Source organism: Granulosicoccus sp. 3-233, from assembly GCF_052681095.1.
Genome location: NZ_JBQYLE010000012.1, coordinates 16,110 through 73,780, shown reverse-complemented (window position 1 = coordinate 73,780; position 57,671 = coordinate 16,110). Strand labels below are relative to the sequence as shown.

At 59.0% G+C, this 57,671-nt stretch carries 49 protein-coding genes (1 of these 49 only partly in view); 24 read left to right on the top strand and 25 right to left on the bottom strand.

What is annotated here, in order from left to right; genetic code table 11:
• On the top strand, positions 1–867 hold the 3' portion of the coding sequence (locus ACUNV4_RS24930) for an ABC transporter permease (RefSeq protein ID WP_430881363.1). The gene continues 798 nt to the left of window position 1, outside the view; the window shows 867 of its 1,665 coding nt (coding positions 799–1,665); the start codon falls outside the window, past its left edge; it ends in the stop codon at positions 865–867.
• A 141-nt stretch (positions 868–1,008) separates the two neighbouring features.
• Here ACUNV4_RS24930 and ACUNV4_RS24925 read toward each other — a convergent pair whose 3' ends face one another.
• The 3 genes from ACUNV4_RS24925 to ACUNV4_RS24915 form a co-directional block, all read right to left on the bottom strand.
• A complete protein-coding gene (locus ACUNV4_RS24925) occupies positions 1,009–3,543 on the bottom strand; it encodes an ABC transporter permease (RefSeq protein WP_430881362.1) in 2,535 nt (844 codons plus the stop codon).
• Complete coding sequence (locus tag ACUNV4_RS24920) at positions 3,540–4,211, bottom strand: ABC transporter ATP-binding protein (RefSeq protein WP_430881361.1); 672 nt, start codon at positions 4,209–4,211, stop codon at positions 3,540–3,542. The genes ACUNV4_RS24925 and ACUNV4_RS24920 overlap by 4 nt, the downstream gene beginning before the upstream one ends.
• A 255-nt stretch (positions 4,212–4,466) precedes the next feature.
• A complete protein-coding gene (locus ACUNV4_RS24915; RefSeq protein ID WP_430881360.1) occupies positions 4,467–5,348 on the bottom strand; it encodes an AEC family transporter in 882 nt (293 codons plus the stop codon).
• A gap of 157 nt (positions 5,349–5,505) precedes the next feature.
• Between ACUNV4_RS24915 and ACUNV4_RS24910 the strand changes: the two genes are divergently transcribed.
• The 5 genes from ACUNV4_RS24910 to ACUNV4_RS24890 all read left to right on the top strand — a co-directional run bounded on the left by ACUNV4_RS24910 (position 5,506) and on the right by ACUNV4_RS24890 (position 16,436).
• On the top strand, positions 5,506–6,390 hold the full coding sequence (locus ACUNV4_RS24910) for a DMT family transporter (protein ID WP_430881359.1): 885 nt from the start codon (positions 5,506–5,508) through the stop codon (positions 6,388–6,390).
• A gap of 130 nt (positions 6,391–6,520) precedes the next feature.
• Positions 6,521–9,763 carry a PilC/PilY family type IV pilus protein gene (locus ACUNV4_RS24905; RefSeq protein ID WP_430881358.1) on the top strand — a complete coding sequence of 1,081 codons (3,243 nt, stop codon included), beginning with the start codon at positions 6,521–6,523 and terminating at the stop codon, positions 9,761–9,763.
• 354 nt (positions 9,764–10,117) lie between these two features.
• Positions 10,118–11,548, top strand: a complete 1,431-nt coding sequence (locus ACUNV4_RS24900) for a PilT/PilU family type 4a pilus ATPase (protein ID WP_430881357.1) — start codon at positions 10,118–10,120, stop codon at positions 11,546–11,548.
• A gap of 68 nt (positions 11,549–11,616) precedes the next feature.
• Positions 11,617–12,927, top strand: a complete 1,311-nt coding sequence (locus ACUNV4_RS24895) for a metallophosphoesterase family protein (RefSeq protein WP_430881356.1) — start codon at positions 11,617–11,619, stop codon at positions 12,925–12,927.
• Complete coding sequence (locus tag ACUNV4_RS24890) at positions 12,924–16,436, top strand: AAA family ATPase (protein ID WP_430881355.1); 3,513 nt, start codon at positions 12,924–12,926, stop codon at positions 16,434–16,436. Before ACUNV4_RS24895 ends, ACUNV4_RS24890 begins: the two co-directional genes overlap by 4 nt.
• Positions 16,437–16,630: 194 nt before the next feature.
• On the opposite strand, the gene ACUNV4_RS24885 is transcribed toward ACUNV4_RS24890, so the two are convergent.
• The 6 genes from ACUNV4_RS24885 to yihA all read right to left on the bottom strand — a co-directional run bounded on the left by ACUNV4_RS24885 (position 16,631) and on the right by yihA (position 23,052).
• Entirely contained in the window at positions 16,631–17,371 is a 741-nt protein-coding gene (locus ACUNV4_RS24885; RefSeq protein WP_430881354.1) for an ABC transporter ATP-binding protein, read from the bottom strand.
• The gene (locus ACUNV4_RS24880) at positions 17,371–18,132 is read right to left on the bottom strand and encodes an ABC transporter ATP-binding protein (RefSeq protein WP_430881353.1); all 762 of its coding nucleotides are present in this window, start codon (positions 18,130–18,132) and stop codon (positions 17,371–17,373) included. The genes ACUNV4_RS24885 and ACUNV4_RS24880 overlap by 1 nt, the downstream gene beginning before the upstream one ends.
• A gap of 9 nt (positions 18,133–18,141) precedes the next feature.
• Positions 18,142–19,290, bottom strand: a complete 1,149-nt coding sequence (locus ACUNV4_RS24875) for a branched-chain amino acid ABC transporter permease (protein WP_430881352.1) — start codon at positions 19,288–19,290, stop codon at positions 18,142–18,144.
• A gap of 21 nt (positions 19,291–19,311) precedes the next feature.
• Positions 19,312–20,328 (bottom strand): branched-chain amino acid ABC transporter permease, encoded by a 1,017-nt coding sequence (locus tag ACUNV4_RS24870; protein WP_430881351.1) that lies wholly within the window; start codon positions 20,326–20,328, stop codon positions 19,312–19,314.
• Between the two features lie 284 nt (positions 20,329–20,612).
• Positions 20,613–21,977 (bottom strand): substrate-binding protein, encoded by a 1,365-nt coding sequence (locus ACUNV4_RS24865; protein WP_430881350.1) that lies wholly within the window; start codon positions 21,975–21,977, stop codon positions 20,613–20,615.
• A 463-nt stretch (positions 21,978–22,440) separates the two neighbouring features.
• Positions 22,441–23,052, bottom strand: a complete 612-nt coding sequence (gene yihA, locus ACUNV4_RS24860) for a ribosome biogenesis GTP-binding protein YihA/YsxC (protein ID WP_430881349.1) — start codon at positions 23,050–23,052, stop codon at positions 22,441–22,443.
• 143 nt (positions 23,053–23,195) lie between these two features.
• Between yihA and ACUNV4_RS24855 the strand changes: the two genes are divergently transcribed.
• Together ACUNV4_RS24855 and ACUNV4_RS24850 are read left to right on the top strand one after the other, a co-directional pair.
• Positions 23,196–23,813, top strand: a complete 618-nt coding sequence (locus ACUNV4_RS24855) for a c-type cytochrome (RefSeq protein ID WP_430881348.1) — start codon at positions 23,196–23,198, stop codon at positions 23,811–23,813.
• 203 nt (positions 23,814–24,016) lie between these two features.
• Positions 24,017–24,676: a thiol:disulfide interchange protein DsbA/DsbL gene (locus ACUNV4_RS24850; RefSeq protein ID WP_430881347.1), complete on the top strand. Its 660-nt coding sequence runs from the start codon at positions 24,017–24,019 to the stop codon at positions 24,674–24,676.
• A gap of 138 nt (positions 24,677–24,814) precedes the next feature.
• Here ACUNV4_RS24850 and ACUNV4_RS24845 read toward each other — a convergent pair whose 3' ends face one another.
• Together ACUNV4_RS24845 and ACUNV4_RS24840 are read right to left on the bottom strand one after the other, a co-directional pair.
• Complete coding sequence (locus ACUNV4_RS24845; protein ID WP_430881346.1) at positions 24,815–25,600, bottom strand: SDR family NAD(P)-dependent oxidoreductase; 786 nt, start codon at positions 25,598–25,600, stop codon at positions 24,815–24,817.
• Entirely contained in the window at positions 25,593–26,618 is a 1,026-nt protein-coding gene (locus ACUNV4_RS24840) for a zinc-binding alcohol dehydrogenase family protein (protein ID WP_430881345.1), read from the bottom strand. The genes ACUNV4_RS24845 and ACUNV4_RS24840 overlap by 8 nt, the downstream gene beginning before the upstream one ends.
• Positions 26,619–26,998: 380 nt before the next feature.
• On the opposite strand from ACUNV4_RS24840, the gene ACUNV4_RS24835 reads away from it, so the two are divergent.
• Both ACUNV4_RS24835 and ACUNV4_RS24830 read left to right on the top strand, forming a co-directional pair.
• Entirely contained in the window at positions 26,999–27,892 is an 894-nt protein-coding gene (locus ACUNV4_RS24835; RefSeq protein WP_430881344.1) for a GntR family transcriptional regulator, read from the top strand.
• 417 nt (positions 27,893–28,309) lie between these two features.
• On the top strand, positions 28,310–29,779 hold the full coding sequence (locus ACUNV4_RS24830; protein ID WP_430881343.1) for a phenylacetate--CoA ligase family protein: 1,470 nt from the start codon (positions 28,310–28,312) through the stop codon (positions 29,777–29,779).
• Positions 29,780–29,923: 144 nt separating this feature from the next.
• Here the strand turns inward: ACUNV4_RS24830 and ACUNV4_RS24825 are convergent, their stop codons facing one another.
• The 5 genes from ACUNV4_RS24825 to ACUNV4_RS24805 are packed head-to-tail and all read right to left on the bottom strand — an operon-like array spanning position 29,924 to position 34,063.
• Positions 29,924–30,511, bottom strand: a complete 588-nt coding sequence (locus ACUNV4_RS24825) for a hypothetical protein (protein ID WP_430881342.1) — start codon at positions 30,509–30,511, stop codon at positions 29,924–29,926.
• Positions 30,508–31,173, bottom strand: a complete 666-nt coding sequence (locus tag ACUNV4_RS24820; RefSeq protein WP_430881341.1) for a metallophosphatase domain-containing protein — start codon at positions 31,171–31,173, stop codon at positions 30,508–30,510. Before ACUNV4_RS24820 ends, ACUNV4_RS24825 begins: the two co-directional genes overlap by 4 nt.
• Before the next feature lie 12 nt (positions 31,174–31,185).
• Positions 31,186–32,193, bottom strand: coding sequence for a hypothetical protein (locus tag ACUNV4_RS24815; protein ID WP_430881340.1), 1,008 nt, complete (start codon positions 32,191–32,193; stop codon positions 31,186–31,188).
• Complete coding sequence (locus ACUNV4_RS24810) at positions 32,186–33,235, bottom strand: pyridoxal phosphate-dependent aminotransferase (RefSeq protein WP_430881339.1); 1,050 nt, start codon at positions 33,233–33,235, stop codon at positions 32,186–32,188. The genes ACUNV4_RS24815 and ACUNV4_RS24810 overlap by 8 nt, the downstream gene beginning before the upstream one ends.
• Positions 33,236–33,280: 45 nt before the next feature.
• Positions 33,281–34,063 (bottom strand): IclR family transcriptional regulator, encoded by a 783-nt coding sequence (locus ACUNV4_RS24805; protein WP_430881338.1) that lies wholly within the window; start codon positions 34,061–34,063, stop codon positions 33,281–33,283.
• 270 nt (positions 34,064–34,333) lie between these two features.
• Here ACUNV4_RS24805 and ACUNV4_RS24800 point away from each other — a divergent pair, with 270 nt between their 5' ends.
• From ACUNV4_RS24800 to ACUNV4_RS24785, 4 genes are all read left to right on the top strand, one after another.
• Positions 34,334–35,809 (top strand): NAD-dependent succinate-semialdehyde dehydrogenase, encoded by a 1,476-nt coding sequence (locus tag ACUNV4_RS24800; protein ID WP_430881337.1) that lies wholly within the window; start codon positions 34,334–34,336, stop codon positions 35,807–35,809.
• 3 nt (positions 35,810–35,812) lie between these two features.
• Positions 35,813–36,769, top strand: coding sequence for a calcium/sodium antiporter (locus ACUNV4_RS24795; protein ID WP_430881336.1), 957 nt, complete (start codon positions 35,813–35,815; stop codon positions 36,767–36,769).
• Positions 36,770–36,978: 209 nt separating this feature from the next.
• Positions 36,979–37,806 carry a substrate-binding domain-containing protein gene (locus ACUNV4_RS24790; RefSeq protein ID WP_430881335.1) on the top strand — a complete coding sequence of 276 codons (828 nt, stop codon included), beginning with the start codon at positions 36,979–36,981 and terminating at the stop codon, positions 37,804–37,806.
• A 273-nt stretch (positions 37,807–38,079) separates the two neighbouring features.
• Positions 38,080–38,538, top strand: coding sequence for a TlpA family protein disulfide reductase (locus ACUNV4_RS24785; RefSeq protein WP_430881334.1), 459 nt, complete (start codon positions 38,080–38,082; stop codon positions 38,536–38,538).
• 123 nt (positions 38,539–38,661) lie between these two features.
• On the opposite strand, the gene ACUNV4_RS24780 is transcribed toward ACUNV4_RS24785, so the two are convergent.
• On the bottom strand, positions 38,662–39,546 hold the full coding sequence (locus ACUNV4_RS24780) for a substrate-binding domain-containing protein (protein WP_430881333.1): 885 nt from the start codon (positions 39,544–39,546) through the stop codon (positions 38,662–38,664).
• 88 nt (positions 39,547–39,634) lie between these two features.
• Here ACUNV4_RS24780 and pta point away from each other — a divergent pair, with 88 nt between their 5' ends.
• From pta to ACUNV4_RS24755, 5 genes are all read left to right on the top strand, one after another.
• Complete coding sequence (pta, locus tag ACUNV4_RS24775) at positions 39,635–40,633, top strand: phosphate acetyltransferase (protein WP_430881332.1); 999 nt, start codon at positions 39,635–39,637, stop codon at positions 40,631–40,633.
• 73 nt (positions 40,634–40,706) lie between these two features.
• On the top strand, positions 40,707–41,774 hold the full coding sequence (locus ACUNV4_RS24770; RefSeq protein ID WP_430881331.1) for a GNAT family N-acetyltransferase: 1,068 nt from the start codon (positions 40,707–40,709) through the stop codon (positions 41,772–41,774).
• A gap of 9 nt (positions 41,775–41,783) precedes the next feature.
• Positions 41,784–43,499: a carbamoyltransferase family protein gene (locus tag ACUNV4_RS24765; RefSeq protein WP_430881330.1), complete on the top strand. Its 1,716-nt coding sequence runs from the start codon at positions 41,784–41,786 to the stop codon at positions 43,497–43,499.
• A gap of 6 nt (positions 43,500–43,505) precedes the next feature.
• A complete protein-coding gene (locus tag ACUNV4_RS24760) occupies positions 43,506–43,946 on the top strand; it encodes a hypothetical protein (RefSeq protein ID WP_430881329.1) in 441 nt (146 codons plus the stop codon).
• The gene (locus ACUNV4_RS24755) at positions 43,946–45,397 is read left to right on the top strand and encodes a hypothetical protein (RefSeq protein WP_430881328.1); all 1,452 of its coding nucleotides are present in this window, start codon (positions 43,946–43,948) and stop codon (positions 45,395–45,397) included. The genes ACUNV4_RS24760 and ACUNV4_RS24755 overlap by 1 nt, the downstream gene beginning before the upstream one ends.
• Here the strand turns inward: ACUNV4_RS24755 and ACUNV4_RS24750 are convergent.
• Positions 45,387–46,400 (bottom strand): asparaginase, encoded by a 1,014-nt coding sequence (locus ACUNV4_RS24750; protein WP_430881327.1) that lies wholly within the window; start codon positions 46,398–46,400, stop codon positions 45,387–45,389. The two genes, ACUNV4_RS24755 and ACUNV4_RS24750, sit on opposite strands and share 11 nt — an antisense overlap.
• Positions 46,397–47,398, bottom strand: coding sequence for a tryptophan--tRNA ligase (locus tag ACUNV4_RS24745; RefSeq protein WP_430881326.1), 1,002 nt, complete (start codon positions 47,396–47,398; stop codon positions 46,397–46,399). The genes ACUNV4_RS24750 and ACUNV4_RS24745 overlap by 4 nt, the downstream gene beginning before the upstream one ends.
• A gap of 45 nt (positions 47,399–47,443) precedes the next feature.
• On the opposite strand from ACUNV4_RS24745, the gene ACUNV4_RS24740 reads away from it, so the two are divergent.
• On the top strand, positions 47,444–48,742 hold the full coding sequence (locus ACUNV4_RS24740) for an OmpA family protein (protein WP_430881325.1): 1,299 nt from the start codon (positions 47,444–47,446) through the stop codon (positions 48,740–48,742).
• A gap of 48 nt (positions 48,743–48,790) precedes the next feature.
• Here ACUNV4_RS24740 and ACUNV4_RS24735 read toward each other — a convergent pair whose 3' ends face one another.
• Positions 48,791–49,147 (bottom strand): hypothetical protein, encoded by a 357-nt coding sequence (locus ACUNV4_RS24735; RefSeq protein WP_430881324.1) that lies wholly within the window; start codon positions 49,145–49,147, stop codon positions 48,791–48,793.
• 136 nt (positions 49,148–49,283) lie between these two features.
• Between ACUNV4_RS24735 and ACUNV4_RS24730 the strand changes: the two genes are divergently transcribed.
• A complete protein-coding gene (locus ACUNV4_RS24730; RefSeq protein ID WP_430881323.1) occupies positions 49,284–50,480 on the top strand; it encodes an FIST N-terminal domain-containing protein in 1,197 nt (398 codons plus the stop codon).
• Positions 50,481–50,482: 2 nt separating this feature from the next.
• Positions 50,483–51,844: an ATP-binding response regulator gene (locus ACUNV4_RS24725; RefSeq protein WP_430881322.1), complete on the top strand. Its 1,362-nt coding sequence runs from the start codon at positions 50,483–50,485 to the stop codon at positions 51,842–51,844.
• A gap of 203 nt (positions 51,845–52,047) precedes the next feature.
• Here ACUNV4_RS24725 and ACUNV4_RS24720 read toward each other — a convergent pair whose 3' ends face one another.
• Positions 52,048–52,728, bottom strand: a complete 681-nt coding sequence (locus ACUNV4_RS24720; protein WP_430881321.1) for a response regulator transcription factor — start codon at positions 52,726–52,728, stop codon at positions 52,048–52,050.
• 153 nt (positions 52,729–52,881) lie between these two features.
• On the opposite strand from ACUNV4_RS24720, the gene ACUNV4_RS24715 reads away from it, so the two are divergent.
• Complete coding sequence (locus ACUNV4_RS24715) at positions 52,882–53,664, top strand: ATP-binding cassette domain-containing protein (RefSeq protein ID WP_430881320.1); 783 nt, start codon at positions 52,882–52,884, stop codon at positions 53,662–53,664.
• The gene (locus ACUNV4_RS24710; RefSeq protein ID WP_430881319.1) at positions 53,664–54,461 is read left to right on the top strand and encodes an ABC transporter permease; all 798 of its coding nucleotides are present in this window, start codon (positions 53,664–53,666) and stop codon (positions 54,459–54,461) included. Before ACUNV4_RS24715 ends, ACUNV4_RS24710 begins: the two co-directional genes overlap by 1 nt.
• An 8-nt stretch (positions 54,462–54,469) precedes the next feature.
• On the opposite strand, the gene ACUNV4_RS24705 is transcribed toward ACUNV4_RS24710, so the two are convergent.
• The 4 genes from ACUNV4_RS24705 to ACUNV4_RS24690 all read right to left on the bottom strand — a co-directional run.
• Positions 54,470–55,210 (bottom strand): ABC transporter ATP-binding protein, encoded by a 741-nt coding sequence (locus tag ACUNV4_RS24705; RefSeq protein WP_430881318.1) that lies wholly within the window; start codon positions 55,208–55,210, stop codon positions 54,470–54,472.
• Positions 55,179–55,940, bottom strand: coding sequence for an ABC transporter permease (locus ACUNV4_RS24700; RefSeq protein ID WP_430881317.1), 762 nt, complete (start codon positions 55,938–55,940; stop codon positions 55,179–55,181). The genes ACUNV4_RS24705 and ACUNV4_RS24700 overlap by 32 nt, the downstream gene beginning before the upstream one ends.
• A gap of 37 nt (positions 55,941–55,977) precedes the next feature.
• Positions 55,978–56,967: an ABC transporter substrate-binding protein gene (locus ACUNV4_RS24695; RefSeq protein ID WP_430881316.1), complete on the bottom strand. Its 990-nt coding sequence runs from the start codon at positions 56,965–56,967 to the stop codon at positions 55,978–55,980.
• Between the two features lie 98 nt (positions 56,968–57,065).
• Positions 57,066–57,671: c-type cytochrome (locus tag ACUNV4_RS24690; protein WP_430881315.1), on the bottom strand; the 606-nt coding region annotated here is incomplete at its 5' end.

Here is a 57,671-nt window from a genome sequence, read left to right as displayed (position 1 = left end):
GCGCTTCTGCTGCAGCGCTACATCATTTCGAAAAAGCGCTACGCGAGCTCTCTGACAAACCTGTCCAGCCCGGTACGTCTGCGCGGCTGGCGCGCGGGCATCGTTTACACTTTGTGCTTCTCCATCGTCATCATCAGCGTGCTGCCCTCGCTGGTTGTCGTCTATACCTCGTTTCTCGAAACCAGCGGCCCGGTCTTCACCGGCGGCTTCGGTCTGAGCAGCTATGCCCGTGTCATGAGCGAAATATCCCGCGCAGTCATCAACAGCTTCGTATTCGCTTCCATCGCGGTCATTCTCATCGCGCTGGTCAGCGGCATGATTTCCTACATCATCGTGCGACGCGAAGGCAGGATGGGTGGGTTCCTCGATACCATACTGATGGTGCCCTATCTGGTGCCGGGAATCGTCATGGCAATCGGCTTTGTCACCACCTTCAATCGCTGGCCGGTTGACCTGGTGGCAACGGCAGCCATCATCATCCTGGTGGTATTCATACGCCGGCTGCCGTATGGCGTTCGTTCAACCACAGCCAGTCTGCGACAGATAAAGCCCTCCATAGAAGAGGCGGCAGCAAGCCTCGGCGCCAGACCCTTCAATGTCTTCGTGCAGGTCACCACGCCCCTGATCATGCCGGGACTCATTGCCGGCGCCATGATGAGTTTCATCACCGCGATCAATGAATTGTCGTCCACGCTCATCCTGTACACCGGCAAGACCATCACTATGCCGGTCCATATCTACATCTCGGTACTCGACGGAGAGTTCGGGATTGCTGCGGCACTCTCCACCCTGTTGCTGGCCAGCACCGGCATCTGTGTCTATATCGTGTTCCGGATAAGCCGAGGCAGCAAGAGCGCCTTCCTGTAGGTACACCCCCGGCAACCGTCGTCCCTGCCTGCCGACCGGCGAGATCCGCCGGCGGCCAGGCGGGTCGGCAGAAGCAAGGTCGGAACCTGCCGACACCGATGTCGCAGATCGTTGTGACAGCAAGCGAGCCAGCGTCGTTCTTCAGGCCCCTCGCCGCAGCAACATCGCCGGCGATACCTGCAGGCTGCGTATCAACCACAAGGCTCCGCCGCTCAGGCAGGTGACACTGCCGGCGAATGCCACCAGCAGGCCGGTCCTCCACAAGCCGTCCTGTGCCAGCTTGAGCCAGTATTCGAGAATACCCCAGGCAATCAACCCACCGGCGCCAAAGGCAAACAGGGTCAGGATTGCAGCCATCAGCAGATACTCCATGAACAGGCTCTTGCGAATCGCGTCGTGCCGCGCACCCACGGCGTGCATGATGGCACTTTCATAGACGCGGCGTTGTGTCGTCGCCGCGATGACACTGCTCATGACCAGCAGGCTCGCAGCCAACGAGATGGCCCCCACCAGTGACACTGCCAATGCTGCGGCTCCGAGCATGTCACGGGCGTTGGCCAGCAACTGCGAGGTGCGTATGGTCACGACATTGGGAAAGCCGGCGCCGAGCTCCCGCATGGCGTTGATATCCTGATCCGCGGCCAGATGGGCACTGCCGATGTAGCGGGTGATCCAGGGATCCAGCACACCCTCGCTGAATACACCTTCCAGCCAGAAACGCGTCTCGAACCGGGCCTGACTGTAAATGGCAGCCAGTTCGGCTTCAAGCTCGTCACCCAGAATGCTGAAGCGCAGGCGATCACCCACCTGCAGTCCGAGCTGATCGGCCTCGCGATCTTCGAATGCCACGAGTGGTGGCCCATCGTGATCATCCGGCCACCAGGCACCACGGTCTATCGTGGTGCTGTCGATATTGCTGTTGCGGTAACTCAGCTTGTGCTCGTCATTGGCCTCTTCGGCCTGATCGATATCGTCACGTGCGGCAATGGCTTCACCGTTGATGTGCGTCATGCGCCCCAGTACCAGAGGCGCCAGTACATGCGATTCGTGACCCGGCAAGGCGTCCAGCGTCTCAGCAAAGGAATCACGTTGTGCGGCCTGCACATCGTAGAAGACCAGTGAAGGCGAGCGTTCCGGCACCGTACTGTCCAGACTTTCCAGGGTGGCGAAAATCACCAGCGAGGCAGCGGTCAACAATGTCAGGGCACTACCCAGAGACAGCAGCATGGCTCTGAGCGTATTGCCGGGCCGATACAGATTTGCCGCGGCGATCTGCAGGCTGAAGCGCCCTTCCAGCACGCGCATCTGCCGCAGTCGACGCACGCTCCAGCGCAAGGCCACGATCAGGGCATCGAGCAGCAAGACCAGCAGGCCTGCCACCACGATGAACACCACACCGATGAGCGGTTCAGGCAACAGCAGGAACATCAGTAGCAGCGTACCGAGCACCAGCCCGATACTGATACGACGATATACAGGCGACAGCCTCGAGCTGAATTCGGCGGCACCTCGCAGCAACACCACCGGCTCGGCGGCCAGAGCACGGCCCAGAGCCGGCAAGGCGAAGGTGATGGCACTCAGCACACCGAAGGCAATGGCCAATGCCGCGGGCCAGACCAGAGAGACAAGGTCACTGGATATCGGCAGGGAGGCTGCCAACGTCCGAGAGGCAGACCAGGCAATGGTCGAACCGATCAGAGCACCGGTAGCACTGGCCAGCAGAGCCAGTATCAGCACCTGACCGATGAACACGACGGCAATCTGCCATTGCCGTGCACCCAGTGCCTGCAGCGTCGCCAGCATGCCGCGCTTGGTCGCGATCCAGGCGGCAATGCTGTTGGCAACCCCCAGACCACCGATGAACAGCGTGGTCAGGCCGATGAGCAGCAGCACCGAGGCCACTTGGTCGAGTCGTCGGGCAATCAATTCGCTGCGATCGGCCAGCGTGCGGATCTCCACATCGGCAAGCGGAAATTCGTCTCGAAACCGTGCCCGGAAATCAGCCGCCGGCTCGTCGGTTCTGACGCGATAATCGTAATCGATGAGACTCATGGGGCCGGCCAGACCGGTAGCGGCCAGGGCCTGTGCATCGATGATCAGAGGCGGCCCTCGGGTGTTGGCATTCAGACTGCGATCCGGCTGCTCGAGGATCTCGGCACGCAGTTCCAGCTGAATGCCACCCACATCGACACGCTGCCCCACGGCCAATCCGTAACGGCTTGCCAGCACCGGATCGTAGGCGGCACCCCAGACACCCTCGGCAGATTGCGCAACGGCGGCCTGCAGAGCCTGCTCGGGTTGCAGCGACACCTGCCCATAGAGCGGATACCGATCATCGACACTCAACAGTTCGACCGCAGTGAAGTCGCCACTCTCGGTGCCAAGCATGGTGCGCAGTTCGGCCTGCAAGGATACCGTGCCATTGGCATCGAGCCATTCCAGTTCGTCTTCGGGCAAGGGCGCACGAGCACTGAATACGAGGTCACCACCGAAGATTTCCCGCTGCTGGGTGGCCAGCCCGCCCTCCACCAGACGCAGCAGACTGCTGCAGGCGGCAATCAGCGTGATACCCAGCATCAGACAGGCACAGAAAACCCACAGCGCACGCAAGGTACCGCTACCAACCAGGTCACGCCACAACAGGGGCAGCAGACGCGCAAGCTTGCGCATCTTCATGTCGTCGAGGCCGTGTGCAGTTGCCCGTTCTCCAGACGCAGGCTGCGATCGCAACGCGCCGCGAGGTGCGGATCATGAGTGACCAGCAGCAAGGTCGTGCCGCTCTCCCGATTCAGGGTGAACAACAGTTCGATGATGCCTTCACCGGTACGATCGTCCAGATTGCCGGTTGGCTCATCGGCCACCAGCAAGGCCGGTTCATGCACCAGCGCTCTGGCAATGGCAACCCGTTGCTGCTCGCCGCCGGAGAGCTGTGCCGGATAGTGGCCGGCGCGCTCGCCCAGTCCGACTCGCGCCAGCATTTCGCGAGCACGTCGGCGGCCGCTGCTCTGGCCGGCGATATCCAGCGGCAAAGCCACGTTCTCCTCGGCGGTCAGGCTGGGCACCAGATGAAAGGACTGGAAGACGATGCCGATGCTGTCCCGCCGGAGATCGGCACGGGCATCACGATCCAGAGCGGCCAGTGGCTGATCGTTGACCACGACGTCGCCAGCGCTGGGTTGCTCCAGCCCGGTCATGACCAGCAGCAGGGTGGTCTTGCCGGAACCCGATGGCCCCACGATGGCCACGCGTTCGCGAGCCTTGACATCCAGATCGAGCGCCTTGAGCACATCGATGGTTTCGCCAGCCATGCGGTACTGCATGCTGACGTGCTTGAGACTGATCATGGTGGCTGCAAACTCGCGGTCAGTGTCATGAAGACAACAATGTGAGAACTGTGACCGGCATCGGTGTCTCCGGTTCCCCGCAGTTGGTCAGCTGCGCAACGATCCGCGCCCTGCCTGGGTCAGACTCGCTGCCATTCACGGACACCTGACTCACCGTACCGTGCGCCCTGATGCGTAGACACCGGGACACCATGCCACGGGAACACTGTCGCATCCGCAGGGGCCGAGGTGCAAGTCTCAGCAGTCTGCCGTCAGCTACAGCAGAACACCCAGCAGTATCGGCAGATAGAAGATTGCACCAATATGCGTCACCAGAATCAACCCTGACACCTCGCTGGCATCGTGCCCGTGCTTGATCGACAGCAGATAGTTGAACACCGCAACCGGCACCATGGTCTCGATGATCAGCACACCACGCGCGACACCTTCCAGCCCCATCAGCATCGCCACACCAAAACCCACCGTCATGGCCAGCAGCGTACGAATCAGCGCCCACAACACGGTGGCAGGCAGCTGCGCCGCCCGCATGCCGGCCAGACTGATGCCCAGCGTTATCAGCATCAGCGGGATGACCACCTGACCCAGCAATTGCAGCGTCTGCAAGGCCATGTCGGGCAACTGCCAGTCAAGCACTCGCACCAGCACACCCAGCCAGATGGCATGCAGCACCGGTGAGCGCAGAACACGCGACAGGCTGGCACTGCCGGCGTAGATGGCATCCCCAAGACTGAACAGCAGCAGACACTGCACGGCGAAGAATGCCATCGCATAGGCAAGTCCTTCCTCGCCAAAGGCCAGAAAGCACACGGGCAATCCCAGATTCCCGGTATTGCCTACCACCTGAGCGATGCACAGACGCCAGTCCTTGCCGGCCATCTTCAGCAGACTGAAAGCGGCCGTCGTGAACACGATATGCACCACCAGTGTGGCCAGGGCCATACGTCCCAGGGACTCGATCGGTACCGCCGACGTAGCCAGGGTATGAAACAGCAAGGCCGGCATGCACAGATTGAGAATCAGGGTGGTCACGAAGTCCACCGGAAACCGTGGCCCCTTGTAATGCCAGAACAGGCCGACGGTGGCCAGGAACATGCCGGGTGCGAGAATGTTGGCTATCTGGACAATCGTGCTGCTCACATCAAGCGACTTCGCTAAAGTTACGGGATCGGCGAGTATACTGGTCTCTTGCTGCCCGGGAACAGCGGAACACCTCCGCCCACCGGTCTGTCTGCCCACCAGACATCCGCGCCTCCCTCGGAGTCGCAGCCCTTTGCATTGCCAGGTTGAAGCCCCCGTGACACGTAATCACCTACTGCTCGTGCTCCTCGTCAATGCCCTGTGGGGGTTCAACTTCATTGCCGGCAAATACGGCACCGCCGAATTCGGCCCGATGCTGTTCATCACCATGCGCTTTGCCATCGTACTGGTCCTGCTGTGCCTGTTCCTGCGTCGTGTGCCGGGGCAGATGCTGCGCATCATGACCATCGGTCTGATGATGGGCGTCGGCCATTACAGCTTCATGTTCTACGGCATCTACCTGGCAGGCTCGCTGTCATCGGTGGCCATCACCTCACAGCTGACGGTTCCGTTTGCCACCTTGCTGGCCATCGTCTTTCTCGGTGAACGCATCCGCTGGCCGCGGTTTCTGGCCATTGTCACCTCGTTCAGCGGGGTTGTACTGATCGGACTGGCTCCGGTTGGTCCGGAGCACCTCACCGCACTGGCATTGACCAGTATCGCCTCCCTGGCAATGGCTGTCTCCACCATTCTCATGCGACAACTGCAGGGCGTATCGGCACTGAACCTGCAGGCCTGGATCGCCCTGTATGCCACCATCGCCATGGGCACCATCACGATGATCCTGGAACAGCCTCAATGGCAGCAACTGGCGCTCATTCCGCTGCGCGAGTACTGGACGGCTGCCTATTCGGCCATCGGCGCCACCATCGTGGGCCACGGTCTGCAGTACCATCTGCTGCAACGCTATTCGGTCAACAGCGTGGCACCGTTCATCACACTGTCAACCTTGTTTGCCATCGTCTTCGGTATCGTGCTGCTGGATGACGAACTGACATCGAGAATCATCATCGGCGGCTTGCTGACCTTGCTCGGCGTCACCATCGTGGCGATTCGCAACGCTCGCGAGAACGCCCCCAGCGGACTTCGGGTGCCACGCTGAATGAGCGTGTCAGACGACACTTTCTGAGCGTCATCGCACAGTTGCAGCCGCGGTTTCCACGTCCACTGCACAGGCGATCAACGTCGACCTAAAGACCTGCACGCTCAGGCCGCCTTACCCACGACAAGCCATGGTTCTTCCGAGCCAGCTCTCGCAGCGCGTGCTGTTCGGGAAGATGACAGGCTCTACACCTTTTGCCGGAGACTGGGGACGCATGATCAACAAGGCGATATCGCAACGGACGGGGTCGAGCTGTCTGAGCGGATTGATACTTCTGGGTCTGACAACGGTCAGTCAGGCGGACGATATCGATGTGTACACCGCCCAGATAAGCGCGCAGCAGAAACCGAATATCCTGTTCGTGCTCGATTACTCGGGCAGTATGGCCGCGGATATCTACGGCAGTTATGACGACAATGGCAATCCGAAGAAGATCGACATTCTCAAGGATGCCATGCATACGGTACTCGACAACAATGTCGACTACATCAATGCCGGTATCGGGTCACTCTACAGCAGGACAACGACCGGCATACGCTGGCCCATCAGCGAACTCAGCGCCGACGCCAGCACGATCGACCCGAGTATCGCTCCCGGGAAATACACGGTAGCGGAAATCATCGGCCGGCAGGTGGATGAGCGAGACTCGGGCGGCGGTACCGCCACTGTGGACGCTCTGGTCGAGGCTGCCCAGTACTTTCGTGGTGATCCCGTGACACACAACGACAGTGACCCCAACGATGGCAACCGGCATCAGCCCGGCACCTGGGACAGCGCCAGCGAGCGATATGTCGGCGGTAACGAACTGGCGGCGCATGCCAGCAGCTATTCGCCGAGCAATGCCCATGACAGTGACCACGGCCAGACCTACTACTGCAACGACTTCTCGGCCTCCGGAGGTCCGAATCACTGCGAAGACAAGCTCACCCGCTCATGCACCATCATGGGCACCCTGGACTCTCCCACGGCTGGCTACGAGCACCTGGAAAATCTCTGGGGCAGCTACAGTCGATGCGAATACACGCGCACCCGCGACTGGATGGGAGCACGCTACAACTCGCCCATCACTCAATCCTGTCAGGCCAATACCATTGTCCTCATCTCTGACGGCCAACCCACCCGTCTCAACGATGGTGAATCGCTGCGCAGTATCGTGGGAACCGGTGTGGATGGCTGTGAGGATCTGAGCCTGAGCATCTTCGACATGCCCGATGGCATGCAGATCGAAGGCAACTGCGGACCGGAAGTGGTACGTACGCTAGCCAGCCGCGACCAGAATCCCGATATACCGGGCAGCGCCGTTACCACCTATACAGTGGGGTTCAATGTCGACGGACCGGGCAAGGAATACCTGAAACTGCTGGCCAGCGAGGGGCAAGGCAGCTTCTTCAGCGCCAATGAACCCGAAGATCTCAACAAGGCACTGAGCGCCATTGTCGATGAAGTACTCGGCGGTAGCGAGAACTTCGCCGAGCTCTCCATCGATATCGACAAGGCCAATTTCTCGCACGACAACCGCGCCTTCTTCGGCCTGTTTTCTCCCACGTCGCGCCGTGGCTGGCAAGGCAATCTGAAGGGGTATTTCGTGAACAATCAGGGATTGATGGACATTCACGGCCAGCCTGCCACCGTGTCCACTGCCAAGGGCGTACAGTTTGCCGAGACTGCCCAGAGCTTCTGGTCGGATGAGATCGACGGCAACTCCGTGGTGGACGGCGGTGCCAGTGAGCAGCTGCAGGCCTCGACCCGCAAGCTGTACACCTTCACGGGAGATTCCATCAGCTCGATCGGTGCGCCACTGGCCGGTGTGGCAGCAAACCGGCTTGACAGCAGCAATGCACAGATCAGCGCCGATCTGCTGGGCCTGCCAAACGGTTCTGCCAAGCGAGAACTGGCACTGGACTGGATCCAGACAGCACCCATGGGCGATCCCCTGCACAGCAAGAGCGTTCAGGTGGACTACGGTTCGCGCAAGGTTGTCTATCTGATGACCAACCAGGGTCTGCTGCATGCCATTGATGCCACGTCCCCGACGGACAGCGGTAGCGGAGACATCAGTGGTGGCGATGAACTGTTTGCCTTCATGCCCCCGAGGCTGCTGGTCAACCTGCCGGACCTCATGGAAAACACCAACACCGGTGCCCACATCTATGGCCTGGATGGAGGCATCACGCGCTGGCACACGGACACCAACAACGACGGCATCGTCAACAACGGAGAACGTTTGCTGCTGATACTCGGCATGCGTCGTGGTGGTACCGCTTATCAGGCACTGGACGTCAGCGACCCCGACTCTCCCCGTCTGATGTGGGAGATCGATGAACTGAACAGCGATTTTCCACAGCTGGCGCAAAGCTGGTCACGCATGTCTCTGATCAAGGTTCGCGACGGCGCTGCCGAACGCCGGGTACTGGCCTTTGCCGCAGGTTATGATGCCGATGTCCAGGACCCTGTCAATGCACCGGCTGCCTCCAGAGGCAATGCGATCTACATGATCGATGAGGATGGCGATCTGCTGTGGGAGGTCGACGGTCGCCATCACGCCGCCATGCAGTATTCCATCGCTTCCGATCTGACCGTCATCGACAGTGACAGGGATGGCCTGGCCGATCGGATCTATGTCGGCGACCTTGCCGGGCAGTTGTGGCGAGTCGATTTCGACGACATCCGGTCGACGCCCGATGTCACCCTGCTGGCCGAGCTCGATGACGGTGATCATCAACCCATCTTCTACGCCCCCAGCGTGGCACTGAACAGAAGCGGCGGCGAGGAGTATCTGTCAGTGAGTGTCGGTTCCGGCAATCGCACCAACCCGTTACTGGCGGGCATGCAGAACAACCTCTACATGATCCGCGACATCGATGTTGACCGGGGGCCACCGGCTGCCGGGTTCTCCACCATCAAGCCGAAGGACCTGTTCGATGCCACCAATGACACCATCAGCTCGAGCGATACCGATGTGGCTGACGATGCCAGACAGGACCTCGAGAAAGCTCGAGGTTGGCGCGTGGCGCTGGCAAGCAATGAAAAGGCCTTGTCTCGACTGGTGACATTCGAGGGCAAACTGCTGGCAACGACCTTCGAGGCGGATGCGCAGATCGATCCCTTGAGCTGTTCCTTCGATACCACCGGACGCTTCTACATGATGGACATCGATGACGCAGCGCCGGTGTCAGACCTGAAGCCCGGCAACACAGCCAGTCTCGACAGCAATCCGGCAGCACGCAGCCGAGTACTGGACAGCTCGGGAATACCCAGCTCACCGGTCATAGTCTTCCCCAAGGGTTCCGGTACGGTGCAGGTCATCGTCGACAAGGAGTCGGTGAACATGATCGATCAGAAGCTCTCGCGCGTCTTCTGGCACGCTCGCTGAGGAGGATTGGCGGTGTCGCGGTGTCGCGGTGTCGCGGTGTCGCGGTGTCGCGGTGTCGCGAATTCTCGGCTTGGTGCGGCGGTGCGGCGGTGCGGCGGTGCGGCGGTGCGGCGGTGCGGCGGTGTCGCCAATTGTCGGCTTGGCGCTGAGGTACTGAGGTGCTGGGACGGTGTGGCGCCGGAGCAGCGCGGCAGTGCGACGGCAGTGCAGCGGTGCGGCGGTGCTCCGGAAAGCCTCTGAGACGCTGCCAGACAGCGGCAACATTTGTCGCTTTTGCGGAATCGTTCTACTTCACGCCGGCCCCGAAACGCCGCTATCTACAACATTGGATCATCTGACATCAATGGCCTGTTAATGGATATTTACGCACTGCTGAAGCGCCTTGTCGATTTCGACGGATCTGACCTGTACCTGGCCACTGGTGCCCCTCCCAGTGCCAAGTTCGCCGGCGAACTGACCCCATTGAGCGACCAGCCTTTTGCTCGAGGCGAAGTCGAGGCCATTGCCCGCCAGATCATGAACCAGGAACAATGCGAGGAATTCGATCGTGAGCTGGAAATGAACCTGGCCATTGCGCCGGAGGGTATCGGCCGTTTCCGGCTCAACATCTTCAAGCAGCGCAATGAAGTGTCTCTGGTGGCACGCAACATCCAGACCGAGATTCCGCGTTTCGATGACCTGGGACTGCCGGATATTCTCAAGGATGTCATCACCGCCAAGAACGGGCTCGTGCTGTTTGTCGGCGGCACCGGCTCCGGCAAATCCACATCGCTGGCGGCTCTGATCGACCATCGCAACGGCTTCAAGGGTGGTCATATCATCACCATCGAAGACCCCGTCGAGTACGTTCATCCGCACAAGAAATGCATCGTCAATCAGCGAGAGGTGGGCGTTGACACCTGCAGTTTTCATGCAGCCCTGAAGAATACGCTGCGCCAGGCACCGGACGTGATACTCATCGGCGAGATCCGCGACCGTGAAACCATGGAACATGCCGTGGCCTTTGCCGAAACCGGGCATCTGGCCATTTCCACACTGCATGCCAACAATGCCAATCAGGCGCTGGATCGCATCATCAATTTCTTCCCCGAAGAACGCAAGGCACAGTTGCTGCACGACCTGGGCAACAACATCCGGGCCATCGTGTCGCAGCGCCTGATTCCCACGGTCGATGGCAAGCGCTGCGCCGCCATCGAGATTCTGCTGGGATCCCATACCATCAAGCAGATGATCATGAAGGATCAACTCTCCGACATCAAGGAAGCCATGCTCAAGTCCGAGAATCAGGGCATGAAGACGTTCGACAGCGCGTTGTTCGATCTCGCCCGAGCCGGTCGCATCACCCAGGAAGAGGCACTGAAGAACGCCGATTCCGCCAACAATCTGCGCCTGCGCTTCAAACTGAGCGGCCCTGCCAACGAAGAAGACAACAGTGATCTGTTGCTGCGCGGCCAGCTGCCCAGTCAGGCGGCAGCGGCCAAGGCGGCGGAAGAAGCCAAGGCGGCGAGCAAGTCGAAAAAGGATGAGACACCCGAAGGTGATGAGGCCGCAACCGCATCAGCCTCCCAGGACATCCATGCTGCCATGGCGCAGCAGATCGCCAATCACCGCGCGGCCAACGATGGCAGACAATCGGCAGGCGAAGAGGAGTCAGGCGGAAGTGGCAGTCTGGAGAAAGCCGCCGAGCTGTTCGAGCTGTCGCTCGAAGAGACGCCTGAGCCGGAGCCCGATGAAGAGTCTACAGAGAACGATGCTCCGCAGTTCGGCATGGGCCGCATCGGTTGAGCGCAAGCTTACCTCGACAACACTCGCATTTCCCCATCGCCGGTCAATGACAGGTATCCTCTGCCGTCATGGCAGATACCGTACGATTCATACACACCGCCGACTTGCATCTGGACTCTCCGCTGCGTTCTCTGGCCGCCAGGAACCCGGCCTTGGGCGACCTGTTGCGCGATGCCAGTCGGAGACTGCTGCAGCGACTGATCGACACGGCTCTGGAGGAGCAGGTCGATGCCCTGCTGATTGCCGGCGACCTGTTCGATGGCGAGCAGGAAGATATCCACACGGCCATGGTGCTGCAGCGGGAATTGAGACGTTTGCAGGCACAGGACATCCCGGTATTCATCATCTGGGGCAACCACGATGCCGAGACACGCTTTCTGGAAAGCAAGGTACTCGACCTGCCAGACAATGTGCATGCCTTTGACGGTCGAGGTGGCAAGCAGTACTTCGCCAACGATCGCGCCGTCGTCCATGGCGTCAGCTTCACCAGACGCAAGACCCCCGAGTCCTTGCTGGGAAAGTACGGGAAAGCCGACCCTCACTGCTTCAACATCGGCATGTTGCACACCAGCCTCACCGGTGCAGAGGGTCACAACGATTACGCCCCATGCACCGTCAATGAGCTGATCGACAAGGGCTTTGACTACTGGGCGCTCGGGCATATCCACAAGCGTCAGATTCACCATGAGCAACCGGCCATTGTCATGCCGGGCAACCCCCTGGGCCGGCATATCAATGAAGCCGGGGAACGTTCGATCAGCCTGGTCACCCTCGCCAGCGATAGCAAGCCGGACATTCGCCGTATCAATCTGGCCCCCGTTCGCTTCGAACGTCTACCGGTATCGCTGGACAGCATCGATGAGAGCAAGGTGGCCTATGAACGCATGCTCGACGCACTCAACCGGTGCCGGGAATCGATGGAGACGGACATTCTCATCGTGCGGCTGGAACTGGAGGGCCACAGCGTACTGGCCAGCAGCTATCAACGCGATCGCCAGACCTTGCTCGTGGCCCTGCAAACCGAGTTCGAACACCGTGATGATCTGTGGATAGACAGCATCAGTGCACAGTCCCTGCAACTGCCTGAAGCCCACGATGACGGCCGCGAGAGCAACCATTCCATTGCCGCCGAACTACAGACCCTGGTCGGCAATGAATTGCTGGACAGTATCGCGCTGCAGGAAGCCGTTGCCGATGATCTGCGACTGATGACCAAGGCACTGCCGGCGGATCTGAACACCATGTTCGGCAGGACACCCGAAGAGCAGCGCGAGTTCATACGCCGCTCACTGCTGCCCGATGGCGCTGTCTGGATGCAGCGTCAACTGGAGAGCCTGGCTGCCGTCGACAAGGACGCCGACGAGGCGACACAGCCATGAGATTCGAAAAACTCAATCTGCGTCGATTCGGGCACTTCACCGACTTCGAACTGGCATTCGGACCGCAGACACCCGGCGCTCCGGATCTGCATGTGCTCTTCGGGCCCAATGAGGCGGGTAAATCGACGACCCTGGCGGCCATCACCGATCTGCTGTATGGCATCAAGCGCACCACACCCTGGAATTTCCTGCATGACAACAATGTGCTGGAGATTGAAGCCACGCTCGAGCAGGGAACGCAGAGCGTCACGCTGAAACGCTTCAAGAATCACTGGGCCAATGCCTCCGATACAAGACTGGAGCGCTTCCCTCTGGACTTGCAGGGCCTGACCCGCGATGACTATGCGCGTCGATTCTCTTTCGACGAGCAGACCTTGCAGGCTGGCGGCGAACAGATTCTCAACAGCGATGGCGATGTGGGCCAGGCACTGTTCTCGGCAAGTGCCGGACTTGCAAATCTGAAGGGGCAGATGGATGCCGCATTGAGTGATGCCAATGCCTTCTGGATGCCGAACAAGCGCGTCAACCTGCAGCTGACGGATCTGAAGAAGGAGCTGACCGAGAACAAGAAGCGGATGGACGCGGCACGACTCGATACGCGAGAATGGAAGAAACGCTGCGACAAGCTCGAACACGCCACCCTGCGGCGGGACAAGCACCGCCAGTTACGCGATGAACTCCAGCTAGCCTGCCGCCAGCTGGAAAAACGGCAGTCGGCTCAGGCCCTGGCCGCACACTACCGCAAACTGATCGAACAACGCGACGCGCTGGCCGAGGAGTCCGTGGTGCCACTGGATCACTCTCGTGCGGCCGATTTTCTGACGGGCACCAGTGCCCGGCAACTACTGGAGAGGGTGCGCGATCAGCTGGAAGATTGCCGCCTGGCGAAAGCCTCTCGAGCCGATATGGAATCCCGTGTGCTGGAACTGCAGGAACGGCTTGCAGAAACGAGTCCGGACGAATCCACCCTGCTACTGGTTCAGTCTGCCGAGCGTATTCGCACCCTGGCCGAGGAAAGTGCAGCCGTCTACGAATGGCAGCAGCAACAGACACAATGCCAGAATACGATCGCACAATGCGCTGCGGAACTGGACGCAGCCCGGGAACGTCTGACTCTTCCCTCGGACACCCCGTTGGAAAACAGACTGCCTGGCGATACTCTTCTGACCGAATTGCAGCAGCAGCTTGACCAGGAACAAACGCTGGCCGGCACTCTGCGACATGCCCGACAAGAACTGGACAATCTGGATCCATTGCCCGAACAGGACAGTGCTTCTGCAGCAATGGCCGACGTCGATGAATCCGCCCCGGATATCGACGTAGCCAGTGAGTTGCTGCGCAGCATTCAGAAGGAAGGACTGAGCAATCAGATACTCACCGCGCGCGAAGCCTTGCTGGAGAGCCGGCACACGCTTGACAGGAAATCGGGCAAATTCGGCCTCTCGATCGAACAGCTGAGCCAGCTGGATCTGCCCGATACGAACTGGCTGAATGGCAAACTCGGTGAGCTGAGTGACGGGCGCCACCAGCTGAAGCAACTGCAGGAACGCATCGACACGCTGTCCACCGAGATTAGGACAAGTCAGGACCGCTGCAAGGAACTGATGCTGGCAGGGGCCCTGGACCCGGCACGTCTGCTGGATGCCAGAGAGTCACGCGATGACGCCTGGTCGGCACACAGTCAGGGAATAGAGGCATTGCTGGCTCATGCGGAGCTACGGAAAACTGCAGATCTGTTCGAGAAGGCACTGGGTGATCATGATGCCTTGCTGGCCCAGGCTGCCAGCAGCAATCAGGCGACAGCCGAACTGCAACTGTTGCAGATGCAGCTGCTTCGTCAACAGCAGGAACTGCAGGAACTGACCGAAAGTCAACTGCCCGAGCAAACATCGCAACAAGAACATCGTGTCGAACAGCTGAAGCATGGGATTGCCGCTTTCCATGATTCGACGGATATCGACCCGGATCTTCTGCGCAATCGTCATGCACAGCTTGTCGGCTTGCTTGCCGAACAGGAAGCCATTCAGGCACAGGAACTGGCACACGAAAAGCTGGAACTCAAGGCATCGGATCAGTGCCGCAAATTGCTGACCATGCTGGCGCCGTTGCAATCTCCTGCGCGACAGGAAGCTCTGGCCCGCCTCTCGCTCGACGATCTGCTGACGCAGGCTGGCAGTATCCTGGAGACCCTCGGAGCCGAGAGAAATCGCCAACAGGAGTCGGCACGAGCACTGACTGTACTGATCGAATCCCATGCTATTCGACAGAAGCAACTGGAGACGGCAACACTGGCACTCGCTGACTGGCAGAAGAAGTGGGAGTCTCTCACGCAGGACACTCTGTTCTCCGGCATGCCTCTATCCAAGGCACGCGACTCTCTTTCCTGGGTTGCCGGTCTGGCGCCGCTGGCAAGACGGCATCGTGATGCCATTCGGGAACTGGAGAATCTGAGCGGTCGCCTCGCAACACGAGACAAGGCCATTGCACAACTGCTGCAGGAACTGAATGAAAATTCGCTGACTGACGCCCTGCAACACTTGCAGTCAGCCACGGCGCAGGTGAAGGAACACGAATCCCTTCAGGCGCAGCTGAAGGCATTGCAACAGCAACTGGAGAAGAACCACCAGACTCATGCCAGCAGCCAACAGGCCGTCGAGAGCCTGCGGCAGGAATTGGGGACCGAGTCTGAGCAGGCCCTGCTGGCCTTGCTGACCCGTACCGAACAGCACCGCCTGCTCAATGACCGTTGCAAGGAGACCCTGTCACAGCTGCGTGATATCAGTGATGCCGACAATGGCGATGAGGATATCGAGCGACTGTATCTGGAAGAGGACGCAGAAGCACTGGAAAAGCAGCTTGGCGAGCTGAATGCCCAGCTGAAGGATGCCGGCACCACCTACGATGAATCCAGCGAAGCATGGGCTCTGGCCAATCGGGAACTGGAGGACATCGGTGACGAGAACGCATATGCAGGCTTGAACCAGGAGCGACAGAACCTGATTCTGCAGACCATGGATCTGGCCCGGCAATGTGCCATCGCCCGCACCGGCCAGAAGGTTCTGAATGCGGCCATGGCCAGATTCCGTCAGGAACATCAGTCCGTCATCCTGACCGAAGCTCAGCAGGCATTTTCCACCCTTACCGGCGGACGCTATGTACAGCTACTGCCGCGTGACGATGGCAACGGCAATGAACGTCTGTTCGTCATCGATCAGCAACGCAAGGCACGTGCCGTTACCGAGCTGTCGACCGGTACCCGCTACCAGCTGTATCTGGCACTGCGTGCGGCCGCCCATGCCGACTATGCCAACCAGCGGCCACCTCTACCCTTCGTTGCCGATGACATCATGGAGTCGTTCGATGATGAGCGTGCCGGGGCTGCATTCCAGGTATTGGCGGGCATGGCCGAGAAGGGCCAGGTGATCTACCTGACGCATCATCAGCACCTGCTGGACCTGGCACGCAAGGTCGTCGGCGAAGACCGCGTCCACATCCATCACTTCCAGTAACCCCCGGGTCGGACCACAACCCCCCCTATTTGCCGCTTTTCCGGCAAGGAAAACGCCTTTCAAGCGCTGATTCATACCTCAATAAGGGTGAGAATTGATGATTTTCAATGACTTGTGGGGGTCCGACCCGGTGGTTTTCGAACGCCTTTGAAAATCAACAACTTGCCGTGGTCCGACCCGCTGGGGGGCTGGGGTTAGATGGCGAGGTAGTCGTGGCGGAGTTGTTCGTTGTCGAGGACTTCGGCGGCGGTGCCGTTGTAGACGATTTCGCCCGTGTCCAGAATGAGGGCGGAATCGGCGAGCTTGAGTGCGGCGACGGCATTCTGTTCCACCAGAATGGTGGTGATACCGGTGTTCTTGACTTCGATCAGAGCCTTCTCGATGTCATGACGAACAACCGGAGCCAGACCTTCATAGGGCTCATCGAGCAACAGCAGCCTGATGTCGCGCGCCAGGGCTCTGCCAATGGCCAGCATCTGTTGCTCACCGCCGGACAAGGTAGTGCCTTCCTGCTTGCGCCGCTCCTTCAGGCGAGGAAAGAGTTCATAGATACGCTCATAGCTCCAACCGCTGGAGCCCGCAATGCAGGCGATGTCAAGATTCTCCTCTACGCTCAGCCCGGGTATGATGCGGCGGTCCTCGGGCACCAGCTGAATGCCGGCCAACGCCGCCTCGAAATCCTGTTTGTCGTGAATCGCCTCCCCCTGCAACCAGATGCTGCCACTGCGCAGCTCCGGGTTGGCTGCCCGCGCAATGGTTCGCAGGGTCGACGTCTTGCCAGCACCATTACGACCGAGCAGAGCCACGATTTCCCCCTCATTCACGGAAAAGGAAACATCCTGAACGATATAACTGTCGCCGTAGTAGGCCTTGATGCCTTCGACACGAAAATAGGCATCGGCCGAGCTGGATACTGCCACACTTGCATTGCTCACTAGACTTGCTCCTCACCCAGATAGGCTTCCTTGACACGCGGATCTGCTTTCACCTCCTCCGGCGTGCCTTGACAGATGATGCGACCACCGGCCAGTACCGAGATGCGGTCGGCCAGACTGAACACCACGTGCATGTCATGCTCGATGATGACCTTGGTCATGCCCTGCGCCTTGATGCGTTTCAACAGGTCGATGGTGGCATTGGTATCGTGACGCGCCATTCCGGCCGTCGGCTCGTCCAGCAGTAGCAGTCGCGGCTGCTGGGCCAGACCCATGGCCAGCTCCAGCCGCCGCTTGTCACCTCGAGACAGGCTGCCCGCCTCACTGCCGATCAAGGAACCCAGACCCAGATCGGTGAGGATACCCTCGGCCTGCTGTCTCGCATCATTCTCGCTGGAAAAGCGCCGGAACCAGCTGAGCCTGAACGCACCATCGCGCTTGGCAAGAATCGGAATCATCACGTTTTCCAGCAAACTCAGCTCCGGGAAGATCTCCGGTGTCTGGAACACACGAACAACACCCAGCTGGTTGATCTCGTGCGGCATTCTGCCGGTGAGGTTCTCTCCATCGAACACGACCTGCCCCGAATCGGGCCGCAGCCGGCCAATGCAGACATTGAGCAAGGTGGATTTGCCAGCACCATTCGGGCCGATGATGGCATGGGTCTCCCCTTCCCTGACCGACAGGTCGATATCGCTCAGGGCATGCAGACCTGCAAAACTCTTGTGCACGTCAGCCACGTGCAGAACGGTGTTTTCCATGAAATACCCCTAGGATGGTTCGACCACAGCAGTACTGCTACTGCCGGTGGATTGAGGTTTGCTGCGGGTAAACAGGCCACCGATACGTCGCATGCCTTCCATGATGCCACCCGGCAGGAAGATGACCGTGATCATGAACAGCAAGCCCAGCGTCAGGTGCCAGCCATCACCCACAAACAGGCTGACCAGCTCGACCACGAAGCCTTGCAGACCATCGGGCAGGCCATCGAAGATCTGATTGAGCGTTCCTTCGTTGAAGGCGGAAAATATATTCTCGAAATACTTGATGAGCGCCGCACCGAGCACCGGTCCCAGCAGGGTGCCTGCGCCACCCAGAATGGTCATCAGGACCACTTCGCCCGATGCTGTCCACTGCATGCGTTCGGCCCCGGCCAGCGGATCGGTCACCGCGAGCAGCGATCCTGCCAGACCGGCATACATGCCGGAGATGACAAACGCCCAGAGTAGATAGGGTCGTGTATTCAACCCGGTGTAGGACATGCGGGTCTGGTTCGACTTGATACCGCGCAACATGGTACCGAACGGTGATCGGGTAATGCGCAAGGCAATGAAGAAACCGATGATCAACACCACCGCGCAGAAATAGAAGCCCGGCAGGCCGCTCATCTTCATGCCGAACAGACTCGTGGAAGGCAGCGAGCGATCGGTAGTGACCCCCGCCAGTGTATCCAGCACGCGTGCATCGCTCAGACTCAATTGCAAGCCTGTCTCCCCGTTGGTAATCGGGGTCAACACCGAATAGGCCAGGTTGTAGGACATCTGTGCAAATGCCAGCGTCAGAATGGAGAAATAGATGCCCGACCGGCGCAGGCTGATGAAACCGATCAGAAAGGCAAACAACCCGGCGACGAAAATCGCGAACAGTACGGCCGGTAGCACATTCATTGTGAGCAGCTTGAACGACCAGACCGCGGTATAGGAACCGACACCCAGAAAGGCCGCATGCCCGAAAGACAGATAGCCGGTCAGACCGAAGAGGATGTTGAAGCCGATCGCAAACACCCCGAAGATGGCAAATTTCTGCATCAGATCGGGATAATTCGCCCCGAAGGGTGCCAACCAGATCGGCATGGTCAGCACGGCCGCGGCAAAGGCAATGAACAGGATCCAGTCGGATGTCGCAGAGGCTTTGTTCATGATGATTCTCCGATTCGATTCCTAGTCTTCCATCACGCCCTTGCGTCCCATGAGGCCCCTGGGACGAACCAGCAGGACGACAACGGCAACAAGGTAGATGATGATCTGATCGATCCCCGGAATGATGCTCTTGACTTCATTCATCGAGGCAAAGGACTGCAGGATGCCGAGAAGGAACCCTGCCAGTACGGCCCCACCCAGCGAGCCCATACCACCGACCACCACCACCACGAAAGACAACACCAGAAAATCCATGCCCATGTGATAGTCCGGTGGCAATATCGGGGTATACATGACTCCGGCAAGTCCAGCCACCACCGACGCCAGACCGAACACGATCGTGAAACGCCGCTGTATATCGATACCCAGCAGCCCCACCATTTCACGATCCTGCATGCCAGCGCGGACCACCATGCCAAAGGTCGTGAATTGCAGAAAGGCAAAGACCCCGGCAATGACAATGAGTGAGAACAGCAGATAGATCAGTCGCCACCAGGGGTAGACCACATTGTCTCCCAGTCCGAGGAAAGCACCGATATTGGCACTGCCCGCCACTATTGCAGGCGCGGCTTGCGGAATCGGATTGGCACCGAAGTAGTGTCTGATGATTTCCTGAAAGATGATGGCCAGTCCGAAGGTCACCAGAATCTGATCGGCGTGAGGTCGCTTGTAGAAATGGCGTATCAGACCGCGTTCCATGAGCAGGCCCAGTGCCAGCATGACAGGAATGGCAGCGATAATGGCCAGCGGCACCGAGTAGTCGACAATGATGCCCCCCACCACCGGAAACTTCGCTTCCAGAATCGGCACTTCCTTGTAGGCCTCGAACAGGGTGATGCTCTCGTCACGCACCTGTGTCGAAATCGTCAGCAGCTTGCGCAAGGTGACCGCGCAAAAGGCACCGATCATGAATATGGCGCCGTGCGCGAAATTGACGACACCCAATGTGCCGAATACCAGCGTCAGACCCAGAGCGATCAGCGCATAGGCGCCGCCCTTGTCCAGACCGTTGAGTAATTGAAGAATGAGTGCGTCCAAATGCTTGCCCCGTGCAATTCAAGACCATTTCGAAGAAGAACCCTCTACCGGCATGCCCGCATCCGTTGCGGCATCGTGACTCGAGGGTCAGGGTATGTACTGACAGTGGTGCCCTGGCTGCCCGACACGGCAGCGGCAGTTGCGCCGATGAGAAGTACCACCGTCACTGTCGACCGGATTCCTGCCAAAGTGAGAGCGACTGCTGGCAGCCGCCCTCTCCCGCCCGAGCGCACTATCGATCACAGACCGACAGGGCAACCCCGGCATCCAGAATCCGTGATCGCTCAGGCGCCGTTGTTGCAGCTACCCAGATCACCACCGGCAAACATCGGATGATCCACCGGATACTCGACCTGTGCACGAGGGGTGACCTCTACCACTTCCAGCAGGTCGAACTGCGAAGACGGATTCTCCTTCCCCTTCACCACCAGCACATCCTTGAAGCACTGGTGGTCACCAGCCCGGTATTCGGTAGGACCATTGCCCAGGCCGTCGAACTTGTGGCCTTCCAGTGCTTCAACCACTACGCATGGCTCGAAGGTACCCGCTCGCTCACAGGCATCCGCGTACAGCAGCGTCTGTACATAGCAGGTGTGTGCCGCCTGAGAAGGTGGGAAACCGTACTCCTGACCAAAGGATTTGACGAAGGCCTGACTGCCCGCATCCGTCAGCGACCAGTGCCAGTTGGTGGAACCGAAGATGCCCTTGACGTTTTCACCGGCACCCTGTGCCATGAGACGCGAATACAGAGGCACGACGATCTCGAAATTCTTGCCATTGACCTGCTTGTCCTTCAGACCGAACTGGATCGCCTGCGTCAGGGAGTTGATCATGTCCTTGCCATAATGATTCAGGATCAGCGTGTCTGCGCCTGAATTGAGAACCGGCGTGATGTACTGACTGAAATCACCGGCCCCGACAGGTGTCTTGACCTTCTCCACCGTCGTCCAGCCGATGGCCTCGGTAGAGGCGATGATGGATTCTTCCTGAGTCCAGCCCCAGGTGTAGTCCGCAGTCAGATGATAGGTACGACGATCATTGCCATAGTTCTTCTCCAGCACCGGCCCGAGCGCCGCTCCGGACATGTAGGCATTGAAGAAGTGGCGGAACCCATTGGCCTTCTTGTCCTTGCCGGTGGTGTCGTTGGAGTGGGTCAGTCCGGCCATGAAGATGATGCCGGCATCCTGGCACAGCCCCTGAACCGCCACGGCCACCCCCGAGGAAGAACCTCCGGTTACCATGACAACACCGTCCTTCTCGATCATGCGCTTGGCGGAAGCACGTGCCGCATCCGACTTGGTCTGGGTATCGCCCGTCACATACTCCACTTTCTTGCCCAGAATGCCGTTGCCCTTGAGCTCGCTCGGCTGCATGGTGTTCATCATGCCGCCATCGCCTTCGCCATTCAGATGCTTGACCGCCAGCTTGTAGGCACGCAACTCATCAGCACCTTCATCGGCATAAGCGCCAGACTGAGGAACATTGAAGCCGAGCGTCACGACTCCGCTGTCACCGGGATTGTTCAGGAAGTCGGCGCCATAGGCATGGCGCGAGAAAAACAGGGGAGCCCCGGTGATCGCGGCGGTTGCGGCACTGGCCTTCAACACATCACGACGGGACCAGGCATTGGTGATGATTTTCTTGCTCATTGAACTCTCTCCTCGTGGCACTTGAATGGCAGAAGGCAAGCTGATTCGAAAAGAATCTCGTGCGACAGCAAGCCTCGAGAGTGGTGTCAGGAGGTAGCGTCCGCACAGCCTGTCAATTGCCGTGAATCAAAACCTGTCCAGCGCCCATAAGCACAAGTGATGTGAATAGGCGACAAAAGACTGAGTCAATTATAGGGAAACTGACCGTTTGGAAAGGAGCTTCGTTATTATTTGGAAAAACAATTGTTTAAATAAATTCAAGAACCAATCGACAGTCTGCGATCTGCACTCTTGCCGAGGTTTGTTACGAAAGGTAACGCTATTTCGGCAACTGGCATCTGAGATACCTGTCCTCGCACGGCAAACGGCATTCTTGCGCGTCATTTCACCGAAAATGGCCGACAGGAGACGCTTTGCAACGCCCGTTTTGTGAGACGGCAGGTTATTTGCCGTGGTCGCGGAGTTACTCGACAGCGAGCGTTCTGTCGAACAGCCAACTGTCCAGTACCGAGTGCACATCTCCCACACCCTGCTTCTTCAATGCCGAGAAATCCTGCAAGGTGGCTTCCACCCCCGACTCGGACAATTGATCCTGAACCGACATCAGGGCCTGATTCACCTGATTGCGGGACAGCTTGTCAGCCTTGGTCAACAGGATGTGCAACTCGGCCTGACCCTGCTGCTGCAGTTCGATCAGCTGCCAGTCGCTATCTGTCAACGGATGGCGAATATCCATGACCAGAACCAGACCGCGCAGACTGGGTCGCGAAATCAGGTATCGGGTCATGGCCGACTGCCATTGCTTCTGCTTGTCCCGGGAGACCTGAGCGTACCCATAACCTGGCAGATCCACCAGAAATCGCTGTTCATCGAGCGAGAAATGATTGATCAGTTGCGTTCTTCCCGGTGTCTTGCTGGTTCTCGCCAATTTGCGGTTGCGGGTGATCGTGTTGATGGCACTGCTCTTGCCAGCATTCGAACGTCCCGCGAACGCAACCTCCGCCTCTGACTCGGGGCAGTAATACGGATCGCTGGCACTGGAGTGGAATTGTGCCGAAAAATACACCGAGTTCATGTGTGGGGTTCTATCCAGTTGATAATGACCGAAGGGGGACCGTTGCGTTGCCCGCCAGTCTGCTAAAATTCGTCGATCCCATGCGGTTTCGGCTGCCTACAGTCTAACCATTCGAACAAATTCAAGTCATCGTCGGAGTTTTCATGAAAATTTGGGCCCTTGCAGCCACTCTTGCCTTTGCCTGGTTAGCCAATCCTGCCGCAGCCGCGGGCGATCCAGCTGCCGGTCAGGCAAAGGCTGCCGTCTGTGCAGCCTGCCACGGTGCCGATGGCAAAGCCATCCAGCCTTCCTACCCGAACCTGGCGGGTCAGCATGCAGCCTACATCGCCAAGCAATTGACGGACTACCGTGATGGCAACCGCGTCAATGCCCTGATGTCAGGTCAGGCTGCCAACCTTACCGACGAAGACATTCAGGATCTGGCCGCCTACTACGCCGCCATGCCCAAGCACGAAAACATCGCCGCCGAAGAAAACCTGACGCTGGGAGAGGACATCTATCGTGGTGGCATTACCTCCGCCGGCATTGCTGCCTGCGGGGCCTGTCACGGACCGGCCGGTGAAGGCAACCCCTATGCGGCCTGGCCCGTGATCTCCGGGCAGGACGCCCAGTACACCAGTGACCAGCTGAAATATTTCCGCTCGGAAGAACGTGCCAACGACCCCAACGCCATGATGCGTGGCGTCGCCAAGCGCATGACCGATGCCGAAATCGATGCCGTGTCCAATTACATCGCCGGACTGCACGCCACAGCCGAATAAGCGCTGCGAAGCAAGGCGCGCGGACGGAGCGGGCGCTGCGTACCGTGCGCGTCGTTTCCACGGTTCAGTCTGTTCACAATCGGCCCGCTAGCGGGCCGATTTCAGTTCTGTCTGCCGCCACTGGCAATCTGTGTTATTCGCACTGAACGAAAACGCTGCGGACAGGTCAACACCTAGATTCTGTATCTCACGAGGAACCGAACATGCATTTCACGCGACGCGGATTTCTGTCTGCCACTTTGCAAACCACCATCGCAACAACGCTGGGTGCAGGCCTGGTGGGCGTTGCCGGCAATGCCATGGCAGCCGGTGGCTACGAACTGATCAATCCGCCACAGAACACCTCTACACCTGACAAGGTGGAAGTCATCGAATACTTCTGGCTGGGCTGCCCACATTGCTATGCCTTCGAACCCAGTATTTCTGCCTGGGAACAGAACATGCCGGAGAACGTGGCCTTCATACGTGAAGCTCCACCGCTCAACCCCTCCTGGGAACAGCATTCTCGCGCATTCTATGCCGCCCAGCTGCTCGGTCACGAGCATGAATTCGTGCCAGCCATGTTCAAGGCGATCCATGAGAACCGTCAACGCATGCGCAAGCCCGAAGACATCGCCGATCTGGCTGCGGCTCTGGGCATGGACAAGGACAAGTTCCTGAAGACCATGGACTCGTTCGGTGTGCAGACCAAGATGAACCGCTCCATGCAACTTGCCAAGGGCGCAGGCCTCACCGGTGTGCCTTCTGTGGTGATCAACGGCAAGTACCGTACTGGTGCCGGTCTGGCAGGTGGCAACGAGGCCATCATCACCGTGATCAACGAAACGATCGCAATGGAAAAGAAGGCGATGGGCATCGAGTAACACTCGACAAGGAATCAGCCCTGTCAACAAGGGGCTGATCACCACCCGGACCAACTCAAAGGCCGCTGATCGACAGCGGCCTTTTTCATGCCCGAGTCGGACTGCTCGTACCCCCACAGGGAATGAAGCGCTCTACCGTCAGAAGCCGGTAGCACCACCGCCATCAACCAGCAGCACCTGACCAGTGACATAGGCCGCCGCAGGTGAGGAGAGAAAGGCGCAGGCCCAGCCGATGTCCTCGGGTTTGCCCAGGGCGTTCATGGGTATGCGACTCATGATCTTCTGCTGGCGAGGGATGTCACCGGCTGTTGCCTTGCGATACAGATCCGTATCGATCCAGCCGGGTGCCACACCATTGATGCGCACGCCCCGGCCGGCAAACTCTGCAGACAGACCCCGGATCACGCCATTGATGGCTGTTTTCGACACCGTGTAACCCAGCACATTGGGCTGACCGATGTAGGCCGTCATGGATGAGATGAAGGTCACCGATCCGCCACCGTTGGCCATCTGCCGACGAATGATGTGTCGACTCAGCTCCAGCGCACCGCGTACATGCACATCGAAAACCGAATCGAAGTCGGCCATATCGCTCTCCTCGAACGGCTTCTTCAGCGTGTTACCGGCATTGTTCACCAGAATATCGATGTTGCTGTAGCGATCCTCCAGTCCTTGTGCGAAGGCCGGTATGGACGCCAGGTCCGTGATGTCCAGTACTTCGGCATGACAGTTGTCGCCGATCGTTTTACAGGCCTGCTCCAGTACATCGGCACGCCGCCCGGCGACGATGACTCGGGCACCACTGGCTGCCAGACAACCTGCAATGGCAAGCCCGATTCCCGATCCACCCCCGGTAACCAGCGCCGTCTTGCCCGCCAGTCCATAGACCTGCTGCAAGGTGTTCATTTCCGTATTCTCATTCATGGGTCAGATCGATCATCACTTTGAAGGTTGTATTGCGCACGCCTTCCCAGTAATCGAACGCCTGATCGGCCTGCGCCCAGGGGAAGACTCGGGAAATCAGCGTATCCGCCGTCGTGCCATGCTCTTCCAGATAACTCACCACATCGTTGAAGTCCTGACGGGTGGCATTGCGAGAGCCGAAAATATCCAGCTCCTTCAGATTGAAATACTTGGTGTCATAGCTCACCTCGGCCTTGGCATAACCCACATAGACCACACGTCCGGCGAAGCAGACCATGTCAATGGCGCCCCGAAAGGTCTCGGGCAATCCGACAGCTTCGATCACCACGTCGGCGCCATCACCCCGAGTCAGTGCATTGACGGCTTCTTCTGCGTTTTCACTCAGCGGATTGATGACCTGCTCCACGCCGAGTCCCAGCAGGGTATCGCGCTTGCTGTCGCTGACTTCCACTGCCAGTACTCGCGCACCTCGCTGCAGGGCACCGATCATCGCTCCTACGCCGATCATGCCGGCCCCCAATACAACCACGGTGTCACCCGCTGCCACTCCGGCACGCTCGACTGCATGAAAGCCGACGGACAAGGGTTCGACCAGCGCCAGCCGATGCGCCGGCAAGGTATCGTTGAGTATCAATCGATCATGCCGGACCACGAGCCGTTCCGACATGCCGCCATGTTGCTGAACGCCAAGCGTCTTGTTGTAGCGACAGGCATTGCGGCGCCCCTTGCGACAGGAGGAACACTGACCGCATTCGGTATAGGGTACGACGATCACCTGCCTGCCGATGGCAAACTCCTCCGGTACATCACTGGCTGTTGCGAGAATCGTGGCACCGATCTCATGCCCCGGTATTCTCGGCAGTTCTGCCAGAGGATTGGCGCCACGGTAGGTATTGAGATCACTGCCGCACAGGCCGACATGATTCACCTGCAGCAGTACCTCTCCAGCCCCTGGACTGACCTCCTCCACGGCTTGTATTCGTGATTGACCAACCTCGGTTATGACCAGTGCTTCCATTGTCTGTCTGCGTATCTCGTGTCGTGTGAAAATCGAGCCCCGGCGTTCGCGATGGACGCAGAGCCCTTGGGAGGACATGAAGCCGGCTGCAAGGTGCGAGACTGGTCGACAAGCTCGGCACCTGTCAGCTACTCGTCGCTGCCCACAACCACACACCAGTGTCCGGCCTGCGCGATTCAATCATCTCCGCACACCTGCACACTTGCACACTTGCACACTTGCACACTTGCACACTTGCACACTTGCACACTTGCACACTTGCACACTTGCACATGGTGAGACATACTCGAATGTCCTTTATACATAAGAAACCATTTTCTCGCTCTCCCGTCAAACGATTTTTACCGATAAAGAACATTTTTCTCTCAGAGGCCAGGCCAATGAAGCGCAACAATCGCTACAAGGACGTTCACAACCAGTGCCTTGACCTGATCAGGCTGCTGCCCAGCGGTGCCGAGTTGCCAACCGAGAGCAGCCTCTCGGCTTCACTGCAAGCCAGTCGGACGACCATTCGAGCCGTGCTTTCCCATCTGGTGGAGATCGAACTGCTTGACTGGCAGGGACGCAAGAAGACCATTCTTCGAAAGCCACTGAAACGGGACTATTTCGTCTCGGAAGAAACGCGCTCGACGCACCAGATCGTGGAGCATGCCTTCATGGAGAACATTCTCGGCGGCCATCTCGATGTCGGTGCCTTGCTCAACGAATCCGAACTCGCGCGCCAATTCGACGTCAGCACATCGGCCGTCAGGGAGTTTCTGATTCGCTTTTCACGCTTCGGCCTGATTGAAAAGGCGCCCAACCGTGGCTGGATTCTCAAGGGATTCACACGACAGTTTGCTCTGGAACTCAGTGACGTGCGGGAGATGTTCGAACAACGTTCAGTTCGCCTGTTCGTTCACCTGCCCCCCGACAACGAGATCTGGCTGGAGCTGACCCGATTGCAGCAGCAACATGTCGATCTGCAGACTCGCATCAAACAAGACTACCTGCAGTTTTCCAAGCTCGACAATCGCTTCCATCGTCTGCTCAACAGCGCATCGGAAAATCGCTTCATCGACGACTTTCATGACCTGATCACCATCATCTTTCACTATCATTACCGCTGGAACAAGAAGGACGAACTGGAGCGCAACACGGCCGCCGTCGCTCAGCACCTCGACATCATCGAGGCCTTGATCGATCGCGATGAATGCCGTGCAGTTACCGCCTGCCAGGTGCATCTGGCACAGGCCCGAGAAACACTACTGCGCTCGATCGACTGGGATGGATAACGTTGTACAGATACAGCACATGAAATCTTCCCGTGTCATCACATTGGCAGACGGCCACCCTGCAGACATGTGGCAGCGAAAAGCCATCTTGCGGCTTCACCTTCGTGAACGCCCACTCTGCAGACACATGGCAACGAGAAGATATCCTGCGGCTTGACCTTCACGACCCGTCACACTGCAGTCACGCGGCAACAGGAAATCATCTGCGATTTCATCTTCGACACCGGTCACTCTGCAGGAACACGGCTACGTGAACGAACTGTACTAACATGCTGCTCGTTCGCAGCCGAGAATTTGTCATATGATGCAGTGGTCCGGTTTTCAGGGCACTGACAAGGGAACAGTGCCAATCCGTTGACCGGAGAAGGACTTCACGGCAATTGCCGTGGTGGAGTTCTCTCAATCCCGGAGTCAGCCATGACGACGAAGGAATCCCGCAGGATGCAGACGCCATTCGACTATCTGAGCAACTGGTCAGATGGCATGCATTGCTGGCAAGCCATACAACAACTGCAATCCGAACCCACGGTCAGCGCCGCTTCAGCCCGCAGCCTCGGCCTGAATCGCGCCGCCAGACTGATTGCCCATGCGCGCGAGCACTCACCGCTGTACGCAGAGTTGTACGCATCCATACCACCGGGCGCGCCTCTGTCGGACTACCCACCCGTTCGCAGAAGCACACTGATGACGCACTTCGATCGGTGGAGCTGTGACCGTCGCATCAACAGTCAAACGGTGAATCGTTTTCTGTCCTCCTCCGACACCATCGGCGAACGATTCCTGGGGGACTATCTGGCATGGACCAGTAGCGGCACCAGCGGCGAACCCGGCATCTATGTCCAGGACCGGCAGGCACTGTCGATCTACCAGTCCCTGCTGGCGGTCAGGTACCAGCAGAACAACCAAAAACCGAATTTGCAGAATCCATGGCAACTGGCCTTCGACACCAGCCGCATGGCCATGATTGCAGCCCTGGAAGGACATTTTGCCGGCGTGGTCTACTGGCAATGGTCCGCCGGCATCAACCCATGGCTGCGCAGCCGAACTCGAACATTCTCCATTCTGCAACCCCTACCCCAGTTGGTCGAACAACTCAATAGCTGGCAACCCCGGTTCCTGTCCAGCTACCCGAGCATGCTGAGCGTGCTGGCCAACGAGCAGGCAAGCGGCCGTCTGACACTCTCACCGAACAGCCTGTGGTGCGGTGGCGAGCATCTGGACCCGTGCCAGCGCCGCCAGATCGAAGCGGCCTTCGGTTGCTCGCTGATCGAGGATTACGGTGCCTCGGAAGCCATGAACATGGCTTTCGGCTGCAGCCACGGACGATTGCACATCAATACCGACTGGTTCATTCTGGAACCGGTGGACGAGCACATGCAGGCTGTCCCTGCTGGCCGGAAATCGGCAACCACACTGGTCACCAATCTGGCAAATCGTGTACAACCCCTGATCCGTTATGACATCGGAGACAGCATCACCCTGCACACTGACGCCTGTGATTGCGGCAATCCACTCCCCACCCTCAGCGTGGAGGGTCGCAATGATGACACCTTGTGGTTACCGGCAGACAAGAACAGACAGATTCCTGTTCTGCCACTGGCACTCAACACCATCATCGAGGAACATGCCGGTGAATTCGGGTTTCAGATTCAACAGTGTGAGCCACGAACGCTGTCCATTCGAACCCGGGGTGACTGCCCGGCATCCCGTTGCGCAGCGTTCAACAGAATCCGCAAACCATTATCGCGATATCTGTCATCACTGGGCACCTTGCCGATAACCCTGCATCACGACACCCGTCTGCCGGAGCGCGATGCCTGCAGCGGCAAACTCAATCAGGTAAGCAGCCTGTCGAAGCTCCAGGCTGCGGAAACCGAATCCGGATAAAACATCAAGCCCGACACGACCAATCGACATCCTGTGCTGACAGGCCGGTCAGCAGCTTACGGGGGCCCGGGGTGAGACACCATGGATCAGTCCTGCAGGGACAGTGCGAGGACGCAACCGGAGCGCAGAGCCCTGCCGTCACACTCAAGGCTCGAGCGCATCATCCAGATCGGCAATGGGAAATGCCTTGACGAAAGGCAGCAATTGTTCGGCATTCAGATCGGATGAACTGATATTGAGCATGCCACCACTCTTGAGTTGCACCATGAACTGGGCATCGCCTCCTGCCTCACTCATGTCGAGCACGGTACGCTTCTGCACGCGAATCTTCTTGCCGCTACCAGCTCCCATCCCCATGCCAAGCTGCGCCAGTGCGGCCAGTCCACCGCCGGCCATGCCGGTAGTCAGCGAAACCGTGACATCCTCGCCCTCCTTCGTGTACTGACGTTCGATGATCGTCATGCCCATGGCGCTCTGATTGTCGATCTCACCGCCGGCAAAGCCTTCGACGGCATCGGGGAAAACCGTCAATGTAGCCTGCTGACGAAGCTGCTGCAGACTCTCGACACACCATTTGGCTTCATCCAGAGCCCCCACCAGATCATCCTCGGCAATCAGTCGCGCCGCTTCGTTACAGGCGGTAGCGGCTTCTTCGGCGGACTGTGCCATGACCTGCGTACCGCTCATCATGATGGTCGCTGCCGCGCTGATGACGATTGCCGTTGCTCTCATACGGGTTCTCCTGACTTGTTGGCGTTCAGCTCGATACTGACCGGTTCATGCTCTATACAGTAGCCCTTGTTCATCGTGGCAACATTGATGTAGGCCAGATTATCCGCATCCACGCGGCCGCGTGCCTCGTGAATATGGCCGAACAGATGCACCAGCGGGGAGATTTCCCGAATGCGCTCCAACAGCGAAGGACAACCGGTATGTTCGAGCTCGAGATCTTCTCGCTGCACCTGATCAAGAATACCGTGTGGAGGCCCATGCGTAATGAGCACGTCAGTATCCTTTGGTATCAGATCCCAGTGAGCCTCGATCGGTGGCCCTGGATCGCGCATGAACGACCAGTCGAGAAAACGCGGCGTGATGGGAGACCCCCAGAAATTGAGGCCCCCGATACGACAACCGGAATCGCTCAGTAGGTGCACACCATTGTCTCGCGCGAAGCGCAGCGCCGTCTCCGGGTCGGATTCCATGAAGGTATCGTGATTGCCAGCCACACACAGCTTGTGCGCAAAGTCCTGTCCACCAAACCACTGCATGAACGCCAGTGTCTCGGCTCGAGTGCCATGCCCCGTCAGATCGCCGGCATGAATCAGGACATCACCCGCCGGTAGAACGACCTGTTCATGGTCACCATGAGTATCACTGATACAGACAAGCTTCACGTAGCCAAAACCCTATCGTTCGCCGATGACCATTTCCATTCTAAGCAAAATACCGTAGGACTTCTCGTAATCGGCCGTTGCGGGCCAGGAAATCGAGGGCCAGACCTCATAGAAGAACCATGGACGCCAGACATTGTGACGCCATCTCAAGCGAAATTCATGCCCCCGGAAACGATCTTCGAGCCCGTTGTTGAGCGCTGTGTGATATCCCGCTATCAATTCGAAGGCCAGTGCCTTCTCTTCGCTGAGCTGACTGTATACGCCAAAGGTCTGGCCGATGACCGCCCCCTTGCGCCCCTTGCGCCAGTTGATCTCGGAGTGTGATCGAATGAACAGATTCTCCTGATAGAACAGCTTGCGCTGGAAGGAGGTCGTCAGTCGATTCTCGAAACCGGATTTGGAATAGTGCCAGTAACTGTTGGATGCACTGAAATTCCATTTCCTCGCCAGCATCTTTCGATAACCCAGCACCAGACGACCAAAATACTGGATATCCCCTTCGCGCTGCCGCACACCGATATCCACATCGGCATTGCCATTGTCACGTGCCGAGCGAATGAAACGGATCGCCGCGGAGGCATTCGAATCACTGTTGACTACCGATCCTTGCAGTCGATCAACGCTGCTGCCCACCACATCGGTGTCGTCATCCTCGGTACTGAACAGCAGTTTGAAGCGTTTTTCGGTATTGGGAAGCGAGACCCTGACTTTCAGGGAAGGCTTGACCTCGAAGTCCTCACCCGCTGGCTGATTAGCATCCAGACGGATGCGGGCCCAGCTGTCGTTGTTCAGCCGGCCCTCATTGGTCGTTGCATCGCTGAAGAACCCGTCCACCTGGTTCATGAAGCCGCTGAACCGCTGGGTGGCCTTGCGCTGCGCCTCGTCCACATAGACGGTCGCCTTGTCGACGATACCCGGGGACTCCTCTTCCGCCTCCTCGCTGCTCTGCTGCGCATGGAGCGAGCCGGAAAACAGGCTCAGTGTCAGGCACGCCAGTAGCGTGACAACAGGATTACGCATCAAGAGCCGACATCAGCCGTTGCATTTCGTCATCCGTTCCCATGGAAATCCTCAACCATTGGTTCAGTCGCGGTTTGTCCCAATAGCGTACCAGTACACCGGCGTCATCGAGCTTTCTGAAAATTCTGCCGGCCTCGTCTCCGGGAGCCCTGGCAAACAGGAAATTGGCGGCCGACGGCAATACCTCAAAGCCTCTGTTCTGCAAGTCTGTTACCGCTTGCCGACGCGTGCGCAGTATCTGCTCGATGGTCTGCCGATAATAGGCTTCATCACCCAGCGAGGCGATACCTGCTGCCTGCGCCACGGCGTCCACCGGATAGGAATTGAAGGAATTCTTGACTCTCTGCAAGCCCTCGATCAGTGTCGGATGACCAAACGCAACTCCCAGTCTCATGCCTGCCAGAGAACGCCCCTTCGAATAGGTCTGACTCACCAGCAGGTTCGGAAAACGCTTGACCAGGCTGACGACACTGGTGGCACCGAAGTCGGCATAGGCCTCGTCGACCAGCAATACCTGTTCGGTGTGCCGGACCAGCAGCCCGGCAATGGACGACTCGTCGACGGCACGGGCTGTCGGTGCATTCGGGTTGGGGAACACAATGCCACCGGCGTTGGGTTCGAAACGCTCGACCGGCAGGACATAGTCATCGCTCAGTGGCACTGTCCTCGCCTGAATGCCATAGAGGTCGCAATAGACCGGATAGAAGCTGTAACTGATATCGGGAAACTGCAACACCTTGTGATTGGTGAAATACGCAAGGAAGGCCAGGGCCAGTATTTCATCCGAGCCATTGCCCACGAACACCTGACTGATGTCCAGACCATGATATTCGGCCAGCGCCGTTCGCAATGCCACGCTTTCAGGGTCAGGATAACGCCGCAGCTGATCTCCGTTGACAGCCGCAATGGCCTCCATCACCTTCGGTGACGGCGGATACGGATTTTCATTGGTATTGAGCTTGACGATACCAGCGCCGCTGCGCTGCACGCCGGGCACATAGGGCGTCAGACGGCTTACCGTCTCGGTCCAGTAATTGGTCATTCAATCAGGGCTACAGGTTAGGGTTCCAACAGAATCAGCGGCCAATCATTCATCAAGCAATTCGCCAAGTCGTCGGCTGGCAGCTTGCAACTGAGGCAGATAGGCGGATAGTGCGGAAAACGGCATTCGCATGCAAGGGGCATGAAACGACAGGGTGGCATAGAGTCTGCCGTTGAGGTCGAGTACCGGCACGGCCATGGCGACCACACCTTCGATGAACTCCTCATTATCCAGAGAATAGCCACGCTGGGCAATGGCCGCCAGCTCATCCCGCAGCGCACTGAAACTCAATAGCGTGTTGGGGGTGTAGGCCTTCAGACGGACGTTTGCCAGAATACGCTCGCGCTGCACTTCGGGCAGTGTGCTCAGATACATCTTGCCGCTGGCCGTGCTGCACACCGGCACCCGGCTGCCGATCTGCAGACTGACTCTTACCGGCCAGTGTGTCTCGGCGCGGTCGTAGTAGATCATCTCCACACCATCGGGCACGGCAATGTTGCAGGTCTCGCCGATTTCCACCGACAGATCCGTGATAATGGCGCGGCGCTGTGCCTGCAGGGGAGATGCGGAAAGGATACCCAGAGCCAACTGATTGAGACGATGGCCTGCCTGCACCCCTCGCCCGTTGAGACGGGTTTTCAGGTAGCCATGTTCCTCCAGCGTGGCGCACAGGCGATGCACACTGGCCTTCGGAATATCCAGCTGCTGAGCTATCTCTGTCGGGTTGAGTGGGCGATCGGCATCGGCGATGGCCTTGAGGATGTCCATCACACGCGTGACAGTCGAACCCTTTGGCTGTCGTTGATCAAGCTCGTTGTCGTGAGTCATTTTGCAGGATTCGGCCGAATCTGGCTCCCGGAGGAAAACAGCAGACAATACCACCGGCGCCGATCATCCGGTAGACAGTTCACCATCAGTCTCATTGCGCGATTCGCATGTCACTCTTCTGTCTCAGCAAGTACTATCTGCACAAGCACGCCCATGACGGTTCACGCAATCTACCAGACAGTCTGCGACCATTGTCATTTCTGCCTGGCGTGACCATAGTCATCATCGCCGCTTACCGGCATTCCATTCAAGCAGTACAGGGTATCTATCATGAATACACTCCAGGACAAACTGAAGCGCAAGGATCTGTTGTGCGAAGCCGGTTATCTGGCGGGCCAGCTCGTTGCAGACTCTGCCAGCGGCAAGCGATTCGACGTCAGCAATCCGGCCACGGGTGAACACCTGGCCAGCCTGCCCGACTTCAATCGCGTGGAGGCGGCTCAGGCCATCGATCTGGCCTACGCGGCACAGAAATCCTGGGCGGCCAGAACCGGCAAGGAGCGTGGCAAGGTATTGCGACGCTGGAACGAACTGATGATCGAACATGCGGATGACCTGGCCGCCATCCTCACCGCCGAGATGGGCAAACCCTTTGCCGAGGCCCGTGGCGAGATCCTCTACGGTGCAAGCTTTGTCGAGTGGTTCGCCGAAGAAGCCAAACGCATCTATGGCGAGACCATTCCCGGCCATGAAGCCGACAAGCGCATCGTGGTGCTGAAGCAGCCGATCGGTGTCGTTGCCTCGATCACTCCCTGGAATTTTCCGAACGCCATGATTGCCCGCAAGATGGCCCCGGCACTGGCGGTTGGCTGCGCCTTCGTTGCCAAACCGGCAGCTCAGACTCCCCTGTCGGCACTGGCTCTGGGCGTGCTGGCCAACGAGGCGGGCCTGCCCAATGGTCTGCTGAGCATCCTGCCTTCCAGTTCATCGTCGGAGATGGGCAAGGAATTCTGTGAAAACCACAAGGTTCGCAAACTGACCTTCACCGGCTCCACCGAAGTCGGACGCATTCTGATGAAGCAGGCCGCCGATCAGATCATGCGCACCTCCATGGAACTCGGTGGCAATGCCCCCTTCATCGTTTTTGATGATGCCGATATCGACGCTGCGGTTGAAGGCGCCATGATCTCCAAGTATCGCAACAACGGCCAGACCTGCGTGTGTGCCAATCGACTGTATGTGCAGGCCGGTGTCTATGATGAATTTGCCGAGAAACTGGCCGCCGCAGCCAGCAAGATCAAGGTTGGCGATGGTTTCGAGGAAGGGGTGTCGGCCGGTCCCCTGATTGACGAGAACGCGCTGGCGAAGGTGGAAGAACATGTGGCCGATGCCGTCGACAAGGGAGCGAAGGTCATCACCGGTGGCAAACGCCACAGCCTTGGCAAGACCTTCTTCGAACCCACGGTACTGACTGGCGTCACCAAGGCAATGAAGGTATCGAGCGAAGAGACCTTTGGTCCGGTAGCTCCCCTGTTCAGGTTCGAATCCGTGGAAGATGTCATCGAACAGGCCAACGACACCATCTTCGGCCTGGCGTCCTACTTCTATGCCAACGACCTGAGCCGCGTCTGGAAGGTGGCCGAGGCACTTGAATACGGCATGGTAGGTGTCAACACCGGATTGATTTCCACCGAGGTTGCGCCGTTTGGCGGCGTCAAGCAATCCGGGCAGGGTCGCGAAGGCTCGCATCACGGCGTAGACGATTACCTGGAAATCAAATACCTCTGCCTGGGCGGCATTGCCTGACCCTTGGACGCACTCTGGATACTGCTCGGTTTTGCCGGGCTGATAGTCGGCGGTGAATGGCTGGTACGAGGTGCCGTGTCCATCGCCCGACGGTTCGATGTCTCGCCGATGGTCATCGGTCTGACGCTGGTCGGCTTCGGCACCTCGATGCCGGAGCTGGTGACCAGTCTGCAGGCTGCCATGGTCGGTTCACCCGGCATTGCCATCGGCAATGTGGTGGGCAGCAATATTGCCAACATCCTGCTGATTCTGGGCGCTGCCGCGCTCATGGCTCCCATCATGGTGTCACCGCAGGCGTTTCGACGGGACGGCAGCATGCTGGCGCTGGCCACCTTGCTGTGTCTGGCCCTGGTGCTGAGCGGGACCATCGGTCGTCTCAGCGGGGCACTGCTGTTGGCCTGCCTGCTGATCTACCTGGTGGCAACGCTGGTGATCGAGCGGCGTCGAAGTACCGCGGCCGGTGCCGTCTATCAGGCCGAAGCCGACACTCTCGAGAGCGAACCTGACACGCTGGCTCGTGCATCGACGCTGTTGCTGCTTGGCCTCGTGGCCACCATCGTCGGCGCCCGTTTTCTGGTCTCAGGAGCGGTTGCCATTGCCACTGATCTGGGCGTATCGGAAGCTGTCATCGGCCTGACCATCGTGGCAATCGGCACCTCCATGCCGGAACTGGTCACCTCGGTCATCGCTGCTCGCAAGGGCCAGAGCGATGTCGCCTTCGGCAATGTGGTCGGCAGCAACCTGTTCAATATTCTGGGAATCCTGGGCGTCACAGCCCTGTTCACCCCGCTGAGCGTGCCATCGATCATCGTCTCGCAGGATATCTGGGTCATGTTGGCGGCCACCGTTCTGCTGCTGTGGATGGCCGTGACCGGTTGGCGAATCACACGCCGCGAAGGGGGACTGCTGCTCGGCGGCTATCTGGCCTACCTGAGTTTCCTGCTGTTGACCGCCATCTGACACCATTTCCCGGCGATCACGGCCGTCGTCGTGTCTCGCCGGGAAGGGCTCGTCATGCCCGCGCGGGTACGAATCCTACCACTTGAACTGCAATATATAGCATTTATCTGTCTTGAACAGTCAGATTCGGCTGTCTTTTTCTGTTGTTTTGCGATGTTTTGATGTGTTAATTTCCATTCATCGCAGCAGAAGACGGCACAAACATGTTCTTGTCCAAACCACTCAAAACGCTTCTGATCGGATCAGCCCTGATCCTCTCGGGTCTGTCCAGCAGCCATGCGGACAACCCTTTCATCGTGGTGCAGTCCACCACATCCACGCAGAATTCCGGTTTGCTGGATGCCATCCTGCCGCAGTTCACAGAGGCCAAAGGCATTGATGTGCGGGTCGTGGCCGTTGGTACCGGCCAGGCCATCAAGAATGCCAGCAATGGCGATGGCGACGTATTGCTGGTCCACGCCAAGGCTGCCGAAGAGCAATTCGTGGCCGACGGCCAGGGAGTCGAACGCTTTGATGTCATGTACAACGACTTCGTTCTGGTCGGTCCGGCAGAGGACCCTGCAGGCATACAGGGCGGGTCCGATATCGCTGCTGCACTGGCATCCATCGCCGAGACCCGCTCCACGTTCGCCTCTCGCGGCGATGACTCCGGCACCCACAAGGCAGAGCTGCGTCTGTGGGAAATGGCCAATGTCGATGCGCAGGCCGCCTCCGGTGACTGGTACCGGGAAACCGGCTCCGGCATGGGCGCCACTCTCAACGCCGGTACCGGCATGAGTGCCTATGTACTGACCGACCGCGCCACCTGGATTGCCTTTGGCAACAAGGGCGACTATCAGGTCGTCGTGGAAGGCGATGAACGCCTGTTCAACCAGTACGGCGTGATCCTCGTCAATCCGGAAAGACACGCCAACGTCAAGGCCGAAGCAGGCCAGACCTTCATCAACTGGCTGACAGGCTCTGAAGGCCAGCAAGCCATCGCGGCGTTCAAGATCGACGGTCAGCAACTGTTCTTCCCCAACGCTGTGCAACCCTGAATCGGGTTGCCGCGGAGAACGCTCACTCGGTAAGCAGTGCTGCAAGAATGATGAGCGGGGACGATCCCCGCACTGGCGCAAGTGTTGCAGCAAGGAGAACCCCTTGCCGCCACACAAGATCATGTCCAGCAGAGTCAGATCCAGGGCCCTGGCGCCGAGACAGGTGCGTGCCCATTGGAAATTCGCACCGTCAACTGCTTGTCAGTCAACGGGCTCGGACTGCACGGGTCTGTGCGCACCGCAGTCGAAAACCGTTGCATACCGGTGCTTCTCATGAAGCCTTGTCACCAATGTCTGGTCATTGCACTGTTGCTGTTCGGCAGCAGCGAGTCCTTTTCCCGACAACTGATCGATGCCGAGCAATTCGACCTGGCTGACTACCGCGGCAGGGTCGTCTATCTGGATTTCTGGGCCTCCTGGTGCACGCCTTGTCGCGCCTCCTTTCCCTTCATGGCCGAGATGGCAGAGTCCCAGGGCGATGCGCTGGCCATCGTGGCCGTCAATGTCGATGAACAACGCACCGACGCCGAGGCCTTTCTGAATGGCTACCAGGTCCCCTTCGATGTGGTCTTCGATCCGACCGGTCTGCTTGCGAGTCGGCATCAGGTACCCGGCATGCCGACCTCCTACCTGTTCGATCGCGATGGCACATTGATCGGCAGCCATGTCGGTTTTCGCATGAAGGACAGGGAATCCATTCGCCGATGGGTCACCGATGCTATCGCCAACTGACACGGATCATTGATCAGCACAATCTCGTCCTGAAGCTTGCTGAACCGGTGAGACCGGTGAGACCGGTGGCGCGACTCTGCCGCTCTGCCGCTCTGCCGCTCTGCCGCTCTGCCGCTCTGCCGCTCAGCGTGCGTTGAAGTGCACCCGCCCCAGATTGGAGATGTCGTATCCGCCCAGCCTTGCCGCCTTGTCCCGGAACGCATCGCTTTCCATGAAACGCAGCAGCGCCTGAAACGGTGGTTCGAACCAGGCCTGACGCCAGACCAGAAGGTCGAAGCGTTCTTCGAGTTGCGGAAGAAAACCCAGTCGCAGCCGTGATGCGACCGATTGCAGCCCGAAGGCCACGTCGACATGACCATCAAACACCTGCATGCCCAGCTCATCTTCGGTGCGTGCACAGTCGTCGAAACGCGACACGGCATCATCGGCCACCCCTGCCTCGGCCAGCAGCTGCTCGAACAGTTGCTGACTGGCGGCACTGCTCTGCCGCCGGGCGACCCGGTGACCCGCAAGCGAGGCCATGTCACTCAGCTGCAAGGGATTGTCACCTGCCACGATCAGACCTCGTACCCGTTGCGCAAACTCCACCAGCACCACATTCCGATGTTCGAATCGTGATTTGACGGTAGCGACATTCCAGCCGTCTTCCTCGTGAATATGAGTGGCACAGGCGACGCCTTCCAGAGCAGCCATGCGTTGCAGTCCATCGGCGCTGCCATCCAGAAAGGCCGCCAGACCGCTGCCCGACTCTCGCAGCGCCCAGTCGAGCAGAGGATCGTGACTGCCCAGTACCGTCGGTGGAAGACTCACCTCGGCCGCGGTTTGAGGCCCGGAACGTGAAGCGTCGATCCATTGCATGATCTCGGCGCGAGGAAACAGCAGTTTTCCCACCACCCGCACACAGGGTACATCGCCATGGGTTGCCATGTCGTACACCTTGCGTTCCTTGATACGCAGCAGCTCGGCCAGTTCCCGAGTTGTCAGATACGGTTCATCGATTGCATTCATGGGACGAAGCTTAACCGGCTGGGCGCTCAATAGGAACTGTGGCACTGTTTGTCCTAGAATCCATCATCCCCTGACGAAGCTGAAGTCGATGTCTGCATTTGATCGTGTACTGGATGCCGCACGCCGCACGACGCGCCGCGTGGTCCTTCCCGAAGCCGGTGACAGTCGTATTCTGAGCGCGGCCGTGCAGACTCGTCAGAAGCGCCTTGCCGATCCGGTTCTGCTGGGACAGGCCTCACAGCTGCAGGCAGCGGCCGAGCAGCTGGGTCTGTCACTGGAGGGCATCGAGATCGTGGATCCGTCGACCTTCACTCGGCGCGAGCATTATGTTGCTGCACTGGTCGCCAAGCGGGCGGACCGTGGCATGACCGCGGACAAGGCATCCCATGCGCTGCAAGACCCGGTGACATTTGCCTGCCTGATGGTCAACGAAGGGGATGCCGACGCCTGTGTGGCTGGCGCCATCACCTCCACCGCAAAGGTCGTACGCAACGCCGTGCGCCATGTGGGCCCACGCGATGCTGAATCCCTGGTGTCGAGCTGCTTCATCATGTTGCTCAGGCCCGAACACCCGGTCAGGGATGTCATGCTCATTGGCGACTGCGCGCTGGTGATCGATCCCGATGCACAGCAACTGGCCGATATTGCCGTATCCACAGGGGAGACGGCCAGACAGCTCACCGGCATCACCCCGGAAGTGGCCATGTTGTCGTTTTCCACCAGCGGCAGCGCCCGGCATGCGGCTGTCAGCAAGGTCAGTCAGGCGACCACACTGGCTCGGGAGAAGCGCCCTGACTGGCGTATCGTGGGCGAGGTTCAGCTCGATGCTGCCGTCATGCCCGACATCCTGGCTCGCAAGGCACCGGAGCAGGCCACTGATGCCCCCTGCAATGTGCTGATCTTTCCGTCGCTGGACGCTGGCAACATCGGTTACAAGTTGATCGAACGCTTTGGTGGCGCCCAGGCCATCGGTCCGATTCTGCAGGGATTGTCAAAGCCTGTGAACGATCTGAGTCGTGGCTGCAGTATCGACGATGTCGTCAATATAATCGCGGTCAGCGCCGCGCAGGTGCGCAGCAGCCACTGAAGTCAGCGCCATGTCAGCCGATAAAAGCCATGAATTCAGTCAGCCAGAATGATGAGAGGCTTATCCCGCCCGCATGTCCGATCCTGCAGTCACGTCACGTCTGGAGCGACTGAGCCCAGACTTCATCGCACGCAGTACCTGGCCGCAACTGTTTGCTGCACAGACTGAAGCTCGCTTCTACCAACATCCGGACTGGTTGCTGGCCGCAGCAACGCATCTGCTGGAAAAGCCGGTGGAATGCGCCTGCGTCTACCACGATGAGAAGCTGGTGCTGCTGCTCCCCTGGCAGGCGCGCCTGCACCGACATCGCTTCCAGGCCCCGATGCATGACCACCTGACGCTCGGTGACGTGCTCGTGTCGCCCTCGCTGAGCAATGCAGACGTACAGGAAGCCGTGCGCCACGCGCTGGCACTGGCTGGCGATGCACAATGGGATTGGCACATCGGCAATGTGCCGCAGCGCTCCGCGCTGGTCCGTTGTACCGATGGCAATCCACAGTGGCAACAGCGCATGGCGCGACAATCGGCCTGGTTCGACCTGACTGCCGAACAGTCGCCCGGCAGTGGCAAACTGCGCCGCAATCTGAAACGACTGCGCGTCAAACTGCAGGAGCAGGGGCAGATTCGCACACAGTGGCTGACCGGCAGCGATGAGTTGCAAGCGGCCCTGCAGCACTTTCTGACTCTGGAAGCCTCCGGCTGGAAGGGTGAACGGGGCATAGCGACCGCCATTGCCACATCTGCCTCGCTGCAAGGCTTCTACGAACAGCTGTTGAATCCGCAATATGCCGGCCTGCAACCGCTCATCGCCCTGTTGTGGCTGGACGAGCAGTGCATTGCCGCGCAGTACGCCTTGCAGACCGACAGCTGCCTGAGCTTGCTGAAAATCGCCTATGACGAGCGTTTCAGCCAATTCTCACCCGGCTCTCTACTGCTTCAGGACACGGCCGAACATGCCATGCAGCAGCAGTTGACGACCTTGAGCCTGGTCACCGCTCCGCCCTGGGCCGAACGCTGGCACCCGCAAAGCGAACCGGTCTGGCATCTCACGCATTACGCAGACAATCCCGGTGGACACGCGTTACGTACGCTGGAACGCATCAAACAGACAGCCAGGACCCGGCTCCGTTCGGCGGCCTAGGGAAGCACCATGATCATTCTCGGACTCAATACCTGGTTCCATGACACCAGCGCCTGCATCGTACGCGACGGCGAACTGGTGGTCGCCCTGGAAGAGGAGCGCTTCTCGCGCGACAAGCACACCCGTGCCTTTCCCGAACTGGCCATCCGGCAATGCCTGGATTACGCCGGTATCGACTACGCCGACATCGACCACATTGCGGTATCCATCAAGCCGACCCACCAGTGGCTGACCAAGACCCTTTATGCGCTGAAGGCCCCGCACAAGAGCCTGCCCTTCATCAAGCACGAGCTCGTCGCTGGTATCTTCAAGCAAAGGCGCTTCAAATCCTGGCTGCGCAGCCACTGGCCCGCTGGCTCGCAACCGACAGTCCATCAGGTGCAGCATCATCTATCCCATGCTGCCGGCAGCTTCTACGTCTGCCCTCATGAGCATGCCGCCATCATGGCGCTCGATGGTTCCGGTGAGTGGGCTTGCGCCTGGCTGGGAGAGGGCCGCGGCAATGACGTCAACTGTTTCAACGAAAGCTTCTTTCCGAACTCCCTGGGATCGGTTTACGAGGCCGTTACCGAATTCTGCGGCTTCAAGCCCAACTATGACGAAGGCAAGACCATGGGGCTGGCGCCACTGGGCGATGCCTCGCGTTTCATCGAACAGGCTCGCAAGACGGTATCGGTAGATGAACAGGGACGACTGCACGTCAATCTCGACTACTTCAGTTACCAGTACTGGGGCTATCGCCGATGCTCGGATCTGTTTCACCAGTGCTTCGGCAAGCCCCGGCCCTTGAATGGCGACTTCGAACCACATCACCAGGATGTGGCCGCCGCGTTCCAGCAAGTGCTGGAGGAATGCGCTCTGTCCATGGCAGCCGTTCTCAGACAACGCACTCAGGCCCCCTACCTGGTCATTGCCGGCGGTGTGGCGCTGAACAGTGTCATGAACGGACGCCTGCTGCGCGAGGCCGGCTTCGAGGATGTCTACATCATGCCGGCTGCCGGCGATAACGGTACCTCCATCGGCGCGGCCTATACCGTGCTGAATCAGGTGCTGGGGGAACCTCGTTCGGCAGTACACGACAACCCCTATATCGGCAATGCCTACGACGATGACGAGATCGAAGCCCTGCTCCGACAGTGCAAGCTGCCCTACCAGCGGTCGCAGGATATCGCAGCCGACACCGCCGATCTGCTGGAACAGGGCAATATCCTTGGCTGGTTTCAGGGGCGCATGGAAATCGGACCGCGTGCCCTGGGCGCGCGCAGCATCCTTGCCAACCCGGCGTATCCGGACATGAAGGCCAAGATCAACAGCGAGGTGAAGTTCCGGGAAGCCTATCGCCCGTTTGCACCATCGGCGACCGTTGAAGCTGCCAGTGAGTTCTTCGACCTGTCAGTGGAAGCCCCGTTCATGCTCAAGGTCTGCCAGGTGCGTGAAGACAAGCAGGCCTTGTTGCCGGCCATTACCCACGTGGATGGCAGTGCACGCCTGCAGACCGTTCGCAAGGAAACCAATCCGCTGTACCATGAGCTGATCAGCCAACTGGGTCAGCGAACCGGCGTGCCGGTCGTGCTCAACACCAGCTTCAACATTCAGGGAGAGCCTGTCGTGGAATCCCCACGCGATGCCATTCGCTGTTTCTACTCCACCGGTCTGGACTATCTGGCCATCGGCTCCTTCATCGTGTCCAAGGGCGACGGGCCCGGTACCCAGCATCACTCCTGACGCCTCATGACTGCCTACCGCCGAACTGCCTGGCTCTACCTTCTGCTGCTGGTGTCTGTCATCAGCCTGCTGGCCTGGCCGGCATTTGTGCTGAGCAGTACTCTGCTGGCGTATTTCACGGCAGATGCCTGGCAACTGGAAGCCTGGACGCAGTTACCCAAACGCGTCCTGCTGCAACACTTTCTTGACGGCTATCAGCGCAGCCTGATCGTGGCAGTGCCTGCCGGCATACTGGCCGCACTGGACCATCTGCTGATGTCCCGCTTGCGCATCACCTGGTGGTTTCGTGGCATCCTGCTGCCGCTTGCGGCCCTTGCGCTGGCAAGCAGTCTCATGCCATCCGTCCCGGCTGCCTTGCCGACCCTGCTGGGCACAGGGCTGCTGCTGGCCGTGGCCTGTCGTCTGTTCGATCTGCTACTGGGCAGATTCTTTCGTGGAAGCCGCTGATGCGCAAGTCTCTACTGCTGTGTTCTGCCGCAGCCCTTTACCTGTCGCTTTCGGCACCAAGCGTCCGAGCCGATGACGCACTGCTGATCGGCGGCGGATACAATCTGCAGGGCTCGCAGGGTCAGATCGAGCTCAACGTCAAATGGGTTCAGGGCATACTGCAGGCGCAGGGTCTGAGCGTCTCCACCTACTTCACCGATGGCAGGGAAGCAGGGCCAGATGTGCATTACATGGTTGACCCCTCGACCCAATCCTCTCCATTGGAGGCTCTGGCCAGAGTCTTCGGCGACTGGGGACTGGAAAACCGGCGTTACCGGGAGAACGAGGTAGCCGAGGTGCTTGGCAGTACTCGGCGCAATGAGCTGGAGCCTCGCTTGCGCCAGATTTTCGAACGCGGCGAGGACGAAGAACTGTTGCTCGTCTACAACGGCCATGGCAGCCAGTCCTACACCACCCCCGATGAAGTGACCTTGAACCTGTGGGACGACACCACCCTGAGTGCCAGCGAGTTGCACGAACTGCTTGAACCGCAGCGCTCGGCCTTTCGTTTCGTCTTCACACAATGCTATTCAGGTGGATTCCATCGACTGGCCTACGCCGATTCTGCGCAGGGCAGCGAGCTGAGCGAGACTCCCCGCTGCGGCTTCACGGCGGAATCCGCCTATCGTCTGGCCGAAGGTTGCAGTGCCAGTATCGACACCGATGACTACCGCGATTACACCACATTCTTCTTCGCGGCCCTGTCCGGTCGGGAGCGTGGCGGTGACATCATCGGTCGCGACCCCGACCGCAACAAGGATGGCACCACCACCCTGCGTGAGGCCCATCTGTATACGCTGGAAGAAGCCTACAGCACCGATCTGTCGCGTTCGACCAGTGAAGATTATCTGGATCAGTGGCAACCCTGGTATCTGCGCTGGCTACCCACATCTGCCAGCCTGCCGGACAATGAGTATGCCGCCCTGTTTCGCAACCTGGCCACGCGTCATGACGTGGCTCTGAACGATGACACCCGAAACAACCTGCGACAGGCACTGGCGGATGCCGATCAGGCACTTGACTCTCTCGCTGGTGAGCGTCTGTCGCTGGAGCAGCAGATGCAGCAGTTGCAGTACCAGCTGCAATACCGACTGGTCGGACAATGGCCGGAGCTGATGGGACCGTATACCGCCGCCTACCAGAAGATGGCTGCTGATGGACTGCTCCGGGAAATAGCCGAACAGACGGAACGGCTGCCGGAATACCGGCAACTGCAGCAGTTGCAGGATCGATATGCAAGTCTGGACCTTGACATGCTGGACCGGGAACGTCAGGCCACGCAGTACCAGAAGATGATTCGATTACGCAGACTGGCGCAACTCAAGCAACAGCTGGCTGAACACGGCAGCGTACAGGAACAGGCCGACTATCAGGCCCTGCTGAGCTGTGAGGAAGCCCCGCTCACGCGTTGAGCGACTCCCAGTCCGACGATGGTTCGACGCGACCGATGATTTCACCGCGAGAATTGGTGACAGAAGGACGCAGATATTCACCCAGCACCTTGATCTCGTCGGAAGGCAGCAGACCCAGGCTCTGCAGGACCGCGCCGAGTGCCACACGGGCTGCCGCATCATTGCCATCATCGATCTTCAGTGCGATACCCAGGCCATGCTCTGGTATGACGGCCGTGTAGACACCGTCAGCACCCACCTTCACCAGAATGTGAGGAGCCAGCCTTTCCATCAGGGCCGTGCAGAGTCGCTCCTTGCCGGCCACCATGTAGGGATTGCTGGTGACCGCCGCGTGTATGCGTTCAACCGCTGTCCGGCGTTCACCAGTGAAGCGTGAGACATCCCCGAATCGTGCCATGGCCAGTGCGATACGCTGTAACGGAATGGCCAGCGTGGGAATGGCGCAGCCATCGTAGCCCCAGGGCAGTTGTGCCACCCGGGTATTACTGACGCTCTCCAGCACTTCGAACCAGCGTTGCTGCGCCGAATGGTTGTACAGACGGTAATTGCCTGTCTGTTCGCCGCGATGCTTGCAGGTGGACAGAAACCCCAGGTGCTTGCCCGAGCAGTTGTGGTGAATGCGTTGCGGACCTCGCCCTTCCGACATCAGTTCGAACTGAGTCGCCTGATGCATCGGCAAGGTTGCACCACACTCCAGATCATCATGCCCGCACTCGATACGTTCCAGCCAGTCCTGGGCCAGGCCGACATGAATCGGCTCGCCATTGTGCGAGGCGCAGGCCAGCGCGACATGCCGATCATCGAGCCCGAAGGCGTCGATGGCACCACTTTCGACAAAGGGGATGGCCTGCAGGAACTTGATGGCCGAACGCGGGAACACGGCGCGCTGCACATCCCCCATCGCCGCGATGACACGGCCCGACGCTTCAACCACCGCTACCGATCCGCGATGACGACTTTCAATGGCATTGCCTCGCCAACGATTGACCAGAACCGGATTCATGCAACACCTACCGCACGCCGCATCTCATCCAGCATGGGTCGACTCAACGCGCGCGCCTTCTCGGCACCCGTGTTCAGAACGGCATCGATCTCTGCCGGGTTGGCCATCAGTTCGTCGTAGCGTTGCCGCGGCTCGGCGAGCACGCCATCCACCAGTTCGAACAGTTGCTGCTTGGCATCACCCCAGCCGATACCATCAGCATAGGCCTGACGCATGGCCTGCGCCTGCTCCTCGCTGGCGAAGGCCTCATAGATCTCGAACAGGGTGTTGCCTTCCGGATCCTTCGGTTCGCCCGGTTCCTGCGAATTGGTCTTGATCTTCATGATCGATTTACGCAGCTTCCTGGCCGTCTCGAACAAGGGAATGGTATTGCCATAACTCTTGCTCATCTTGCGTCCATCGAGTCCGGCCAACACCGATGCCTTGTCATCAACCACCGCTTGCGGCATGACCAGCAGATCGCCGTAATGGTGATTGAAGCGCTGCGCAATATCACGCGCCATCTCCAGATGCTGCGTCTGGTCACGCCCCACCGGCACGTGCGTGGCACGAAACATCAGGATGTCAGCCGCCATCAGTATCGGGTAGCTGAACAAGCCCATGGTGATACCCTTGTCCGGGTCTGCGGCCTCGTTGTCGAGATTTTCCTGCACGACCGCCTTGTAGGCATGGGCCCGGTTCATCAGGCCCTTGGCTGTCAGACAGGTCAACATCCAGGTCATCTCCATGATTTCCGGAATATCCGACTGGCGATAGAACGTGGCGCGTTCGGTGTCCAGCCCCAGCGCCAGCCAGGCGGCCGAGATCTGCTGGCGGGAATCGCGCAGCAGCACCGGATCCTGATTCTTGATCATGGCGTGGTAATCCGCCAGAAAATAGAATCCCCCACGCTCCGGGTTGCGGCTGGCTTCCACCGCCGGCCGAATGGCACCCACATAATTACCCAGGTGAGGTGTGCCCGAAGTAGTGATACCGGTAAGCCAGGTTTGTTTCGACATGTGAAAGTGGTCTATTCTCTAACGTCCGCCGTCGCGGGTTTTGCGATGGGCCCAAGTGTACCAAGCTCAACTCGACTGAGCGCCGCCTTCTTCGATTCACTCAGCCATGACAACGCTCGTACACCCTTGCTGCACGGCAGCAGCCGATCACGCATGAGGGCAGCGCATGCGGTATCCCGAGACAGGATCAACCGGACAAGCCGTCACCCTTTTCTGATCCTCCTGTCCTGCCTGGCTGGCGGCCAGGCATGGGCAGACAGTCTGTCTGACCGACTGATCATGCTCCAGTCGGATGGCCGCAGCTATGTGGAGCAGCATGGCCTGATCAGCGATGATCAGTTACTGGTTGTGCCACTACCGACTGAACGCACCTCCCTCGAGATGCGCTTCTCGGGGCCGGAGTGGCTGACTTTCGCCAGTGCACACGAACGCTCACCCGACCGGCTGTCACTCTGGTCGGGGAGCGCCCTGACTCGCTTCCGACACCGTTACGGCGAGGGCCTTGCGGAACCCGAACCGGGCGTTTTCCAGCTGAACGCCGCGACTGAGCACGCCGCGGTGCAGTCCGATGATCCGGCAAGCATGCGATGGAGCATCAGCTGGATGCTGCCCGACAACGCTCGATTGCTCGATTTCGGCAGCCTCGATGGCGAGGCAGAGGGGCGCTGGAGCCGCAGTGGACCATTGCTTACCTATCAGCAGAGCGGCGGAATTTTGCCACCATTGACGCTGCGTTTCTCGTTGCGGCCGCTCTCCGCGGATTTCGACGCCGCCCTTGTGAGCGCCTGCCGTCTGCCTGATGCCTTCAGTGATGCCTGTTCCCCGGATGTGGATGGCGATGAGATCCCGGACTATCGTGACATTTGTCTACCGGTAGACAGCCAGGTGACGGCACTGGCCACTCCCCAGTTGCTGGCCAGCCGATTGCCCGACCCCGCGCGACAGAGACGACCGAGTGAAACGCCGCTGCAGCCTCTGCGAGCCCTCGGCTGCGACTCCCGAGACGTTGTCATGTTGTCCGGTATCCGTTTCAGAAGCGGGCAGAGCTATCTGGATGTGGCCGCCAGAACCGCACTGGACCGTGTCGCGCGTGCCTTGCAGCGACTACCCGACACCCGTTTCGAGATCAGCACCCATACCGACAATGCAGGCCGCGTGGAGCACAACCAGGCTCTGTCGGAAACCCGCGCCCGAACCATCCGTCACTACCTCGGATTGCGAGGTGTCGCCCAAAGCCAGATAGTGGTACGCGGGCTGGGCGAGACCTCACCCGCCTATGACAACGCGCAAGCTGCCGGGCGGCGGGCCAATCGGCGAGTGGAGCTCAGGGCAATCGAGCCGTGACACCTCACCAGGTGCCTGCGAACAACATGTTTGGCGGAACAGGGGTCTTCAATGCGTCGTTCGCCGCTTTTCAGCCTCGCTGCTGATGAGCGCGATATAGCCGAACAAGGCCAGGTGCGCGCTTGCATCGCGTTGCTTGAGTGACAGGCTTGCCTCACTGAATCGCGCCACCTGTTCATCGTGATCCCGCAGCAGTCCGGCCAGCAAGGCTCGATCTTTCTCACTCGGTTCGATGTTGTAGTTCTTCTTGCGGTTCTCCAGCACTTCCAGTTGCTCGAAATGACGCCGCTTGGTGGTTTCCATCGCATTGAAGGCCTGCCAGGCATCGGCAGCCACCCCGGCCAGCACCTCATCGGGCCGATCATTCGAGGGCTTGTCCCCTGTCTGGTCTGTCTGCTCGCTCATCGATACCGAATTTCCCTGATTGTCTGTAATTCCGGCCTCGAGCCCGCCACAGGAACGGCGAGATTCGATTGTCCGGTGCCTGCTGTTTATGACACACTCAAGGGTACACTCATCGTGACCACAGTCCAGAACTGTCGTGGACCTTTCTGCTTCACAGTCTGTCAGAAAACGCCGCTATGCCAGCGACATACAGGTGCTGTGGAGTGAAACCGCCAGCACTGCCGAACTGTGTCAATCTCTGGCGGAAGCTGCGCGATCGGGGGAGGTTGAACTGGCCATCATCTGGTTCTCGCCCACTCGTCACATGGCTGCGGACATCGTATCCAGTCTGGCAGAGCTGACCCCTGGTCTGAACTTCTGTGGCTGCTCCAGCAGCGGTGAAGTGACGCCTGACGGCATGCAGGAGCATGGCTTCATCGCCACGCTGCTACCGAAGCGCTGGTTCTCCACCACCACCATGGTCATGGCGGGCGTAGCCAGCATGGGGATGGACACCGTGGCCAAACTCACTGCCGACATTCGTAATCGCTTCATGCTGACGCTGGGTCCGGAAATCGATCACCACGGCTTGTTTGCCATGAATCTGATTGACGGCCTGTCCTATTCGGAAGAGAGAGTCACTGTCGCCATTGACCGTGGCCTGGACGGCATCCCGCTGATCGGCGGTTCAGCAGGAGACGACTTGCAGTTCACCACAACCTGGCAGATCAGCAATCTACGCACCATGCAGAACGCCGCCGTGCTGACACTGATTCAATGTCGCCTGCCCTACCGGATATTCACCAACAACAACTTCGTGCCGACAGAACACAAGCTGGTGGTCACCGAGGCCAACCCCGAACTGCGTTGTGTCAACGAGTTCAATGCCGAACCGGCTGCCATCGCCTATGCCAACGCCATCGGCATGAGTATCGATGAACTCGATGCCGGCAGCTTTGCCTCCTATTCGGTCATCGTGCGTTTCGGTGGGCGCTACTACTGCCGATCCATCCAGCGGTTGAATGAGGACCAGTCTCTGACCTTCTTCTGCGCCATCGACAACGGTCTGGTACTGACCGTGGCACGCTCCGAAGGCATGGTTGCCTCGTCACGCCAGGCCATCGAGTCGATCGAAACGGAAATCGGCCCCATCGATCTGATATTCGGATTCGATTGCATCTCTCGCAAACTCGATGCCCGTAACCGTCAGACCACCCATCGCATCACGTCACTGTATCGGGAAAAGAATTTCGTCGGCTTCAACGCCTACGGCGAACAGCACAATTCGCTGCATGACAACCAGACCATTACCGGTGTGGCCATTGGCACCCCCGGACCATCGGAACGCTATTGAACATGGGTGACGAGGAGCAGGAAGAGCTGCGCAAACTGCGCAAGATCAACAAGGCACTGATGGAACGCGTCGAGCGCTCCATGGATCAACAGGGAAATGCCTATTCACTGTTCCAGACAGCCATCGGTCTGGAAGAACAGGTGCGTCGACGAACCACGGAACTGTCCAGCACGCTGGTCGATCTGGAGAGTACCAACCACCTGTTGATCAAGGCCAAGAATGCGGCTGAACAGGCCAATCTGTCCAAGACACGGTTTCTGGCGGCGGCCAGCCACGATGTACTGCAACCACTGAATACGGCCCTGCTGCTGATGTCCACCCTCAGTTCCGCCCAGACCAGCGCGGAAGGTTCGCGTCTCTGCGCCCAGGTGGAGCACTCGCTGGAAACCATGGACGAACTGCTGCGCAATCTGCTCTACATGTCCAGACTGGATGCCGGTGATGTGCACCCCCGATGGCAGACGGTCTCACTGGATCAGCTGTTCGACTCCATCGCCTCGGATTTCGAACCGATTGCCAGGGTTCGCAATCTCGACCTCCGGGTCAGGCACAGCGGCCTGCATGTCTGGTCCGACCCCACCATGTTGCGTCGCACCATACAGAATATCGTGACCAATGCCCTGCGCTATACCCGAGAAGGCGGCGCACTGCTGATCGCCGGACGCCACGGGGATAAGGTACATGTCAGAATTGCCGATACCGGCATCGGCATCGAGCCGAATCGCTTCAAGGAAATCTTCATCGAGTTCAACCGCTGTGCCCCCGGGCAGAATGAACTGGATGGCTCCTTTGCCGGGCTGGGCCTTGGGCTTGCCATTGTGGAGCGCATGGTCAACGCCCTGGAGCTGCAGTTGACCCTCAACTCACGGGTCGGTCACGGCTCCTGCTTCAAGCTGACCCTGCCTTATCGAGAGCCCACCAGACTGCTTGGCACCGCTCGCCCGGCCGATCTGCTCAGCAACGCCCAGCTGGCCAATACGCGTATCCTGCTGATCGAGAACGATCTGACGGCACTCAAGGCCATGGACACCCTGCTCAGTCAATGGGGTTGCGACCTCAGACTCTCCAGTAGCGCTCAGGAGACCATGGACGCCTTGAACAATGACAAGAGCTGGGAACCGGATCTGATCATCGCCGATCAGCATCTGGACAACAATGAACGCGGTACTTCGATCATACGCATCGTGCGCCAGCTGACCGGCCGCCGCGTGCCGGCCGTCGTGGTCACCGCTGCTCCCTCTGACCGGCTCTGGAAAATGGCCGATCAGGGCCGGCTGGAAGTCATGCCGAAGCCGGTCAAGCCTGCCCAGCTGCGTGCACTGCTGATGCATCTGCGAACCCGGGCCGTCGAGCCAGCCACCTGAGTCGTTGCCAAGGTCGGGCGCATCCTGCGTGCCTGATTGTGCTTCCTTACTTCCTCACGTTCCTACTTCCTTATTGAGATACTGACTTGCTGACTTGCTGACTTGCTGACTTGCTGACTTGCTGACTTGCTGACTTGCTGCTCTGCTGACTTGCAGCTCTGCTGACTTGCTGCTCTGCTGACCTGCTGGTTCGCTGACCAACGTCACCCGAGAAAGCGCTTCTCCACATCGAACAGTTCATCCTGATCAAGCTTGGACACCTCGATGACCGCCTGGGTGCGACTGTGCACGCAAAGCTTTCGCAGTATCTCGGACACGTGCTTCTTGACTGTGGTGGCTCCGACATCCAGCTCATAGGCAATCTGCTTGTTCAGCAGACCCTCACGCAGCATGAACAACACCCGCAACTGCTGCGGGGTCAGACTGAGCAAACGTTCGATGATGCGTGCCTTGTCGCTGGACACGTCCACTTCCTGGCTGTTGACCAGCCTGTCGGGGACGTAGATGCCTCCGGCCATGATGACGTCTATGGCGCTGGCAAGGACCTCCCGCCCCAGAGACTTCGGCAGAAAGCCTGCCGCCCCATAGGTAATGGCTTCATCGATGATCTGCTCGTTCTCCAGCCCGGAGACCACCAGTACCGGTAAACGCGGATGCAGGGTTCTCAGGCGCAGCAGGCCCTCGAAGCCGCTGACTCCGGGTATGTTGAGATCCAGCAGGGCGATGTCGTAATCGCGATCGGCCTCCAGCACACTGACAGCTTCCTCCAGCGTGCTGACCTCACAGGAGGAAACACTCGGACAGGCCAACTTCAGGGCCGAGCTCAAGGCTTCCCGGAACAAGGGATGGTCATCGATAATCAGCACCTGCGATAGATCACTCATGCAAACCGACCAGGCAAATGGATAATGCTCTCATCCTACTCATGTGGTGATAACCTGACTATTCGTTTTTAGGCCCAGAAGACCGACTTCGAGCACTCCGTACACACTACTGCGCACACTTCATGGCGCGCAACATGTTATTTTGGATCAACCATGAGTGTCAGCCACCCAGCAAGGACAAGCCACAGCAGCACTGCATCGCTGCAGAATCCGGGCGACACGGCGCTGGACATTCATCAGGTGTGCTTCAGCTACGGCAACAGACAAGCCCTTGACGATGTCTCCATTCGCATTGACGCTGGCGAACGTGTCATGTTGCTCGGTGCCAACGGTGCTGGCAAGAGCACCTTGTTCTCCCTGATCTGCGGCCTGTTCGCTGCCGATTCCGGCAGAATCAGCATCAATGGCAAGCAGATACTGCGGGGGGCAGCCGCTCTGGCTCCCCTGGGCATCGTATTCCAGTCACAGACACTCGACCTGGATCTGAGTGTGGAGCAGAATCTGGCGTACTTCTGTGCGCTGCATGGCATCGAGCGCAAGACAGCCCGCCAACGGATAGAGCTTGCATTGCAACGCCTGGACTTGCTGGACAGACGCTACCACAAGGTACGCACACTCAACGGCGGTCATCGTCGACGAGTCGAGATTGCGCGAGCAACACTGCATGAACCCGGCATCCTGTTGCTGGATGAACCCACCGTCGGTCTGGATATCCCCACCCGCACCGAACTCATCGCCTATATACGCGAGCTGCCCGATACACTGGGCTGTGCGGTGTTGTGGGCAACCCACCTGATCGATGAGATTCACGAGAACGATCGGGTCCTGATGTTGCATCAAGGTCGAGTCCATCACGATGGACCGTCACAGCGGCTGTGTCACTCGGCCGAGGTGACGGACCTGTCCGAGCTCATGCATCAGGTCATGCACCCGTGATGCATTACTTGCTGGCCATGACCGGTATCGTGAAGCGCGAGCTGATGCGCTTCATACATCAGCGCGAACGCTTCATCGCTGCTCTGGTACGACCCCTGCTGTGGCTGGTCGTCTTTGCAGCCGGTTTCAGGGCCGCACTGGGTGTTTCCATCATCCCGCCGTATCAGACCTACATCACCTATGAGGTGTACATCGTGCCGGGACTCATCGGAATGATCCAGCTGTTCAACGGCATGCAGTCTTCCCTGTCCATGGTCTACGATCAGGAAATGGGCAGCATGCGAGTATTGCTGACGGCACCACTGCCACGCTGGTATCTGCTGCTGTGCAAGCTCATGGCCAGCGTCATGGTGTCACTGATGCAGATCGGCACCTTCCTGCTGCTGGCCTGGCTTGTCGGCATCGACTTCGCCTATGAGGGCCTGTGGCGCGCCTTGCCGGTCATGATCATCACCGGTATTCAACTGGGCTCTCTGGGTCTGGTCATCGCCTCCCTGGTCAAGCAGCTGGAGAACTTTGCCGGCGTCATGAACTTCGTGATCTTTCCCATGTTCTTCCTGTCATCGGCGCTGTATCCGATCTGGAAAATGCGCGAATCCAGCGACTGGCTGGCGCTGTTGTGCCAGTGGAATCCGTTCACTCATGCGGTGGAATCCATTCGATTTGCGTTCTACGGGCAATTCAATGCCACCTCCCTGCTGATTGTCATTGGTTGCACCGTGGCCTTCTTCCTGACCGCCAGCTGGGCCTACAACCCGGCCAGACGTTTCCGCGCCGGGCGTACTGCAGACGCCTGATTCAGCCTTCAGGGTTGCAGCTGTGCGATCAGTCCGGCCAGAAACTCACCTTGTCGCTGGTCACGCGGCGTATCGATGTCAATGCTCTTCACGATGCGTGCAGGACGGTCGCTGAACAGCAGCACCCGATCGGCCAGCATCGCCGCTTCCTCGACGTTATGCGTCACCATCAATGTGGTGGCAGGACGCAATCGCCAGAGTCGCATCAACAAGCCCCGCAGACGCTGCGCCGTCGCATCATCCAGCGACACGAAGGGTTCGTCCAGCACCAGCAGCCGGGGTTGCAGAACGAAGGCTCGAGCCAGAGCCGCACGCCGGGCCAGGCCCAGTGACAACTGGTTGGGGTAGAAACTGCGCAGCTCCGTCAGACCCAGTTCCTGCAGCAGCTCGTCAATCGATTCACCGCGACGGGAATCAGGCAGTACCAGGCGCACATTCTGCTCAACGGTACGCCAGGGCAACAGACGCGGCTCCTGGAAAACCGCCGCCACCGGTCCGTCGCCAGGCAGACTGATCTCGCCCTCGTAATCTCTGTCCAATCCAAGAATCATGCGCAGGGTTGTCGTCTTGCCACAACCGGATGGACCGACGATGCAGGTAAACGAATGCCTTGACAGGGAAAAGTCCAGCTTGTCCACCACATGCAGACTGTCACCGTCATCCAGCCGGAAACGACGCCCCCGGATGGCAACCCGCAAGCCCCCGTTCCCCAGCCCCTCAGACACGGGCAGCCCGCCAGCGATTGGCATGTCTGTCGAGCGGCTGCAGCAGGAAATACTCGACCAACAGCATCACGGCGACGAACGCCAGAGTGTAGGCCAGAATGGTGGCGACATCGAACAGCTGGAAATACAGATGAATCTGGAAGCCGACACCATTGGACCGGCCCAGCAGCTCCACGATGAGAACGATCTTCCAGATCAGTGCGATTCCGGACCGCGTCGCCGCCGCAAAAAAGGGTTGAAGCTGCGGCAGCACGACATGCCGCAGTCGTTTGCCGAATCCGAAACGATAAACGGCAGCTACTTCGGCGTAATCGCTTGACAGTGACCGAGCACCTTCACGCAAGGTCACCACGACGTTGGGTATCTTGTTCAGCGCCACCGCACCAATGGCCGCAGCCTCATTCAGTCCGAACCAGATATAGCTCAACACGATGATGACCAGTGCCGGAATATTGAGCAACAGGATCAGCCAGGGATCCACCAGACGATCGGCAAGGGGCTGCATGCCCAGCCAGATACCGATGGCCGAGCCGATGATCATGGCAACCAGAAATGCGGCAAACACGCGCAGCAGGGTGACGCCCAGATGGAACAGCAATTCGCCGGAACGAAACTCCACGAGCAGTGACTGCCAGACCGACAACGGGGTCGGCAGTGTATTGTCATTCGCCCACACGGCCACTACGGACCAGACGATCAGGAACAGCCCCAGCGACAGGCCGATCAGGCTCCAGGTTCTGATGCGAGAGCGCATCACGGAGCACTCCGGGCCGTCTGTTGCCTCATCCTGATTATAGCGGGGCACCACTCCAGTAGGTGCCTTCGGCCATCTCGCCAGAATCACCGACCAGTTTGCGTCCACCCAGTTCGCTCAGCACACCATGGATGATGCCGGCATCACGAACCTCATCATCGTGGCTGCGAGTCGGGATGCCTTCACGAAATCGATCCCGCAGCACCCGCAAGGCTTCAGGGCCATCCTTGATATCGCCGTTGTCCGCCAGACGCTGCCATTCCTCGTCCGATTCGAGCAGTATCTGCTTGGTCTCGCGTGAAGCCTTGACGAAGGCGGCGGCCGGATTTCCACTTGCCCAGTCATCGGCAAAGACATAGCCGATGGCAGAGACAGCCCCGCTGGAACCCAGGGCATTGGCAGCCTCTTCGGCGCTGACCAGACGACGGAAACCATCCGCCTCGAGTCGGGCACAGTAATGCCAGTAATTGAGCACGACATCCAGATCGCCATCGCGCGCCTTCTCGGCCAGCAGCGGCGGCGCACCGAAGACGATATCGTTTTCTGCAGCCAGATCGATGCCGTGCTCCTGCCGCGCCATTCCCTGCAACAGCAGCCAGCTCTTGTCCAGCGGGCCCCCAGCCACGCCGATACTCTGTCCCTTGAGATCTGCCAGACTCTGCAGCTTGCTGTCACCCGCCACCATCATGGAACCAACCGAGGAACTGTAGGGCACGAAGGTCAGGTCACGGCCCTCCGAGCGCTGACGCGACACCCACAGCCAGTCGGAGACAATGACATCGACTTCACCGCCCAGCAAGGCAATACGAGTGGCATCCCCCCCGGCAAAAGGCACGATTTCCAGAGTAAAACCATTGGCCTTGTCCAGACCATGATGCTGCATCGTTTTCAGTTCCCAGTTGACCGTACCGTATTTGAGCACGCCCACACGCACGCTGTCGTCTGCCAGAGCCAGCGAGAATGCCGAGACACACAACAACAGAGCACTCAATGCAAGGCGTTTGAAGCTCGCGATACTTGTTGTCATATTCTGCTCCCCTCCGGTTGTCATCGAATCAGTGTACACATTAGCGTGTCCTGCGAATGAAGACATTGCACATTGGTACCAGTGCCGTCGTACCGTCCTCAACGAGCGATCGTACGGTATCCTTCCCGGTTCGGCATCTCGATCGCTGCCAGTGTTGCAGCGTCGAGTAGTTGCGATTCATCCAGCAAATCGTTCAGAACCAGGAGATGCGCCAGCACGGCATACACCTGATTGACCGTCAGGGACGCCGGTTCATCCGGCGGCATGGCACGGTAGATGTAATCGAACAGGGCCGGAGCGGCCGGCCAGCGGACTGCGATACCCTTGTCCGGATAGGGCGTGCCGAGCGTGGCCCTGTCACCAAGCAGCTCTACAGAGCGCCCACCCTGTGCCTGACTACCATGACAGGAAGCACAGCGCTGCGCATACAGCACGGCCCCTTCGCTCGCACTCCCCTGACCCGCCGGCAAACCGCGACCATCGTCAAAGACATGCGGCGGCATCAGCACCTCTTCATCGTCTGGAAGCGACTGTCCCAAAGCAGGCCCCGGCCATTGCCCCTCGGGCAGGAAATACGAATCAGCCAGCGCCGACTGCCCGGAACTCAAAACCATCACCATCAGCAGTCCGGCCAGAGACAATGACGAACCTGACGCACCTGACGAACCTGACGAACCTGACGAACCTGACGAACCTGACGAACC

Bases quoted from the DNA above. Each gene is read 5' to 3' on its own strand.
- ACUNV4_RS24880 (WP_430881353.1), bottom strand. From the start codon at position 18,132: ATGGAAAACACCGTTCTGCACGTGGCTGACGTGCACAAGAGTTTTGCA.
- ACUNV4_RS24920 (WP_430881361.1), bottom strand. From the start codon at position 4,211: ATGATCAGTCTCAAGCACGTCAGCATGCAGTACCGCATGGCTGGCGAA.
- ACUNV4_RS24840 (WP_430881345.1), bottom strand. From the start codon at position 26,618: ATGGAAGCACTGGTCATAACCGAGGTTGGTCAATCACGAATACAAGCC.
- ACUNV4_RS24845 (WP_430881346.1), bottom strand. From the start codon at position 25,600: ATGAATGAGAATACGGAAATGAACACCTTGCAGCAGGTCTATGGACTG.
- ACUNV4_RS24760 (WP_430881329.1), top strand. From the start codon at position 43,506: ATGACTGCCTACCGCCGAACTGCCTGGCTCTACCTTCTGCTGCTGGTG.
- ACUNV4_RS24770 (WP_430881331.1), top strand. From the start codon at position 40,707: ATGTCCGATCCTGCAGTCACGTCACGTCTGGAGCGACTGAGCCCAGAC.
- ACUNV4_RS24740 (WP_430881325.1), top strand. From the start codon at position 47,444: ATGGGCCCAAGTGTACCAAGCTCAACTCGACTGAGCGCCGCCTTCTTC.
- ACUNV4_RS24865 (WP_430881350.1), bottom strand. From the start codon at position 21,977: ATGAGCAAGAAAATCATCACCAATGCCTGGTCCCGTCGTGATGTGTTG.
- ACUNV4_RS24720 (WP_430881321.1), bottom strand. From the start codon at position 52,728: ATGAGTGATCTATCGCAGGTGCTGATTATCGATGACCATCCCTTGTTC.
- ACUNV4_RS24825 (WP_430881342.1), bottom strand. From the start codon at position 30,511: ATGAGAGCAACGGCAATCGTCATCAGCGCGGCAGCGACCATCATGATG.
- ACUNV4_RS24810 (WP_430881339.1), bottom strand. From the start codon at position 33,235: ATGACCAATTACTGGACCGAGACGGTAAGCCGTCTGACGCCCTATGTG.
- ACUNV4_RS24875 (WP_430881352.1), bottom strand. From the start codon at position 19,290: ATGAACAAAGCCTCTGCGACATCCGACTGGATCCTGTTCATTGCCTTT.
- ACUNV4_RS24745 (WP_430881326.1), bottom strand. From the start codon at position 47,398: ATGTCGAAACAAACCTGGCTTACCGGTATCACTACTTCGGGCACACCT.
- ACUNV4_RS24710 (WP_430881319.1), top strand. From the start codon at position 53,664: ATGCATTACTTGCTGGCCATGACCGGTATCGTGAAGCGCGAGCTGATG.
- ACUNV4_RS24780 (WP_430881333.1), bottom strand. From the start codon at position 39,546: ATGAATGCAATCGATGAACCGTATCTGACAACTCGGGAACTGGCCGAG.
- ACUNV4_RS24900 (WP_430881357.1), top strand. From the start codon at position 10,118: ATGGATATTTACGCACTGCTGAAGCGCCTTGTCGATTTCGACGGATCT.
- ACUNV4_RS24925 (WP_430881362.1), bottom strand. From the start codon at position 3,543: ATGAAGATGCGCAAGCTTGCGCGTCTGCTGCCCCTGTTGTGGCGTGAC.
- ACUNV4_RS24815 (WP_430881340.1), bottom strand. From the start codon at position 32,193: ATGCGTAATCCTGTTGTCACGCTACTGGCGTGCCTGACACTGAGCCTG.
- ACUNV4_RS24725 (WP_430881322.1), top strand. From the start codon at position 50,483: ATGGGTGACGAGGAGCAGGAAGAGCTGCGCAAACTGCGCAAGATCAAC.
- ACUNV4_RS24700 (WP_430881317.1), bottom strand. From the start codon at position 55,940: ATGCGCTCTCGCATCAGAACCTGGAGCCTGATCGGCCTGTCGCTGGGG.
- ACUNV4_RS24835 (WP_430881344.1), top strand. From the start codon at position 26,999: ATGAAGCGCAACAATCGCTACAAGGACGTTCACAACCAGTGCCTTGAC.
- ACUNV4_RS24805 (WP_430881338.1), bottom strand. From the start codon at position 34,063: ATGACTCACGACAACGAGCTTGATCAACGACAGCCAAAGGGTTCGACT.
- ACUNV4_RS24890 (WP_430881355.1), top strand. From the start codon at position 12,924: ATGAGATTCGAAAAACTCAATCTGCGTCGATTCGGGCACTTCACCGAC.
- ACUNV4_RS24755 (WP_430881328.1), top strand. From the start codon at position 43,946: ATGCGCAAGTCTCTACTGCTGTGTTCTGCCGCAGCCCTTTACCTGTCG.
- ACUNV4_RS24765 (WP_430881330.1), top strand. From the start codon at position 41,784: ATGATCATTCTCGGACTCAATACCTGGTTCCATGACACCAGCGCCTGC.
- ACUNV4_RS24800 (WP_430881337.1), top strand. From the start codon at position 34,334: ATGAATACACTCCAGGACAAACTGAAGCGCAAGGATCTGTTGTGCGAA.
- ACUNV4_RS24715 (WP_430881320.1), top strand. From the start codon at position 52,882: ATGAGTGTCAGCCACCCAGCAAGGACAAGCCACAGCAGCACTGCATCG.
- ACUNV4_RS24855 (WP_430881348.1), top strand. From the start codon at position 23,196: ATGAAAATTTGGGCCCTTGCAGCCACTCTTGCCTTTGCCTGGTTAGCC.
- ACUNV4_RS24850 (WP_430881347.1), top strand. From the start codon at position 24,017: ATGCATTTCACGCGACGCGGATTTCTGTCTGCCACTTTGCAAACCACC.
- pta (WP_430881332.1), top strand. From the start codon at position 39,635: ATGTCTGCATTTGATCGTGTACTGGATGCCGCACGCCGCACGACGCGC.
- ACUNV4_RS24735 (WP_430881324.1), bottom strand. From the start codon at position 49,147: ATGAGCGAGCAGACAGACCAGACAGGGGACAAGCCCTCGAATGATCGG.
- ACUNV4_RS24695 (WP_430881316.1), bottom strand. From the start codon at position 56,967: ATGACAACAAGTATCGCGAGCTTCAAACGCCTTGCATTGAGTGCTCTG.
- yihA (WP_430881349.1), bottom strand. From the start codon at position 23,052: ATGAACTCGGTGTATTTTTCGGCACAATTCCACTCCAGTGCCAGCGAT.
- ACUNV4_RS24895 (WP_430881356.1), top strand. From the start codon at position 11,617: ATGGCAGATACCGTACGATTCATACACACCGCCGACTTGCATCTGGAC.
- ACUNV4_RS24905 (WP_430881358.1), top strand. From the start codon at position 6,521: ATGGTTCTTCCGAGCCAGCTCTCGCAGCGCGTGCTGTTCGGGAAGATG.
- ACUNV4_RS24750 (WP_430881327.1), bottom strand. From the start codon at position 46,400: ATGAATCCGGTTCTGGTCAATCGTTGGCGAGGCAATGCCATTGAAAGT.
- ACUNV4_RS24830 (WP_430881343.1), top strand. From the start codon at position 28,310: ATGACGACGAAGGAATCCCGCAGGATGCAGACGCCATTCGACTATCTG.
- ACUNV4_RS24785 (WP_430881334.1), top strand. From the start codon at position 38,080: ATGAAGCCTTGTCACCAATGTCTGGTCATTGCACTGTTGCTGTTCGGC.
- ACUNV4_RS24705 (WP_430881318.1), bottom strand. From the start codon at position 55,210: ATGCCAATCGCTGGCGGGCTGCCCGTGTCTGAGGGGCTGGGGAACGGG.